A 57,671-nucleotide genomic window follows, 5' to 3' on the forward strand; every position below is an offset into this window, starting at 1 on the left:
CGCCGCCGGCACCCTGGCCTCCGCCTTCCACGCCCGCGCCCGCGGCGCCACCCTGCGCACCCACCTGGTCAACATCCCCGCCCGCCTCGCTCGCCACGGCCGCGGACACATCACCCTGCACCTGCCCACCAGCTGGCACGCCGAGAACGCCCTGACCGGCCTGTTCCACGCCGTTCACGCGCTCCCACCCGCCCGCGCCGCCTGAACACCACCACCACCCCGCGGCCCGACACGCACCCGGTCAGCACCACCCGCCCCAGGCCCCCGATTCAGGACCCGGACACACCGCCAACGCGAGCGGCTGACCAGCCACACCCACACACGACTACCGAAAGTTAATAGTCGCTACAGATCGACTGGAATGAGCGCAGGAATCAAGCCGGTGCATCCAGGTTCAGGGGTCTGGCGAAGGCCGGGCTTTCCCACCAGGGACGACGGGCGCGCAGGAACCCTCTGACGCGGAGGACGGCAGGTGCGTTCCCAGGAATCCGTCGCTACCCGGGAAAGGCCGTTGAGGTTGTCCCTTTCATCTGCTGCGCCGCCCGAGACCAGCTGGACTGCTACAGGTTGTAGCCGCCGGAGACCTCGATGTCCTGGGCCGTGATCCACCGGCCCTCGTCGGCGAGCAGGGCGGCGATCGCCAGGCCGATGTCGTCGGGCTCGCCGAGCCGCCCGAATGCCGTCCTGGCCTCGATCGGGGGAATCACCTCGGGATGGAGCGCGAACGCGTCGCCGGCGATGCGCGTGCGGGTGGCGCCGGGCGAGACAGAATTGACGCGGATGCCGCGCTCACCGAGTTCCTTGGCAAGGTAGCGGGTCAGGACGACCAGTCCGCCCTTCATCGTGCCGTAGGCCGAGTAGCCCGCCTCCAGGCCGGAGAACCGGGCCGTGTTGCTGGCGGTGTTGACGATCGCGCCGCCGTCGGCCAGCAGCGGGAGCAGGGTCTGGGTGAGGAAGTACGGGCCTTTCAGCAGCGCCCGCATGAGCTCGTCGAACATCTGCTCGGTCGTGTCCTGGAACAGAGCCATCCGACCGAAACCGGCGTTGTTGACCAGGAAGTCGAACGTCTCCCGCTGCCAGGTGTCGCGCAGGGCAGCGACGACGGACTCACGGAAGGCCGGGAAAGCCTCCGAGCTGCCGACGTCCAGTGACAGCGCCACGGCCGTGCCGCCGGCCTTCTCGATCGACGAAACAGTTGTCCGTGCGCCGGCCTCGTTACCGTGGTAGGTGATGATCACGCCCGTGCCGCGCCGGGCGATCTGACGGGCGGCACTCTGCCCGATGCCGGAGCTGGCACCGGTGACGATAGCGACCTGCATGGTCAACCAATCTTCTGTGTAGCGGAAACAGCCGTCGCGGAAACGGTCGTCGCGGGAACAGTCAACGTCCCGCCGGGGCTGGGGGAAAGCACGCGGGCGAGCCAGTCGCGGCGTGTTCCGCGCGCCGCGGCGGACACCCGGACCTGCGGGAACAGTGCGTCGAAGCCGTGGAAACCGCCGGCCCAGACATGCAGTTCGGCCTGGCCGCCAGCCGCCCAGATGCGCGTGGCGTAGGCGACGTCCTCGTCGCGGAAGACCTCGGCGGTGCCGGCGTCGATGTAGGTGGTGGGCAGGCCGGAGACGTCCTCGGCCAGGGCGGGCGAGACGTGGCCGGGCACCTCGCCGTCCGCGAGGTCGCCGAGTACCGATCGCCAGCCGAACTCGTTCATCTGCCGGGTCCAGACGCCGGGGTCGCCGGAGAACTGCCGGCTCGACGTCGTGTCGTTGCGGTGGTCGAGCATCGGGCAGATCAGCATCTGGGCGGCTGTCGCGGGGGTGCCGAGGTCGCGCGCCATCAGGGTGACGCCCGCGGCGAGGCCGCCGCCGGCGCTGGTGCCGGCGACGACGATGCGGCCGGGGTCGATCCCCAGGTCGTCGGCGTTGTCGGCGGCCCAGAGCAGGCCGCGGTAACAGTCGTCGACCAGGGTCGAGCCGGTGGCCTCGGGCGCCAGTCGGTAGTCCGCGGAGATGATGACGGCGCCGAACGCATCAAGCCATTCGAGCGGGATGTCGATCTGCGAGAAGCGATCACCCATGATCATTCCACCGCCGTGAATCCAGTAGACGCACGGCGCCGCCGTCCTGCGCGTGGTTCCGGCGGGGGCAAGGATCGACATGGGGATCCGCGTGCCGTCCGAGGTCGGGATGGTCACCTCGCGCCGGGTCACGGCTCGCCCTTCGAGATGTGGCTCGAGCGACGTGGAGGCCAGCTGGCGCAGCCGGGCGAGCGACTCGGGCCGGAGCTCGGTGACGAGCGGCATGCCGGCGAGGGCGGCGCCCAGTTCGGGATCGATGGCGGTTCGGGCCGATGTCACGGTTCGGGCCGATGTCACGGTGACTCCCCTTCGAGAATGTCGGGCGGCGGATCAGAAGGCGGGCTTGCCGCCGACCGGGACCTCGTCGACGTATCGCGGCTCGTCGGCGAGCAGAGGCTGGATCTTCTCGGTCAACGCCCGTGCCGCACCGGTGGCGAAGAACCGGCCGTGTGCTTCCTCGCTCGTCCAGCCCTCGGTGACGTGGACGATGTCCGGGTTGCCGGCCGAGCGGCCGATCAGGAAGACGACGCAGTCCTCGACGGGCAGGGACGGCGAGTCCAGCAGCAGTCCGACGAGCTCGTCGCCCCTTCCGGGCTGGGCGGTCAGGGTGGCGTGGAATCCGTGGCTGACGGTCATGGCAGCGGCTCTCCGGGATCGTGAAGGAGGTGCAGGCTGGAGAAGACGGAGGAGAAAGTGGCAGAGGCGGAGCTGTCGGGCACTCCTGGGATACCGACCAACCCATGGAAACATCGCTACCAGCGAAAACGTTAGACAGATACCCCTGACCTCTTGCCTGATCCTCTCAGGCACGCGACTATCGCTGGGTGCTTGTATCGGGTCAGGAGCTTGCCGAGATGCGTGACCTGGTCTCCCGGCACGCCCGGCCGGACATGACCACCGCCATCGACGGTGTCCTCGCCTCGAAGGTCGAGTACTCGACCGAGCCGTCGCCGTCGATGTCAGGGACCGTGCTTGCCCTGGTGGCGCAGGGGGCGAAGCGGATCGCGCTGGGCGACCGCCTGTACGAGTACCGCGCCGGCCAGTACCTCGTCGCCTCGGTCGACCTGCCCATCACCGGCCAGTACGTCGAGGTGTGCCCGGAGCGGCCGTCGCTGGGCTTCGGGCTGGTCCTGAACCCCGCCGCCGTCGCCGAGCTCCTGCTGCGGGCGACCCCGGCGGACCTGCCGCCCGTCGGCGGTGGTGCGCCCTCGGGTATGGCTGTCAGCGACGCGTCCCCGGGGCTCGTCGACGCGGTGATCCGGATGCTGCGGCTGCTCGACCAGCCCCGGGACCGCCCCGTGCTGGCGCCGCTGATCGAGCGGGAGATCCTCTGGCGGGTCATCGTCGGCGAGCAGGGCGCCGTCGTACGTCAGCTCGGCCTTGCCGACAGCAGCCTCAGCCACGTCGCCCGGGCCGTCCGCTGGATCCGGGAGCACTACGCGCAGTCGTTCCGGGTCGAGGAGGTCGCTCGGCTGTCCGGCATGAGTGTGTCCGCCTTCTACCGCAACTTCCAGGCCGTCACCGCGATGAGCCCCATCCAGTTCCAGAAGCAGATCCGGCTGCAGGAGGCCCGGCTCCTGCTGGCCACCCACCCGGGCGACGTCACCGGGATCAGCCACCGCGTCGGCTACGACAGCCCCTCGCAGTTCAGCCGCGAGTACCGCCGCCAGTTCGGCATGCCACCCAGCCAGGACGCCGCCCGCATCCGCGGACTGACAGGGCGGGCCGCGCCCGGCCTCGTCTGAGACGCCTCCGCCTCGGGCAGACTGGGGTACATGACGTCTGCGATCGAGCTGCACGGAGCTCCCCATGTGGAGCGATACCTCGAGACCGACGGGCGCGACGGGTACCACTGGCGCAACGGCACGACGATCCTGCTGCTGTTCACCACGGGGCGCTCGTCCGGTCTGCCGCGCACCAACGCGCTGATCTTCCAGCCCTGGGAGGACGCCTACCTCGTCGTCGCCTCGAAGGGCGGCGCCCCGGAGCCGCCGGCGTGGTTCCTCAACCTGGAGGCCAACCCCCTCGTCGAGGTCCAGATCAAGGGCGAACGCTTCGCCGCCCGCGCCCGGGTCGCCACGCCGGAGGAGAAGCCGGGGATGTGGGCGAAGATGGTCGAGGCCTGGCCCGACTACGACGACTACCAGACGAAGACAGCACGGACGATCCCGGTGGTCGTACTCGAGCGCGTCTGAGGGACAGGGCCCGGGCGTATCACTCAGCCGTGGGTGCGGACAACAACTCCGGCCTGTCCGCACCCACGGTTCGCCCCGTCGGCGGAGCTGCGGGCCATTACCAGGTCCGGGCGAGGACGTTGGTCAGGTAGCCGGTCATGCGGTCCAGCTTCGGTTTGTCGTCGGGGTTGGCGGCCGAGAGCGTGCCCTGCGCCCATTCCGCGGCCCACGTGGGCACATTGTGGGCGACGATGACGTACGTCCAGTTGTGGCCCCATCGATCGGAGTCGTATCGTTCACGCATTGCCCTGGCGGTCGAGTCCAGGGCCCAGTACGGATCGAGCGCCTGCTCTCTGGTCACGCCCGGCAGGGTGGTGTTCCACTGGCAGAGCCCGAAGTCGGAGTTGGTCCAGTAGCCGACGGCGCCGGGATCCCAGTTGCTTTCCAGGGCAGTCACGCCCCTCAGCAGGCCGCGTGGAACGGTGTACTTGATGGCGTACCGGTCGGCGATCGGCATGAACAGCGCGTACGACGTCTCCTTGTGCACCAGGCCGGGCGGGTTCCGCTCGCTGGCGGCGAAGAACATGTCCTGGTTGATAACCGGCTGCCGGTGTTGTTGGAAGGCGACCACCGCGGCCCTCGTCCGATCGGCGAACCGGCCGTCCGCCGGAATGGGCGTACCGGGGCCGCTGTGCCAGTTCAGCGCCCGCTGGATCGCCTTCACCGCCGCCCGCACGGCGTCGATGTCGCCCTGACTGCTGCCGTCGGGAGCTCGTTCACCGGCGCCGATTCCGTAGTAGGGGCCGAAACCGGTTCCCGCGGCGTCGATGGTGCCCCCGTAACCGTCTCTCGGCCAGCTGCCACGACCCACGCGCACCCGGTCCGGTGTGGTCACCGTGACTCCTCCTCGCTGCCAGAACATCCTCGCTGCCAGAACATCGCCATCGCCGAGCGTAGGGTTCTCGATCCGCTCGCGGAACGAAACCGACGGAGTGGCTCGACGTCCTGCGCCGCGGTCAGCCGGCGATGGACGGTTCCCGGCCCAGCGTGCGCAGGAGGTTCTTGCCGAGGGCACCGCCCGGGCGGGCGGCGGGCTGGGCCGGCCCGTCGGCAGCGGAGGCCGGACCGGCGACGTGCACCTGCGCCGGCCGGCCGAGCATCGGGTCCTGCTCGAGGATGGCGCGTTCGTAGTCACGCATCCTCGGGGAGGGTTCGAGGCCCAGTTCGTCCATCAGCCGGCACCGCAGCGCGCGGTAGACGTCGAGTGCCTCCGCCTGCCGGCCGCACCGGTACAGCGCGATCATGAGCTGCTGGCTGAATCGTTCCTGGAACGGGTGTTCCCGCAGCAGATCCCGCAGCAGCGGGATGGTCCTCGCATGCTCGCCGCACTGCAGTTCGCAGTCGATCAGCGATTCGAGGGCGCCCAGCCGTAGCTCCTCGTACCGCGCGGACGCCGCGCGGCAGCGGGGGCCGCCGCGGGCCGCGCCGAACATCGGGCCGCGCCAGAGTCCGAGGGCATCCTGCAGCGCCTCGGCGGTGACCGCGGGCGGAGTGCCGCTCTGCCGGGCACGAATATCCGTCAGGGCGTTCGCGAAGATCTCGGCATCCAGCTCGCCTTCGCCGACAACGAGCTCGTAGCCACTGGAGTGGGCGATGAGTCGCGACGTGGCCGCGTCGGGTTCCAGCGCGGCCAGCTTCTGCCGGAGCCTGCTGACATGGGCCTGCAGGGCGTTCTCCACCCGGTCCGGATGCTGGCCGTTCCACAGTTCGTCGATCAGCATCCCGGTGCTGACCAGGCGCTGAGTGCTGGTGAGCAGGGTCAGGAGAAGGGTTCGCTGCAGCGATCCGGTCGGACGGACGAGCCGGGTTGACGTCTCGATCTCGAGCGGGCCCAGGACACGAAAGATCAGCATCTTCTCTACTACCCGTGAAGCACTGCGGGACGGTGGGGGGAACGGCGAGATCGCCGTGGGTCGCCGGGGCGTTCTCGAAATACCTGGCGCTGCGGCACCACGCGGTTCTCCCGACTATGGATGACCTGCCGACCGATACCAAGGTCCGACCTGCTTCGCTGCGACCGTGACAACGTCGATGATGACAACGATCCTCCCAGCGCTGGTGTCTTCTCTCTGACAGGCTTTGCAGCCATCCACGCCGCCCCGCAGGCAATCTCACCCGCAGGACGCCACACGGATCACAGCTCGACCAACAGTAGCTATCCGTGACCAGATATACACATTGAATAGTAGGCCTGACATCGCCGTGACGGGGTACTGACGAGTGGAATAACCAGCGGCGTTAGCGGGCACTGATGTCGATCGGCCACCCGCGGAGACCGGTAATTCCGCCACCGGTTTCGGCGTACCGTCGGCCGTGTGAGCGGCCAGCGCTCCCGGCACCTGCGGTTTCCCGGCCAGCACCGCTCACCCCCACCGCACCGCTGCTTTGCACCCTTGCATCCGCCTCGAGCACCCTCTCCTGCAGCGGCACCGGCGGATGCAGTTGCTTCAGGCACTCGGACGACCGCTCCGCCAACCGTCCGGACGACCATCCGGACGACCATCCGGACGACCGTTCAGTCGCGCCGTTCGCTTACCTCGCAGGTAATTGACGGGCCTGCGGCCGGCCATGGATCGTTCCCCCGAGCCAGTTCCGATCTGGTTCGACCGGCGGATGGTCCTGTCGATGAGGAGTGCCCTCGATGACCACGAGTTTCAACCCCGCGGCCCCGGCCAGGGCCGCGGGCGCCTCGACGGCGGCGCCCGCGGCGCCCCCGTCACCTGCGTCACCGGTCACAAAGCCACATCTCGGAACACTTCTGGTGGTCCTGACCGGCACATTCATGGGCGGCCTGGACTTCTTCATCGTCAACGTGGCCATCCCCTCCATGCAGATCGATCTGACGGCCAGCGCGGCTGCCATGCAGTTCGTGATCGCCGGATATGCCCTGGCCTTCGGCTCCGGCATGATCCTGGGCGGCCGGCTCGGTGACATCTACGGGCGGCGCCGCGTCTTCATCGCGGCCATGGCCGTGTTCACGTTGGCGTCGGCTGCCTGCGGCGTGGCGCCCAACGTCGAACTTCTGATAGCCGCCCGACTCCTCCAGGGAGCCGCCGCCGCGGTGATGTCACCGCAGGTGCTGACTATTCTTGGCACCACGTACACCGGCGAGGCGAGAGCCCGCGCCATCAATGCCTACGGCATGGCGATGGGTATCTCGGCGGTGTTCGGCCAGCTGATCGGTGGCCTCCTTATCAAGGGCGACGTTTTCGGGCTGGGCTGGCGGGCCTGTTTCCTCATCAACATTCCCATCGGCCTGGCGGCGATCCTGCTGGCGCCCCGGTGGGTTCCCGAATCCCGCGCCCCGGGCCGCCCCAGGCTCGACATCGTCGGCACGCTCATCGTGACGGCGGCCCTGGTCGCCGTCGTGCTGCCGCTGATCGAAGGCCGGGAGCAGGGCTGGCCGCTGTGGTCCTGGCTCCTCCTGGCCGCCGCGGTGCCGCTGTTCGCGCTGTTCGCCGGCTACGAACGCGCGGCAGCCCGACGCGGTGCCTCGCCCCTGATCGACCTGAGCCTCTTCCGTGAACGCGCGTTCACCGCGGGACTGCTGGCCCAGGTGGTCTTCTGGACCGGCCAGGCGTCGTTCTTCCTGGTCTTCGCCATCTACGTACAGCAGGGCCGAGGGCTGGACGCCCTGGAGGCGGGGCTCATCTTCGTCGCGATCGGCGGCGGCTACATGGCCACCTCGATGACCGCGCGACACGTAGCCGCCCGGTTGGGCCGGCAGGTCATCGCGCTGGGCGGGGTGCTGCGAATGATCGCCCTGACGGCAATGGTGATCATTCTCTACGCCGCGAGCAGCGATGTGAGCCTCGGCTGGCTGATCCCGGCGCTCATCCTCGACGGTGCCGGAATGGGGCTCGCGGTGGCTCCGCTCGCGGCGACGGTGATCTCCCGCATCACCCCGGCACACGCCGGCTCCGCGACCGGCGTCCTGACCACCGGAGTGCAGATCGGCAACGCACTCGGCGTCGCGCTGATCGGCGTGATCTTCTACGACATCATCGGCGACGGCGCGGGCCTGGAGACGTTCACCGACGCCTTCCGGACCAGCCTGTTCTTCCTCATCGGCATCGGGGCCGCGCTCGCTCTGCTGGTCCAGCTACTCCCCCGGGTGCCACGCGGCGCGGGTGGCCGCTAGCCGTTTCCCCTCGGGGAGGCGGGCTCGGGCAGTTCGCGTGACAGGTCCCGACACCATGCCCCGGCCCATGTCCCGGCCGGGGCATTGCCGGCTTTCTGTAGCAACCACATCTCGATCAACCACATCTCGGGCAGGAGGCTCCTATGATCAATTATCGCGACCTGGTCGAGCGGTACATGGCGATCTGGAACGAACCCGACCCCACGGCACGTCGCCGGGCGGTGGAGGAGCTCTGGGCACCGACGGGTGAGCACTTCGTCCAGACCTATGGCTTCCAGGGCTACGACGCCATCGAGGGCCGGGTCGGCCGGGCCCACATCCAGTGGGTACGGGACGGCGGCCACCTCTTCCTCGCGGGTGATGACCTCGCCGGCCACGGCAACCTGGTGAAGTTCAGCTGGGAGATGGTGCCCGCGGCCGGCGGTGAGGCCGCCTCGACCGGCTTCGACGTTCTCGTTCTCGACGACGAGGGACGGATTCTGATCGACCACCAGTTCACCGACCCGGCCGTCCCGTCGGTGGAGCGCAACGAGCTGGCAGACCGCTACCTGGCCGTGTGGAACGAGCCGGACCAGGCACGGCGCCGCGAGCGGCTCGCCGCCGTCTGGGCGCCCGGCGGCACGCTGGTGGACGCCGAGACCGGCGGCACGGCCAGCGGACTGGCAGCCGTCGAGAAGGTGGTGGCGGCCGCGGACGCCCGGATCGCCGCGGGCTACCGTTCCCGGCGCATCGGCGACGCCGACGGCCATCGCGACGTTCTGCGGCTGCACTGGGAGCTGCGTTCGGCGGAGGGCCGGCGGGCAGCGCACGGGTTCGACTTCCTCGTGCTCGACGCGGACGGGCGCATCTCGGCCAGCCACCGGTTCGTCGAACGGGTCGAGCCAGGCATCTGAGTGCCGGGGCGCCAGGGCATTCCTGGCGCGGCGGCCAGGTGACAGCAGCCCGGTGAGCGGGCAGCAGAGGACAAGCGGGCGGGAAACGGGCTTATGACCTTTCCCGCCCGCTTCACGTTGTCCGCACCAACCACCTGCCGCTCGGCGCGCCGCGGAGCGGCGAACCACCGGTGCCACTCCATCGCCTCCCACCGCGCCGCGGCGAGCACGCGCCAGCCGCCAGCCGCCAGCCACAGCCACAGCCACAGCCACAGCCAGCGCCGCACCCTTTATCACGTTCTGCGAAACGTTGCCGTTCACATTGGTATCACCTGCCCGACAATTGACTCGCAGCACCGGGCCACTCACTATGAGCATCAGCTGAGCGCAAGGAACCCTTGCCCATCTCGGTAGTGCCCGGAATTTCATCGTGAGGACACGGCGAGATCCCGGCACCCAGTTGGACAGTCACGTCGGTCCCAGTGGCGCAAGCCACTGATCACCCGGACCCGGCGCGACCATGTCGGCGAGTCGCATCGCCATGAGCGTGTGTCCACGGCCCAGGGTTTCGTGGCGCAGCACAGGGTCCACGCGTGGATCCGATCCCGATCTCGCGGCAGGAGTGGATCGCCATGCAGTTTTCCGTTCTCGGCTCGCTGGCAGTCTCCGCGCACGGCCGACGGAGCAGCATAAGTGGAAGATGTCAGGAAGCGCTTCTGCTGACATTGCTGATCAACGAGGGAACAGTGGTCGCGGTGGGAACCCTCATCGAGGAGCTGTGGGGGCCGCAGGCGCCCCGAAACGCGAGGAACGCGCTCCAGGCCCATGTGAGCCGATTACGGCGGGAACTCCACCGGCTGGAGCCGGACCGGCCCGAAGGCAGCATTGTGGCCCGCCACGGCGGCGGCTACCGGCTGAAACTGGCGCCGGCCGACGAGATTGACGCGACTGTCTTCATGACCGGTCTGCGTGACGTCCGGAGCTGGTGCCACAGCCGGCGGGACGAGGCCGTCGCACGGCTGCGGGAGCTGCTGTCACTGTGGTGTGGTCCGCTCTCGGGCGCCGCCGTCGAGGGCGCGATGTGCCGGGCGGCCGCAGCCCACTACGAGGAATCCCGGCTGGACGCGCTGGAGCTGTTGTTCGACCTCGAGCTGGTGGAGAACCGGCACGAGACGATCCTCAGCGAGGTACGGGAGCTGGCCGCCATGCATCCGCTGCGGGAGCGGTTCTGTGAGCAGCTGATGATCGCGCTGTACCGCTCCGGGCGGCAGGTGGAGGCACTCGACTACTACCACCGGCTGCGCCGTCGGCTGACCGGCGAGCTGGGCACCGGGCCGTCGGCGACGCTGCGGCGGACCGCGGAGGCGGTGCTCTCCCACAGCCCGCTGCTGACTGTTCAGCGGTGAGGGCGACGTGCCCGGCCGCCGGCCGCGACACGCCGGCGGCTGGGCACGGGCCTGCCCGCGCCCAGCCGCGCAGGGCCGGGCCTGACCGGTCAGCCCGCGACGGCGGCGAGCAGGCCGTCCAGCTCGGCGAGCACGCCGTCGGCCGCTGCGCACAGCGCGGTGTCATCCGGGTCGGCGCACACCGCGCCGAACAGTTCCACCAGTTTCTCCCTGGTCCGCTCCACGGCGGCGGGCGTGTCGGGCAGGTCGTTCATCTGGAGAGTCTCCGATCGGTGTTGGCGGAGTGCCGGCAGCCGGGGCGGGCCGGCGCGTGGGTGGCTGGTGCCCGTCGTGCCGTCGTGCCGTCACAGCGCGCCGTCACAGCGCGCCGGCCGCCCGGAAGATGTGGACGAAGTCGGCGATGCTCGCCGGGCCCTGGAACGCGACGTACTCGGGCAGGATCACGCTCTGCGCCCACTTCTCCTTGTAGGCGAGCTGGGTCGCCGCCGGGTAGACGGCTGCGCCGTGCTCCCAGAGGAAGTGCATGAACCAGGTGAACGCCGTGCTGGCACCCGGGAGCTCGAGATCGTCGCGCAGGGTGGTGAACGGCGTGAAGCCGAAGTGCAGCCATCGCACCCCCTCCGACTGGAGGACGTCGATGGCGGCCTTGTTGATCGCTTCCATGATGCCGGGTGAGTTGTCGGGCAGCCGGCGACTCAGGTCGTGCATCCAGCCCGGGCGGCTGCCGTACACCGGGGAGTAGGAGATGTACCCGGCGAGGCTGCCCTCGACGAGGCCGACGAACAACCGCCGGTGTTCCTGCATCGGCCCGCCGTACTGGCCGACCAGGTACTCCAGCTGCCGGGCGTTCTCGCCCTTGCTCGGCAGCCAGACCCGGTCGAGGGCGCGCATCTCGTCGTGCCAGTCGTCCAGGTCGGCCTCGATGACGGTCAGCCCGTTACGCAGCGCCCGCGAGATCTTGTTCCGCAGCTGCATGAACCTGGTGCCGGCCAGGGTGAACCCCGCCAGGTCCACCGCGTACGAGGAGCCGATCTGGTTCACCGTGAAGCCATGATCGGCGTAGATCGCCGCATCGGCGGCCTGGACCTGCACCGCGACGACGGTCTTTCCCTGCCTGCCGGCGAAGTCGACGAAGGCCGTCAACAGCTCGCGGTAGGACTCCGCGGGCGCGAAGGGGCCGCCGAGCTGGACGAGGTTGCGGCTGGTCGGCCGGTAGACGACGACTCCGGGCCGGCCGGGCAGCGTGAAGTACGCATTGCCCTCGTTGACCGCCAGGAAGGAGCTGGGATTCTCCGCGTCGGTGAATCCCTGAATGGCCCGGAGCGCGGCCTGGGCAGAACTCTCCGGGCTGGTTGGGTCGGTTCGGGTCACGGCTCTGGTCACGGGTTCGGTCACGGTTTCGGTCATCGGGATAGTCCTGTCCGCCGGTTCCGCAGGGATGGCTCGCCCGGGCTCCGAGCCTGCGACGGCGACTCTCACCGCACCTGCAAGGCTTTCCTGATCTGACCCACGGGCGTCGCGCGACCATACGACGCCAGAACTCGGGGCGGCAAGATACAGGAATACGTTTTGGGGCCCGTCCCGGCCCGGTCGTCAGCGGCCCGTAAGCGCGCTGTCAGAAATGCGTTCGCGGCGGCCGGTGGAACGTCTGGCGTCAGAAGAGCGTCAGCGCCGGGTAAGCCGGCACCGCCAGCATCGAATTCGACGGGCCAGGCAGCAGCCGCCCGGTGGAGCCGGGGTTGCGCAATGCGGGTTCCGGCACCTTTCACAGGTCCCCCGAGACATCGGCGATGGTCTGAGGAGAAGTCGACAGCCATGGCGAGACCACATCCGAGGCCAAATTCTGGAGACGGCCGGTCTGCGGGCGCGTACACACCGCCGGCCCGGGCGACCGTCTCCCCCGGAAGTCGGGAGAAGCCGCTGCTGAGCTATCCCTCCTACATCGGCGGCAAGGACGTCGAGGGTGTCGGCTGGGTGTACACGGTGAGTTCCCGGTCGTTGTTGGAGGACGTCTTCACCAGCGTCAGCCTGAAGCGTTCACTGGAACAGGATCCGGATCCGCTTTCACCGGCCGCCCAGCACCGGTATGTGACGGGCCGCTGCGCGGTCGTCGCCGATGCCGACGTGGACACGGCGACGGAGGCGGCGGCCGCCGCCGTGCCGGAGTGGGCGGCCGTTCCGCTGGCTGACCGGCTCCGGCTCGGCCGGCTCTTCCGGGAGAAGCTGCTGGAGCACGAGGAGACCTTCCTCGAGATCCTGGTGGCCGAGGCGCACCCCCGCCGGCTGGCCCGCTGGGAGCTGGCCTGCCTGTTGCAGGTCTTCAGCGAGGCCAGCTGCTCCTTCTACGAGCAGCAGATGTACGCCGAGTTCACGCACGGCCCGCGCCGGCTGATCGTCCGCCGCCAGCCGGATGGCGTCGTCTGCCTGAACCCGCCGCAGAACGCGCCGGCGCCGAGCTCGGCGCTCGCCGTGCTGGCGCTGATGGCCGGCAACGCCGTCGTCGTGCGGGCGCCCCGCAGCATCGCGCTGAGCACCATGTTCCTGTTGCGGGAGCTGGTGGTGCCGCTGCTCGACGAGCTCGGGGCGCCCCCGGGAACGCTGAACGTCATCTGCGGCAAACCGGCGCAGATGCTCGACCGCTGGCTCGAGCATCCCCAGGTGAACGACATCCTGTACTTCGGCGGCAGCGAGGCGGGGCTGCGCTTCGAACAGGAGTGCGTCGCCCGCGGCAAGAAGCCGATCCTGGAGCTGGCCGGCAACGACAGCTTCGTGGTGTGGAAGGACGCGGATCTCCCGCTCGCCGTCGAGGCGATCACCGAGTGCTTCTACGGCTCGGGGCAGATCTGCATGGTGCCCAACCACGTGATCGTGCACCCGGATGTCGCCGAGGAGCTGTTGCGACTGCTCAAGGCCCGGGCCGAGACGATCCGGCCGGGTTTCCCCGACGACGACGAGGTGGTGCTCTCACCGGTCCGTCGCAGCGAGAAGTTCTTCGCGCTGCTGCGGCAGGCCATCGCCGGCGGCGGTGAGCTGGTCACCGGCGGGCGGCGACTCGAGGTGGACGGGACACCCTCCCAGGCCGGGATGTTCCTGGAGCCGACGGTGGTCCGGGTGAACGGGCTGGCCGGTGCGCGGGAACTCGACATGGTGCGGCACGAGACGTTCTTTCCGCTGCTGCCGGTCGTCGTCCCCGCGCCGACCCCGGACGACGAACTGCTCGCCGAGATCATCCACTTCACCAACGCGAACGAGTACGGGCTGCGCAACTCCTTCTGGTCCGGCTCCCCCACCGTGGTGGAGCGCTACATCAGCCGGCTCCGCAACGGCGGCCTGGTGAAGGTGAACGACTCGCACATCGGATTCCTGCCCTACCTTCCGACGCACGGTGGGACGGGGCTGACGGGCGGCGCCTTCGGCGAGGCGAACTACCCGATCCTCAAGACCTCGCACATTCAGGGCGTGAGCATCGCGACCGGCGTCGTGCCGAGCATCGCGGCCTTCGAACGCTGAATTCCCGCCAGGGCCGACCGGAGGACATTTCCCATGCGTTCCCTCGACGTGGCGCGTGACGCCTGCGAACGTCACCACCCCGGGCTCGTGAAGAGCCTGGCCGACATTCCGCTGACCGAGCGGGAGACCCCCGGCAGCCCGGTGATCGACCTGTTCCGGACGCACGGCGGCACCGGGCTGCTGGCCCCGGCCGCCTACGGCGGGCACGGCGTCGACGCGCTGGAGGCGGTGCGGGTGACCCGGGCCGTCGGCGCCAGCTCGCCGTCGCTCGGCGTCGCCGCGACCATGCACAACTTCACCACCGCGATGCTCTTCGCGCTCGCCGCCGACGCGGACCGGCTCACCCCGTCGCAGATCCGGGAGCTGGCCCGGATCGCGCCGGAGGGCCTGCTGCTCGCATCCGGCTGGGCGGAGGGCCGCACCGAGCAGAACATCCTCAGCCCGTCGGTGGTGTGCGCCCCGGTCGACGGCGGCTTCCTGGTCAACGGGGCGAAGAAGCCGTGCAGCCTGTCCGGCTCGATGAGCCTGCTGACGGCGAGCGTGTCGGTTCCCGGGGAGAACGGCGCACCGACGCTGGCGGTGCTGCTGATCCCGGCGGACTCGCCGGGCATCACCATCCACCCGTTCTGGTCCAGCCCGGTCCTGGCCGCGGCCCAGAGCGAGGAGGTGCGGCTCGCCGACGTCTTCGTGCCGGACAGCCTGCTCATCCGGACGACGGCGGACGACCCGAAGCGGCTGGACGATCTGCAGGCCGCCGCCTTCGTCTGGTTCGAGATGCTGGTCACCTCCGCCTATGTCGGTGCGGCCAGCACGCTCGTCGAGCTGGTGCTGGCGCGGGGCCGCGGCAGTGTCAGCGACCGGGCCGCCCTCGGGCTGCACCTGGAGAACGCGGTCGCGCTCACCGAGGGCGTGGCCCGGGCGGTACGCGACGGCCTGGACGGCGACGAGGCGGTCTCGGCCGTCCTGGTGGCCCGGTTCGCCGCGCAGACCGCGATCGGCCTGGCCACCGACCTGGCTGTCGAGCTGCTCGGCGGGATCGCCTTCATCACCGCGCCGGAGATCGCCTACCTGTGCTCGGCGGTCCGCCCGCTGGGCTTCCACCCGCCGTCCCGGACCAGCACGGCGGACGCCCTCGTCGAGTACTGGGCCGGCGGCCCGCTCGTCCTCGCCTGACCGCACTGGAGGCCCCTTCATGACCACAGTCACCCAGCCGCCCACCGACATCGCCGGCCCCGAGTCGCCGGCACAGACCCTGCGGCGCTACCGCCAGCATCTGAGCAAGGGCCGGGCCGTCGTCGCCGAGATGTTCGGCAGCCACCTGGAGATGGCGTCGTCCGGTGCCTGGCTGTGGACCAGTGCGGGCGAGCGGTTCCTGAACTGCGGCGGCTACGGCGTGCTGACCCTGGGCGCCCGGCATCCGACCGTGCTGGCGGAGGTTCGCAACCAGCTGGACGCCCATCCGATCGCCACCCGCATCCTGCTGGAGCCGACCGTCGGCCGGGCCGCCGAGGCGCTGGCGTCGGTCGTCCCGCCGAGCCTGAACCGGATGCACTTCGCGCTCTCCGGCGCGGAGGCGGTGGAGACGGGGCTGAAGCTGGCCCGGGCCAACGGCCGGCGCCGACTGGTCTCGATGCACCTGGGTTACCACGGCAAGACCCTCGGCGCGCTGTCCGTCACCGCGAAGGAGGTGTACCAGGAGCCGTTCCGGCCGCTGCTGCCGGACGTCACGCACATCCCGTTCGGGGACCTGCCCGCGCTGGAGGCGGAGCTCGCCGCCCACCCGGGCGAGGTGTGCGTCATCGTCGAGCCGGTCCAGGGCGAGGGCGGGGTCATCCTGCCGCCGCCGGGGTACCTGCCCGGCGTCGAGGCGCTGTGCCGGGAGTACGGCGGTTTCCTGATCCTGGACGAGGTGCAGACCGGCATGGGCCGGCTCGGTGCCTGGTGGGGCGCGGACCTCTACGGGGTGCTCCCGGACGTCCTGCTCACCGGCAAGGCTCTCGGCGGCGGGGTGCTGCCGGTCTGCGCGGCGCTGGCGAACCGCAGGACGTTCTCGGTGTTCGACAAGGACCCGTACCGGCACACCGGCACCTTCACCGGCGCGCCGGTCCTGATGGCCGCCGTCGTGGGGGCGATCAGGGCCACGAAGGAGGAGGACGTCCCGGCGCGGGCGGCCAGCCTCGGCGCGCGGCTCCTGCCCGCCCTCACCGAGATCGTCACCCGGAAGCTGCCGGGGCTCGTGGTCGAGGTGCGTGGCCAGGGCCTGCTGATCGGCATCGAGTTCGCCGAGGCCGGGCTGGCCGGCGAGTTCCTCATCGAACTGTTCAACAACCGTGTCGTCGCCAACCACTCGATGAACGGGAGCTCGGTCGTGCGGCTGACGCCGCCGGCGATTCTCGACGACGCGCAGGTCGACTTCCTGCTCGCCGCCTTCGAGCAGGCCGCCGACGACCTGCTGGCACACGGTGCCACGATGCCGGAAGGGCTGTGACCGTCATGCGGAAAGTCGTACTGGACGCGGTCGTCCACGGGGTCTCCCCCGGGGACGTCTTCGAGAACGTGGCGTCGTGGGAGCGATACCAGGAACTGGCTCCGCACGCGGAGTCGGTGGTGGTGCACCGCGGCCGGCCGGAGCCGACCGGCTCGTCCAGCTGGGAGCTGCATTTCCGCAGCGGGCTGCTGCAGTGGTCCGAGGACGAGCGTTTCCTCACCGACCAGCTGCGGATCGAGTTCGAGCAGACCGAGGGCGATTTCGACGTCTTCACCGGTACCTGGACGCTCGCCGTCGACGGCGGAAACCCGGCTGACACGGCCGTGCGCTTCGTCTGCGACTTCGACTTCGGTATCCCGAGCCTCGAGGGCATTCTCGACCCGATCGCCGAGCGGGTCATCAAGGAGACGGTCGCCTGGGCGATCGCCGGCATGCACGAGAAGGTCACCTTCGGCGGCGGCCTGGACCTGACACCGGCAAACGTGGGCGGCGCCGAGGCTGCCGTCCCGGCCACGGCCTGACGAGGTATATCGCCATGGACGCCGCAAACCCGGTCGAGACACCGACCACCTACCGACTGCACCGGGCCGAGTACCTGGTCGCGTTCGCCGTCCTCACGGGCCTGTTCCTCGCGAACATCGGCGAGGTCCGCTGGCTGCCCGCGATCGTTCTCTTCGCCTACATCGACCTCATCGGCTACATCCCCGGCGCGATCGCCTACCGGCGCAGCCCGGACCACCAGGTTCCCCGGGCCTACTACGTCGCCTACAACGTGATGCACAGCATGATCACACAGGGGGCGGTGATCGGGGTCTGGATCTGGGTGGCCGGTCCCGAGTGGGCGCTGCTCGTGATCCCGATCCACCTGTTCGGCGACCGCGGCCTGTTCGGGAACTTCTACAAGCCGTTCGGCTTCGCCTTCGAACCCGAGCCGCACCCGGCCTACCAGCGGTTCGCCGCCGAGCTCGACCGCGACAGCGACAGCGGCGACGGCAGCGGCAGCGGCAGCGGCAGCGAGCCGGGGCCGGTGCTCTCCGGGCTGCCCGCCGGCTCCGGGACATGACCGTCGGGCCCGAGCCCGGGTCCGACGGTCGCCGTGACGCCGTCCGCCGGCTCTCCACCGGCGTGACGGTGCTGACGGTGCGGCACGGCGACGTCGTGCACGGCACCACGGTCAGCTCCGTCCTCGCGGTCTCCCGGGATCCGCTGCTGGTCGGGGTCAGCCTGCGGCGTGGCTCGCTGACATCCGACCTGGCCGTGGCCGGCGGGATGTTCGTGGTGAACGTGCTGTCCCGCCGGCAGGCACTGCTGGCCGACTGGTTCGCCGACCCGGACCGGCCGGCCGGCCTCGCCCAGTTCGACCGGCTCGACTGGCGACCGGACGCCGGCTGCGGCGCACCGCGGCTGGCCGGGGCCGTGGCGGCGATGACCTGCCGGCTGCGGACCCGGCTGACCACCGGCGACCACGACCTGCACGTCGCGGAGGTCGTCGACGGGACGGTTGGCGGCGGCAGCCCGCTGATCAGCTACGCCGCCGGGGTCCACGGCGCCGAACTGCACGAGGTGCCCCGCCGTCGAGGCCGGCGCCCACTCACCGGAGCAGCCGCGACCGGGCTCGACTGACCCGCGACCGATCTGACGAACCGATCTGACGAACGGAGTACCGCGATGGCCACCACCGTCCCCCGCGAGGCGGACTGGGACCAGGCCCCCGGGCTGCTGGACGGCGCCAGCACCCTCACCCTGACCACCGACGACTGCGGACTGGCGTACTGGCTGAGCGCCGTCGCCCAGGGCACACTGGCCGGCCGCGCCGAGACCGGTCACGCGCCCGGCGCACCGACACCGGAGTACATGCGCCGGCCCGGGCCGCTGCGGGACTCGCTGCTGATCGAACTGGGCTGCCGCTCGGTCGCCGAGGAGCAGGCGACCCGGGTGCTGTCGTACTACGTGACGCACGCGCCCGGCATCCCGGAGCTGGAGTTCTACGCCACCCAGCTGATCGACGAGGCACGCCACTCGCTGGTGTTCCGCAACCACCTGGTGGAGCTGGGGGTGCCCCGGGAGCAGCTGGCCGCCGTCGTCGAGGAGGTGTCCGCGGACTTCACCGCGGCGGTGATCGACCCGATCATCGACTTCACCCTCGCCACGGTGCGCGACGAAGGCGACTTCTTCGGCGGGGTCGCCATCTTCGCGATCATCATCGAGGGGGTGCTGGCCCCCGCAGCCGAGCTGAGCGAGCGCAAGTGGAGCCTGCTCGACCCGGCAGCCGGCGAGATCGCCCGCGGGACGTCGATCGACGAGATCCGTCATCTGACGGTGGCCAGCTCGATCGTCCGCGACCGGCTCGCCGCCGACCCGGAGTTCCGGCCGCGGCTGCTCGACATCCTGCGGCGCGGCCGGCAGCTGTGGGACACCGTTCCCGACCGGGCGTTCGTCATGCGCCGCGAGGAGCTGTTCCAGGCCGGGCTCGCCGAGCACGCCGACCTGCTGGCCGACTACGAGATCTGGCCGGGCCGGCGGCTGCTCGACACCACCCCGGCCGAGCGGTACGAGACCGCCGAGCGGTGGACCGACGAGATGGCCCGGGCCCGGATGGCCTACATGGGGCTGGACCCCGCGATCATCATCGGCCACCAGGCGGGTGCCCGATGACGGCCACGCCGGGCGGCCGGGCGCGCGGAGTGACCGTGCCGGCCGGGCGGGCCGCCGTGATCGCCGGCGCCGGTTCCTGGGTGCCGCCGCGCCTCGTCACCAACGACGACCTCGTCCGCTTCCTGGACACCTCGGACGCCTGGATCCGGGACCGCACCGGCATCGGGCAGCGCCGCCATGTCACCCCGGGCCTGTCCACCGGGGACCTGGCGGTCGAGGCCGGCCGGCGGGCGCTGCGGGCGGCCGGCGAACCGGCGGTCGACGCCGTCGTGCTGGCCACCACCACTCCGGACCGGCTGTGCCCCGCCACCGCGCCGGACGTGTCGGCCCGGCTGGGGTTCAACGGCATCGCCGCGTTCGACGTCTCCGCCGTGTGCGCCGGCTTCCTCTACGGGCTGGCCACCGTGGCCGGGATGATCGCCACCCGGACCGTCGAGACGGTGCTGCTCATCGGCGCCGACTCGTTCAGCACGATCGTCGACCCGGCCGACCGCAGCACCGCGCCGATCTTCGGGGACGGCGCCGGCGCGGTGGTGATCCGCGCCGGCGACACCGACGAGCCGGGCGCGGTCGGCCCGGTGGTGCTCGGCAGCGACGGCGACAACACCTACCTGATCGGCATTCCCGCCGGTGGGTCGCGGCAGCGCTCCGCCGGCAGCATGGTCGAGCCGGGCGACAACTACCTGCACATGCGCGGCCGGGACACCTACCGGCACGCCGTCGAACGGATGACCCAGGCCGGCCGGACCGCGCTGGCGCTCGCCGGGTGGGCGACGTCCGACGTCGACCGGTTCGCCGGGCACCAGGCGAACGCGCGCATCCTCGACGCGGTCGCCGACCGCCTCGGCGTGCCGGCCGGCGGGCACCGGCTGTCCAACATCGAGCGGGTCGGCAACACCGCGGCCGCCTCGATCCCGCTGCTGCTCACCGAGTCGGCGGCGGCCGGCCTGCTCCGCCCCGGCGACCGGACCCTGCTCACCGCCTTCGGCGCCGGCCTGAGCTGGGGCGCCGCCACGGTCGTCTGGCCGGAGGTGACCGCCCTCGCCGGGATTGGCGACACCACCGGCACCGCCGCCGTCGGCTGACTCCGCCGCACCTTCGCACGCACTCCCTGGGGAGATCTCATGTACGACCAGATCAAGCACCTGCTGGTGAGCGCGTTCCACGTGGACGTCGCCGAGGTCGCGCCGGAGGCCAGCCTGGAGGACCTCGGGCTCGACTCGCTGGACATCGTCGAGCTGGCCTGGGCGCTGGAGACCGAGCTGCGGGTCCGCATCACCGACGACGAACTCGCCGAACTGCAACAGGTGAGCGCGATCGTGCACCTGGCACAGGAGCGCGCCGCCGATGTCGCCTGAGCTCGCCGTCGCCGAGCCGGCCCCGGCGGTGACAACGACCGGACCGGCGTCCACCGCGGTCGCGCCGGGACAGATGGCGCCGCCGGCCGGTGGCGCCGGGGACCGGCTGCGCCGGCTGGTGGACGACGCCTCGTTCCTGGAGTCGGGCAGCCAGGCCCGGCACCGGGCCACCGCGTTCGGGATGGACCGTCGCCGCCCGGCCGGCGACGGGGTGGTGACCGGGCTCGGCCGGGTCGACAACCGGCCGGTCGCGGTCTTCGCCCAGGACCCGTCGGCCCTCGGCGGCTCACTCGGCGAGGTGCACGCGGCCAAGATCGAACGGACCGTGCAGGCGGCGGCCCGGGCCCGGATGCCCGTCGTCGGCCTGCTCGACTCCGGCGGCGCGCGCATCCAGGAGGGGGTCGGCGCACTCGACGGCTACGGCCGGATCTTCCGCTCCAACGTGGCGGTGTCGGGCCGGATTCCGCAGATCAGTGTGGTGCTGGGGGCCTGCGCCGGCGGCGCGGTCTACTCACCGGCGCTGACCGACATCGTCATCATGTCGGCCGAGCGGGGGTGCATGTTCCTCACCGGTCCGGCGGTCGTCAGGGCCGTCACCTTCGAGGACGTCACCGCCGAACAGCTGGGTGGGGCGCGGGTGCACAGCCGGGACTCCGGGGTCGCCCACCTCGTCGCCCCGGACCCCGACAGCGCGATCGCGATGGCCCGGCGGGTGCTCGGCTACCTGCCGAGCTCCTGCTGGGACGACCCGCCGGCGGCGCCACCGGCCGGCCCGGAACCGATGCCGGTGGTGCCGGCGAACCCGCGCAAGCCCTACGACGTGCGCGGAGTGATCCGCGGGGTGGTGGACGCCGGCAGCTTCCTGGAGCTGCAGCCCCGGTTCGCCCGCAACATCGTGACCGGCTTCGGCCGGATCGACGGTGTGCCGGTCGGCGTCATCGCGAACCAGCCGAACGCCCTGGCCGGGGTGCTCGACATCGCCTCGGCGGAGAAGGGCGCCCGCTTCGTGCGGTTCTGCGACGCCTTCGGGCTGTCGCTGGTCACCCTGGTGGACACCCCGGGCTTCCTGCCCGGGACCAGCCAGGAGGCCCGCGGCGTGATCCGCAAGGGGGCCAAGCTGCTGTACGCCTACGCCGAGGCGACGGTGCCCCGGGTGACGGTGGTGCTGCGCAAGGCGTTCGGCGGCGCCTACATCGTGATGAACTCCCGGTCGCTCGGCGCCGACGCGGTGTTCGCCTGGCCCGACGCACAGCTCGCGGTGATGGGCGCGGAGGGCGCCATCGACGTCATCTACCGCCGGGAGCTGGCGGCCGACCCGTCCCGGCGCGGTGAGCTGCTGACCCGCTACCGGGACGAGGCGATGCTGCCGCGGATCGCCGCGGAGCGGATGTCCGTCGACGAGATCATCGATCCGGCGGACACCCGGGCCGCGGTCAAGGACACCCTCGGCTATCTGCGGGGTGCCGGCTTCCCCCGGTTCCGCCACGACAACCTCCCGCAGTAGATCCCGAAGCCGCCTCCTCGCCTTCCCCGCATGGCCTTCCCCGCATGGCCGGCACCCGGCTGCCCGGCCATCCTCGACCTGGACAGGTGCGACATGACCGACACGACCGGGGCCCACCCGGGAGGCGCCCGACCACCGGCCCCACCGGCCCCACCGGGCCCGGCGGCCCCGGCGGCCGGGGACGACCGGCTGCGGCGGACCCTCACCACCCCGAAGATCGCCTTTCTGATCGTCTCGGCGGCCGCGCCGCTCGGTGCGCTGGTCGGCACGGTGCCGTTGGCGTTCGCGCTCGGCAGCGGCGCCGGTGTGCCCGCGACGTTCGTGCTCGCCGGCCTCACCCTGCTGTGTTTCTCTGTCGGCTACGCGGCGATCAGCCGACGGGTGGTGAACGCGGGCGGCTTCTACACGTATGTCGCCCAGGGCCTGGGCCGCACGCCCGCGGTCGGCGGCGGGTGGATCGCGCTGCTCGCCTATAACGCGGCAACGATCGGGGTGGCCGGCGCGTTCGCCTACTTCGCGCAGCTGGTGGCCGCCTCGCACGGGCTGGACCTGCGCTGGGAGCTGTGGGCGGCGGCCGGTATCGCGGTGACGGCGGCGCTCGGCTACCGGCAGATCGACATCAGCGCCCGGGTGGTGGCCGTGCTGCTGGTCGCCGAGGTCGGCATCCTCGTCGCACTGGACGTCGCCATCCTGGCCAGGGACGGCACGGCCGCGCTGCCGGCCGCCGCCTTCGCCCCGGGCACCGTGTTCGGCCCCGGCCTCGGGGTGTCGCTGATGTTCGCGTTCGTCTCCTACATCGGGTTCGAGTCCGCGGCGCTGTACGGCGAGGAGGCCCGGGACCCGGAACGCAGCGTGCCGCGAGCGACGTACCTGGCCGTCGTCGCGATCTCGGTGTTCTACGCGCTGACCAGTTGGCTGGTGGTCGGCGCGGTGGGCGCGGGCAACGTGCGCGCCAGCGCCACCGAACAGCTCGGCGACCTGTTCTTCCAGCTCAGCGACGACTACCTGGTCTCGGCGGCCACCACGGTGATGCAGGTGCTGCTGTGCACCAGTCTGCTGGCCGGCATGCTGGCGCTGCACGGCGCGGCGGTGCGCTACCTGTTCGTCCTCGGCCGGGAGCGGCTGCTGCCGGCCGGGCTGGCCGCGGTGCACCCGCGGCACGGCGCGCCGCACCGGGCAAGCCTGGTCCAGTCCGGGCTGACCGTCGTCGTGGTGGCCGCGTTCGCCGTCGCCGGGCTCGATCCCTACGTCAGCCTGGCGACCAGCATGCTCGGGCTCGGCACTGTGGCGATCATCGTCCTGCAGGCACTGGCCGGAGTGGCGGTGCTCGGCTACTGCTGGCGGCATCCGGCCGAACGGCGGCCGGGGGGTGGTGGTCGCGTCGCTGGCCGGCGTCGCCGGCCTGACGGCCGCGGCGGTCCTGGTCGTGGGCAACTTCTCGGTGATGACCGGGACGACGAACGCCGCGATCACCTCACTGCCCTGGCTGGTGCTGGTCGCCGCCGTCGGCGGGGCCGCCCACGCCTGGTGGCTGCGCCGGGCCAGGCCGCGACGTTTCGCGGCGCTGGCCCGCCAGCCCGCCACCGACCACCCGGCGTCGGATGACGGTCCGGCCGATCAGTCCACGGTCAGTCCGGTGTCAGCCGCCTCTGTTTGACTTCCACCATCCGGGTCGACGAGGTGACCAGATGAGTATTTCAGCACAGCACACCGAGACCATTGAAAGAATCGGCGAGCTGCCCCGGTCGGAACGTTTCGATGCTCTCGAGGAGCTGGTCGTCACAGAGTTCAGAAGAACTCTCCTGATGACCGACGACGAGGAACTGGAAACCGAGAAAAGCTATTTCGAGATGGGCTTCACCTCGCTAAGGATCATCGAGATCAAGCAGCGCCTCGAGGAACTGCTCGGCTGTGACATCAGCGCGAACGTGCTGTTCAACCGGCCGACTGTCGGGCGCCTCATCTCCCATCTGAGCGAGGACGTGCTGGCCGACCTGTTCGTCGGCCCGGGTGGCGGGACCAGCGGTCGGCAGGTGTCCGGCCCAGCCCCGCAGGACAAGGAGACGGCACTGTGACGACCACACCGACGGACAGGCCGGCGGACAGGCCGGCGGACAGACCGACGGCCGCGCCGACGCGCACGCCGGAGTCCACGGGACAGGACGCCGCCGAACTCGCCGCGGCCCTGGCGACGATCCGCGGCCGGGAGGAGGCCCTCGATGCCAGGGAGAGCCGCCTGCACGAGCCGGTCGCCATCGTCGGCGTCGGGCTGCGTTTTCCTGGCGACAACCACACCCTGGACGATTTCTCCGCGTTCCTCCGAGCCGGCAGAAACGGTATCCGTCCGGTACCGGAGGATCGGTGGGACCTGGATGCCTTCACCGCCCGGAACCCGGACGACCGGGGCCGTATCCGGGTAGCCGGCTGTGGCTTCGTCGACGATATCGACAAGTTCGACGCCCAGTTCTTCAACATTTCCCCGCTGGAGGCCCAGTTCACCGACCCGCAGCAGCGGATGCTGCTGGAGACGGCCTGGGAGGCGCTTGAGGACGCGAACATCAACCCGACGACCCTGCGGCACGGAAACGGCGGTGTCTACATCGGGGCGAGCTCCATCGACTACGCCCTCGAACTGGACTCCCTGCCGTACGAGGACCTGGACGGCCATCTCGCCTCGGGTATCACCACCTTCCCGATGTCCGGCCGGCTGTCGTACTTCCTCGGCTGGCGCGGGCCGAGCATCAGCACCGACGCGGCCTGCGCGTCCTCGCTCACCGCCCTGCACCTGGCCGTCGACGGGCTGCGCTCCGGGCAGACCGACATCGCGCTGTGCGGCGCGGTCAACGCCATCCACCACCCGCGGATCCTGGTGGTGTTCTCGAACGGCAACATGATGGCGCCGGACGGTCAGTGCAAGACGTTCGACGAGGCGGCTGACGGCTACGCCCGGGCCGAGGGCTGCGCCGTGCTGGTCCTCAAGCGGCTCTCCGACGCCCGCCGGGACAACGACCGCATCCTCGCGGTCGTCCGCGGCACCGCGATCGGCCAGGACGGCGAGAGCGCCGGGCTGACGGTGCCGAACGGCACCGCCCAGGAGGCCGTGATGCGCTCCGCGCTCGCCGACGCCCGGCTCGCCCCGTCCGACATCTCCTATGTCGAGGCGCACGGCACCGGCACCCCCCTGGGCGACCCGATCGAGATGGGCGCCATCACCGAGGTGTTCTCCGAGTCGCGCACGAAGGCCACGCCGGTCGCCGTCGCGTCGGTGAAGACCAACATCGGTCACATGGAGCCGGTCGCCGGCCTCGGCGGCGTGATCAAGACCATCGCGCAGATGCGGGAGCGGACGATCTTCCCGCACCTGAACATGCCGAACCCGACCGGGCGTATCCCCTGGGACAGCATCCCGGTCACAGTGCCCACCGAGAACCGCGACTGGGACGGTGGTGGAGGAGGAGGAGACGGGGACGGGGACGTCCGGCGGGCCCTGGTGAACAGCTTCGGGTTCGCGGGCAGCATCGCGTGCGCCGTCCTCGAGGAGGCCCCGGCCGACACGTCGACTCCGGCGCCGGCCGCGGCGCCGACCGCCGCGGCCGGGGCGACCGGCCGGGTGTTCACGCTGTCGGCGAAGAGCCGGCCGGCGCTGAAGCTGCAGATCGAGCGCTACCAGCGGTTCCTCGCCGAGAACCCGGGCGTCGACCTGACCGGCCTGTGCTACACGGCGAACGTCGGCCGGGCGCATTTCACGCACCGGCTGGCCGGCGCCGTCCGCGGCCACGAGGAGCTCACCGACCTGCTGGCCCGGCAGCACGACCAGCTCGAGCGCGGCAGGGCCGGTGGGCCGGACGTCCGCAAGGTCGCCTTCCTGTTCACCGGGCAGGGTTCGCAGTACGCCGGCATGGGTGCCCCGCTGTACGACCGGTTCGCGGTGTTCCGCGAGCACGTCGACGAGTGCGACCGGCTGTTCGCGCCGTACCTCGACGCCTCGGTCCGGGACATGATCCGCGGCACGGCCGCCGACCCGGAGCAGATCCACCAGACCCGTCTCACCCAGCCCGCGCTCTTCACCCTCGAGTACGCGCTGGCGAAACTGTGGCTGTCCTGGCGGGTCCGGCCGAACGTGCTGATCGGGCACAGCATCGGCGAGGTGGTGGCGGCGGCCGTCGCGGGCCTGTTCACCGTGGCGGACGCCGTCCGGCTCGTCGCGGCCCGGGCCCGGCTGATGCAGTCGGTCAGCGAGCCGGGCGGGATGATCGCGGTGAACGCCGCCGCCGCGGACGTCGAGCCGCTGCTCGCCGGCTACCCGGACCTGGCGATCGCCGGCATCAACGCGCCCGAGCAGTGCGTCGTCTCCGGTGGGGACAAGGCACTGGCCGAGGTCGGCGAGCAGCTGACCGCCCAGGGGCACAACGTCAAACGGCTGGCGGTCTCGCACGCGTTCCACTCCCCGCTGATGGCCGAGGTGTACGAGGCCTTCCGAGCCGAGATCGCCGACATCACGTTCCACGAGCCGACGCTCACCCTGATCTCGAACGTGACCGGCGCGGTGGCGAAACCGGCCGAGATCTCGACCCCGGACTACTGGGTCCGGCACATCGGCGCGCCGGTGAACTTCGAGTCCGGGGTGGGCGCGATCGCCCGCCGCGGCCGGCACGCCTTCGTCGAGGTGGGGCCGACCCGGGCGCTGACCGCGCTGGCCCGCCAGTGCGTGCCGGCCGGGGACCATCGCTGGCTGACCAGCCTGGCGCCCAAGGACCTCGACGGCGCGACCATCGACGCCGCCGTCGCCGGGGTGTACGCCGCCGGGCTGGCGTTCTCCTGGCCGGCCTACCACGCCGACCGGCCGGGCGAGCTGATCTCGCTGCCGACCTACGCCTTCGACCGCCGGCGGCACTGGCTGCCGGTGAAGGGCCGCCGGCACGCGCTGGGCGGCGCTGCCATCGCCGGCCCGGTCACCCATCCCCTGCTCGGGGCCGAGGTGCCCGCCGCCGCCCAGACGGACACCGCCGGGACAGACACCCGCGCGACGAACACCGCCGACTCGGACACCCGCGCGCCGGCCGCCGACGGGGTACGCGAGTTCGCCGCGCAGATCAGCGTGACCGAGCCCGCGTGGCTGGCGGACCACGTCGCGATGAACCGGGTGGTCTTCCCCGGCACCGGCTACCTGGAGACGCTGCTGGCGCTGCAGGACGCCGTGTACGGCGACACCGGGCGGCCGATCGTGGACCTGCGCATCGCCGAGCCGCTGTTCCTGGCCGAGGACGAGCGGGTGCAGCTGCGGACCAGGCTGCGCCCGGCCGCGGACGGCACCGCCACGGTGGAGATCGCCAGCATCGTGCCGGGTTCCGACGGCCCGATCGAGCGCCGGCATGTGACCGCCGCCTTCGGGCCGCGGACGGACGCCGTACCGACCCCCGCCGGCGAGCTGACCCCGGCCGGCGAGCGGCTGCGCGAGCTCGCCGCGGCGGCCGGGACGGCGACGGCGAGCCCCGCGACCGGGAGAGCGGCCTCGGCTACGATCCCGACCGCCGAGCTCTCCGCCGAGGAGGTCTACGCGGCCTACGCCGCGGCCGGCCTCGACTACGGCGAGCAGTTCCGTCGGATGCGCCGGGTGCTCCGCTACGGCGAGATCGGGACGCCGGACGTCCTGGCCGTCGGCGAGCTGCGGGGCAACGAGGCGGCGGGCGGCACCTCCGGCGTCGAGCTGGTGGCGCCGGCCATCCTCGACAGCGCGTCGCACGCGTTCGCCGCGCTGGCCGTCGACGACGAGAAGTACCTGCCGGTGCGTTTCGGCTACTTCCGGTTGCTGAAGAAGCCCCGCTCCGCCGACCTGCAGGTGCTGCTGGCCACGGCCGAGGTGGACGCCGACGGCGTCGACATCTCGCTCGACCTGCTCGTGCTGGAGGGCGGCGAGCCGGTGTTCGAGCTGCGTGGCCTGGGCTGCCGCCGGCTCGCCGAGAGCACCGGCCGCCGGACGGGCCTCGTCCAGCACCTTCGCTGGACGAAGCAGTCGCTGCCCGGGCAGGGCGGCCAGAGCGACCGGCATCTGCTCGCGGTGCTGCCGACCGGCACCGACGAACCGGCCAGCCTGCGGACGCGGGCGGAGGGCGCCGGGGTGCGCCTGAGCATCGCCCGGACCCTCGCCGAGGTCCGCACCGCGCTGCGGGACGGCGCGGTCACCGACATCGGCTGGTGGTGGGCCGCTTCCGGCGGGCGGCCGAGCGCCGGCCCCGCGAGCGCCAGCCAGGCCGTGGCCAGCCTGGACACGGACCGTCTGGACACGGACAGCTCGGGCACGGACAGCTCGGGCACGGACAGCTCGGGCACGGACGGCCCGACCACGGCCGCGCTGTGGGCCGAGACGGAGTGGAACTACACCGGGCTGCTCGAGCTGGTCGGGGTGCTCGGCGATGCCGGCTTCGGCCGGGACCAGCGGCTGTGGCTGCTCACCGAGCAGGCCCAGCATCTGCCCGGCGACACCCCTGCCGCCGCCGGGCCGCCGCCCGCGGCGAGCCTGTGGGGCTTCGGCCACACGCTGCTCAACGAGTTCCCGTCCTGGCGGGTCACGCTGATCGACCTGGCCGACGCCGACCCCGGGCCGTTCCTCGACGAGCTGACCGGCCGCACCGGCGAGGAGTTCCAGCTCGCCTTCCGCGGCGGTCTGCGCCACGTGCGCCGGCTGCTGCCGGCAGGCCCCGACGGCGGGCCGGAGGACGGGCCGGCCGGGCCGGACGGCAACGCCGAGCTGGTCATCCGGGAGTACGGCCGGTTCGGCGGGATCACGCTGGTGCCCAGCGCGGACATCCCGCCGACCCGCGACGAGATCCAGGTGGCGGTGCACGCCGCCGGGCTGAACTTCAAGGACGTGCTCAACGCGCTGGGCATGCTCCGCGAATTCGGCGACCAGCCGCTCGGCTTCGAGGCGGCGGGCACCGTCGTCGCGGTCGGCCCGCAGGCAGCCTTCCAGCTCGGCGACGAGGTCGTCGTCAACCACATGGGCTGCATGAAGCGCCGGATCACGGTGCCGTCGGCGATGGCGGTGCCCAAGCCGGCGAACGTCAGCTTCGTCCAGGCCGCCGGCCTCGGCTCGGTGTACGTCACCGCCCACTACGCGCTGACGACGCTCGCCGGGATGAAGGCCGGCGACAGGGTGCTCGTCCACGCCGCCGCCGGCGGTGTCGGCCAGGCCGCCGTGCACATGGCGAAGGCGGTCGGCGCCGAGGTGTACGCCACCGCCAGCCCGCACAAGTGGCCGCTGCTGCGGGCCCAGGGTGTGCGGCACGTGATGAACTCGCGCACGCTCGACTTCGCCGACGAGATCCTGCGGGTCACCGACGGCGCCGGCGTCGACATCGTCCTGAACAGCCTGAACAAGGACTTCATCCCGGCGGGGCTGCGGGCGCTGGGCGACGGCGGCCGGTTCGTCGAGATGGGCAAGGTCGGTGCCTGGACGCCGGAGCAGATGCGGGCGGCCCGCCCGGACGTCACCTACCACAACTTCGATCTCAGCGAGCTGCCCGAGACGGAGATGTACCGGCTCAACAGCGAGATCATGGGCATCGTCGTGAGCCGCGTCGCGGCCGGCGAGCTGCCGCCGATCCACACCACCGCCTACGCGCTCGACGAGGTCGAAGAGGCGTTCGGGGTCCTCAGCCGAGGCGCCAACATCGGCAAGCTGATCCTGACGTTCGTCGACGAGCACGTCCCGGCGGCGCGGGAGGTGACGCTCGACCCGGAGCACACCTACCTGGTCACCGGCGGGCTGGGCGGGCTCGGTCTGCTCACCGCCGGGCAGCTCGTCGACCGGGGCGCCCGGCACATCGCGCTGGTCGGCCGGCGCACCGAGCCGGCCGCGGACGTCGCGCCGCTGCTCGCCCGGCTGCGGGAGAAGGCCGAGGTCACGGTGCACCGGGCCGACATCTCCGAACCGGCCGAGGTGACGCGGCTGGTCGGGGAGCTGACGGCCGGGCGGCCCGTCGGCGGGATCGTGCACGCCGCCGGTGCCATCGTCGACGGCCCCGTCGCCGCCATGACCTGGGAGCAGATGCGTCCGGTGCTGGCACCGAAGATGGCCGGCGCGGCTCTGCTGCACCAGGCCACGCGGGCTTTCCCGCAGCTCGCGTTCTTCGTCGGGTACTCGTCGGCCGCCTCGGTGACCGGCGCGCAGACCCAGGCGAACTACGCGGCGGCGAACGCCTATCTGGACGCGCTGATGCAGTGGCGGACCGCCCGGGGCCTGCCCGGCCTGAGCATCAACTGGGGCCCGTGGAGCACGGTCGGCATGTCCGCCGGGCTCAGCGAACAGCTGATCCGGCGCTGGGCCGACGAGGGTGTGCGGCTGCTGGCACCAGCGAAGGGCGTCCGGGCGTTCAACGCGGTTCTCGGCGCGCCGACCGCCCAGGTGGTCGTCGGTGAGGCGGACTGGGGCCGGTACGCCGCGACCCGGCCGGCCGGGAACGCCCTGTACGCCAGGTACGCCGTCGACGACGGTTCCGCGGCGCGCATCGACCTGGAGGCGCTGCTCGCGGCCAGCCGTCCGGAACGCACCGCGGCCATCGACGAGTTCGTGCGGGCCAAGGTCGCCGACGTCCTGCACTACGACGACGTCGAGGACGTCGACTCGGTCACCGAGTTCACCGCTCTCGGCCTCGACTCACTGGTGGCCGTCGAGCTCAAGAACGCCCTGGAGTCGGCGTTCCGGCTGCCGCTGGCGACGTCGATCGCCTACGACTACCCGTCGGCCAGCCTGCTCGCCGAGTTCCTGGACCAGCAGCTGGTGCCCGAGCCCGCGGCCTGAGGCCTGAGGCCACCTCCGGTGCCGGACGCCAGATGCCAGACGCGAGAGACAACAGACGGAGTGAGGTCATGATCGATCCCGATGCCCACACGCTGACGGCCAGGTCCGCGGTGCACGCCGCCCGTCGTCCCGATCACGTGGCCCTCATCTGCGAGGACCGGGAGCTGACCTACGCGCAGCTGCACCGGGAGAGCAACCGCACCGGGCACGCGCTGCTCGCCGCCGGGCTGCGGCGCGGCTCCCGGGTGGCCTACCTCGGCCGGGAGTCCGAGTACTACTACGACCTGGTGCTCGGCTGCGCGAAGAGCGGCACCGTGCTGGTGCCGATCAACTGGCGGTTGACCGCCCGTGAGGTCGACCACGTCCTGCACGACTCGCACGCCGAGATCATCTTCGTGGAGGAGGAGTTCCGCCCGGTCGTCGAGCGGGTGCGGATGGACCTGCCGCGGCCGGTGACCGTGGTGACGGTCGACACCCCGGGCACCAGGTCGGGTGGGTTCCTGGCCTGGAAGGCCGGCCAGCCCGACACCGCGCTGGACCCGGGCACCGGACCGGACGACCCGGTGGTGCAGATGTACACCAGCGGCACCACCGGGCTGCCGAAGGGCGTCGTGCTGGCGCACCGCACCTACTTCGTCTTCATCGAGAACATCCGCCGGGCCGGCAACGACTGGATCGACTGGCTGCCGACGGACCGTGCGCTGATCGCCTTCCCCGGTCTGCACTCCGGCGGCATGGCCTGGTTCCTGCACGGTTTCGTCGTCGGCTGGACCAGCGTGGTGCTGCGGATGTTCGTGCCGGAGGAGGCGGTGCGGCTGATCCGGCATCACCGGATCACCAACACCTTCGCCGCCCCGGCGATGCTGCAGATGATGCTGGACGAGCGGGGTGCCACCCCGGAGGCGTTCTCGTCGCTGCGCAAGGTGGTCTACGGCGGCGCGCCCATGCCGGCGGCGCTGATGCTGCGCTGCATCAAGGAGTTCGGTTGCGAGCTGGCGCAGATGTACGCCTCCGCGGAGACCGGCAGCGTGGTGACCGCGCTCGCCCCGCACGAGCATGTGCCCGGCCACCCGAAACTGGGCACCGCGGGCCGGGCCTGCCCGGGCAACGAGGTGCGGATCGTCGACGAGCAGGGCCGGGCCCGGGCCGCCGGCGAGATCGGCCAGGTGTGCGTACGGACTCCGGCCCGGTTCCTGGAGTACTGGAACCGCCCGGACGCCACCGCCGAGACCGTCCGGGACGGCTGGCTGCACATGCCGGACGCCGGCTACCTGGATCCCGACGGCTACCTGGTGATCTGCGACCGGATCAATGACATGATCATCGTCGCCGGGCAGAACATCTACCCGGTCGAGGTCGAGAACGCCATCCGGACCCATCCGGACGTGGTCGACGCGGCCGTGGTCGGGGTGGCGGACGCGCGGTGGGGCGAGGTCGTCCAGGCGGTCGTCGTGGCCCGGCCGGGCATCACCGTCACCGGCCGTGACCTGATGCGCTGGTTGCGCGGCCGGATCGCTGACTTCAAGATTCCCAACCGGTACGAGTTCGTCGACCAGCTGCCCCGCAACCCCACCGGGAAGGTGCTGCGCCGCGAGCTGCGGGCCCGGGCCGGCGCGGCTGCCGCGGCGGCCGCGGCGGCCGCGGTCGGCGGGGAGACACCATGAGCCCGCGGCCACGCTGGTTCCAGCCGGCCGAGATCGACCCGGAGGCCGCGGTCCGGCTGTTCTGCCTTCCCCACGCGGGCGGCGGCGCGTCGACCTTCCACGGCTGGGCGGAGTACCTGCCCGCGGATGTCGCGATGCAGGCCGTGCAGCTGCCCGGCCGGCAGGACCGGCTCTCCGAACCGCCGTTCACCCGGCCGGAACCCCTGCTCGACGCGCTGTACGAGGCGCTGATGGACGAGCTGGACGACCGGCCGTACGCCCTGTTCGGCCACTCGCTGGGCGCCCTGCTCGCCTACCGCCTGGCGGTGGCCGTCGACCGGCGCGGCGGTCCCCCGCCAGTGCTCGTCGGCGCCGCGGGCTGGACGCCGCGGGGGTTCCTGGTACCCCCCAAGGACAAGATCGACGCGCCACAGCAGGAGCTCGTGGACTGGCTCATCAGCCTCGGCTCGCTGCCACCGGAGATCTACACCGACGAGCGGATGCTCGCGATCACGATGCCGCCGACCCGGGCCGACCTGACCGTCTGCGCCTACCTGGTGGACGACGGCGCCCGGGTGCCGTGCCCGCTGGTCACCTACACCGGGCGGTCGGACACGCTGATGAGCGAGGGCGCCGTCAGTTCCTGGCTTGGCCGCGGAACCAGCTACCTCGGCAACCGCGAGTTTCCCGGCGGCCATTTCTTCGTCGACGACTGCGGCCTCGCCATCGCCCTCGACCTTGTCAGCCACCTGCGCCGCTACCTCGCCCCGGCCCGCTAGCGCCGCGCGGCGCTGTACGCCGCCGACCCCGACAGCGGCCCCGTCCCCTCCCTTTTCGTTCCCGTTCGTTCGTTGCACACCCGAAGGAGTCACGGACATGATCCCGAACAGCGACTGGAACACCTTCGTCGACCGCTACATGGCCTCCTGGAACGAGGAGGACCCCGCCGCCCGCCGAAAGATCATCGACGACATCTGGGCGGAGGACGGCACCTACTACAACCGCCTCTTCGTGGTCAGCGGCCGCGACATGATCGACAACGCGGTCACCGCCGCGCACAACGAGTACTTCGCCAAGGGATTCTCGTTCCGCTCCCAGAACGACGCCTACGGCCATCACGGCGGCTGCCTCTTCGGCTGGGTGATGGTCAGCACCGCGACCGGTGCGGTCGACACCTTCGGCCGGGACTTCATCGTGACCAACGCCGACGGGCAGATCACCATCGACTACCAGTTCGGCATGAAGCCGCCGTCGCTCTGACGTGACCTGACCGGATCCGGCCTGACCTGATCCGTCGAGAACACAGAATCCGGAACCGGGCACCTGACACCCGGCGGACGCGGAGGAGCGATCCCGATGCATGACCCGCAGGCACTGCTCGACTCGGGTGAGGAGGCCGTCGCGCGGATGTGCCGCCGCGGCCACTCCCTCGACCTGACGACCCTGGGCGAGCTGACCCGGCTGCGCCGCCAGACGGTGGACGCGGTCGGGCGCCTGCGGGCCGAGTCCAACCAGCTCGCCCGGGCCGGCCGGGACCACGGGCGTTCCGGCGGGGTCGCCCAGGCAGAGGTCCGGACCCGGGCCCGGGAGCTCAAGGAACGGATCCAGCAGACGGAGGCCGAGCACCGCCTGGTCTGCGCCGAGCTGGACGACATCCTGCTGGCGATCCCGAACCTGCCGGCCGACGACATTCCGGACGGGAACTCGGCGGCCGAGGCGGTCGAGCTGTACCGGGTCGGAGCTCCGCCCGTGTTCGACTTCCCGGTCCGCCACCACGCCGAGATCGGAGAGCTCACCGGGGTGCTCGACATGCGCCGGGCAGCCCGGCTCTCCGGCGCGCGGTTCGCCGTCGCACGGGGCCAGGGTGCGGCACTGGGACGCGCCCTGGCCGCGTTCTTCCTGGACGTCCACACCAGGGAGCACGGCTACACCGAGTACGCGGTACCGAGCCTGGTCAGCCGGGAGACGATGACCGGGACGGGACAGCTGCCCAAGTTCGAGCAGGAGCTGTTCCGGACCAGGGTCGGGGACCGCGATCTCTACCTCATCCCGACCGGGGAGGTGCCGCTGACCAGCCTGCACGCCGGGGAGACCCTCGACCCGGCGGACCTGCCGCTCGCGCTCACCGGCCACACACCGTGCTTCCGGTCGGAGGCCGGCTCCTACGGCCGGGACACCCGGGGCATCCTGCGGCTGCACGAGTTCGCGAAGGTGGAGCTGGTGCGCATCTGCCCGCCCGAGCAGTCCGAGCAGGAGCTGGCGCTGCTCCTCGGGCACGCCGAGGAGCTGCTGCGCCGCCTCGGGCTGGCCTACCGGGTCGTCGTGCTACCCGCCGGCGATATCGGGTTCTCCGCCCGCAAGACCTTCGACATCGAGGTGTGGCTGCCCAGTCAGGGGGACTACCGGGAGATCTCGTCCTGCTCGGACTGCGGCACCTTCCAGGCCCGCCGGGCCCGCATCCGGATCCGGGACCGCCGCGGCGCCACCGGCTTCGCGGCGACGCTGAACGGCTCCGGCCTGCCCGTCGGCCGCACCGTCGCCGCCATCCTCGAGCAGTACCAGCGCCCCGACGGTTCGGTCACGGTGCCCGACGTCCTCGTCCCCTACCTCGGCGGGCAACGACTGATCGAGATCACCCCCCCGACCTGAGAGCGTCGGTCGTCGTCGCGTCCGCCGGGAAGAACGACTCGATCGTCAGCTCGGCGACGGTGACGTCGCGCGGCGTGCCGAACGTGGCCACCATGCAGAAGAAGGACAGCTCCCGGTCGCCGACCCGCAGCCGCAGGGGTACGAAGATGTCCCCGGCGCCCGGGACGGCGACCTCGGGCTCCTCCTCGTCGCACGGATAGCTCGACAGCTCGGCGTACAGGTCCGCCAGCCGACCGTCCGCCGCGACCCGCCGCCGCACGCGGCCGAGCAGGTGCGCCCGCCATTCACCGAGATTGAGGATCCACGGAGCCATTCCGAGCGGATGCAGGGCCAGCCGCAGTGTGTTGACCGGCGGCGCCAGCACCTCCGGAGCGGCCAGGTCGGTGAACAGCGACAGGCTCGGATTCGCGTCGACAATGTTCCAGTCACGGTCGACGACGACCGCGGGATACGGCGCATGGCCAGCCAGCACGCTGCGCACCGCTGTCCGCACCGAGGACATCTGCGGGGCGGTGAGCGAGGTCTCCGGATAGGCCGGCGCATAACCCGCGGCGAGAAGCAGGTCGTTGCGGTCCCGCAGCGGGACGTCCAGCTGGTCGGTGAGCCGCAGCACCATGTCGCGGCTCGGGCGGGCCCGGCCGGTCTCCAGAAAGCTCAGATGACGGGCCGAGACCTGGGCGTACGACGCCAGTTCCAGCTGGCTGAGACGTCGGCGCTCCCGCCAGAGCCGCAACAGCTCACCGACCTGTGGGCTACGGTACGTCCCGGCGATCGCCGTGGTCATGCAGCCTCCTGCCATCCGGCGGTCCTGATCGACACCGACCGTACGCCATGGCAACGGACCGCAACCACAGGTGTATCCCACAGACACCGCCGCCGGGCCGGCACCTCCCTCGTGCGGAGGCACCGGCCCGGCGGCGGGCCACTGGTGGTGAGACGCGGAGAGGGCAGGATTCGAACCTGCGTGGATCAGAGATCCTCCCAGACCGAAGCCCGGGCCCCGTTAGGCCGCTACGGAAACCTCTCCCAGAAACATGGTGCCGATGGCGCCGATGGCGCGAAACAACTCCTCCCAGACCGACTGACAGTGAGACGCGGAGAGGGCAGGATTCGAACCTGCGTGGATCAGAGATCCTCCCAGACCGAAGCCCGGGCCCCGTTAGGCCGCTACGGAAACCTCTCCCAGAAACATGATGCGGGTGGTGCTGGTGGTGTGCGGTGCAGTTCGTTTCTTGCAGTTCTTACTGTGCACCCTGCCTCTGATGTGCCACTGACGGCGGTCTGACGTCGTCCGCTGCTCGGGAGCGGCCGGTCGAGCCTGCACGAGGGTCGAACCCTGGCTGCGCTCCCCGCGCGTCACCCATACTGATCCGTAGACCTCATCGCGGAGGGCGGGAAGCTCACCATGCGGCCACCGACCGGCAACGAGATCCGTCCGACCGTGCCTGATCTGTTGGGGCGCTGTGCTCGGGAGTTCGGGTCCGCCGACTACCTTGTCTCGCTCACCGACCGGCTGACCTACGCCGAGGCGGAGGCGCGGTCCGCCCGGGCGGCCCGGTGGCTGCTCCACGAGGGTGTCGGCAAGGGCACCCGGGTCGGCCTGTTCTTCCCCAGCGGCGTCGAGTGGGCCGTCTGGTGGCTGGCGGTGAGCCGGATCGGGGCCGTGGCCGTTCCGTTCAGCACGCTGTACCAGCCGATGGAGATCGCCAAGGTCGCGCGGCTGGCCGATGTGCAGCTCATGGTCGCGCCGACGACGGTGCTGAGCATCGACATCGCCGATCGGTTCGAGACGGCCTTCCCGGAACTGGCGGGGCAGCTCGCCGGGCAGCCGGCCGGTCAGCTCGAGCTGGCCGGCGCGCCGTATCTGCGGCGGATCGTGCTGACCGGGCCGACGGACCGAGGGTGGGCCACCCGCTGGGATGCGCGGGACCCGGCGATGGTGCGGGCCGAGCTGCTCGCCGCGGTGGAGACCGAGGTGACCCCGGCCGACCTGGCACTCATGGTCCACACCTCCGGATCGACCGCCGACCCGAAGGGCGTGCTGCACACCCACGGCACGCTGGTGCGGCAGACCTCCACCTGGCCGGCGGCGATCCGCGGGCTCACCGGCGTCGACCACAGGCCCCGCATCCTCTGCGCGATGCCGTTCTTCTGGATCGGCGGGATCCTGGCCGCGACCGGCGCTCTGCACGAGCCCGTCGCGGTGCTGGTGCTGGCACGGCTGGAGGCCGGGGCGGCGCTCGACCTCGCCGAGCGGGAGCGTGCGAACGGCGTCGTCGGCTGGCCGGCGTTCACCCAGCAGCTGCGGCTGCACCCGTCCTTTCCCGACCGGGACCTGCGCAGCGCTCCCGCGCTCCGGGACGGACCGGTGGATCTTTCGATGGCGGGCGTCCCGGACGGCCATCCGACTCACCGCAGCCTGACCGAGTCCGGCGGGAGCTTCGCGTTCACCGAGACCGCGATCGTCGACGCCGACGGCGCGCCGGTCCCGGACGGGACGGTCGGCGAGCTGCTCATCCGCGGCATCGGCGCGATGGCCGGCTACAACAAGCGCGAACGCTGGGAGGTCTTCGACGCGGACGGCTGGTACCACACCAGCGACCGCGTCTACCGGAGGACGGCCGACCCTCGGCTCTTCTACGTCGGCCGGGACAGCGAACTGATCAAGGTCGCCGGGTCGAACGTGTCACCGCGCGAGGTCGAGGCCGTCCTTGAGGAGTTTCCCGAGGTGGCGCACTGCATCGTGACCGGCGTCGAGCACCCTGGCCGCGGGGAGGAGGTGTGCGCGGTCATCGTCCCGGCCACGGCGGGCATCGACGTGGCCGCTCTCACCGCCCGCGCCCGCGCCCGGCTGTCGAGCTACAAGGTCCCGACCCGGTGGATCGTCGCCGCGGACGACGAGGTACCCGCCCTGCCGAGTGGCAAGCCGGACCGCCGGGGCCTCCGCTCCCTGATCAGGGATGGCCGGTTGGCGTAGACGCGCCTCGGCACGGCGTGGCGAGGACAGCCGCCTCGGGGTGGCAGCATGCGGGTCAAGGCGCCGGGTGGCACGTGGAATCCGAAGAGGATTCGTCTCGTGGTGACCACGGGCCAGCTCGTATGCAGGCTGTCGCGCAGCCGTCGACCTTGCCCGAGGGGAAGAATGTCGCGATTCCTGTTCGCCACAATCCCGGCCGTCGGCCACACCGTGCCCGCGCTGCCCATTGCCCGTGCCCTGGTCGAACGCGGTCATACCGTGCGCTGGTACACCGGCGCCGCCTTCGAGGGGAAGATCGCCGCGGCCGGTGCGCGATTCCGCCCGATCACGGACCCGGCCTTCGACTACAGCCTCGTGGGGCTGGATCAGCACTTCCCGCGGCGCCGGGCACTGTCCGGGCTGAAGAAGCTGCGGTTCGACCTGGTTCAGGCGCTTGCGAAGCCGGCGCCGAACCAGGTACAGGACCTGACGGCGCTGTTGCGGGAGGAGCCGGCTGACGCGGTGGTCACCGACACCGCGTTCATCGGCGGGATACTCCTGCAGGAACTGGGCGGGCCGCCGCTGGCCGGATTCGGCATCAGCGTCCTGCCCTTCCCCAGCAGGGATCTCGCCCCCTTCGGCACGGGACTGGCGCCGGCCACCGGCCCACCGGGCCGGCTGCGCAACAGGATGCTGGACGGTTTCACGCGCCAGGCGGTGTATCGGCCGGTGACCGCCGAGATCAACCGGACCCGGCGGGTGTTCGGCCTTCCCGCGGCGACCGGAACGATTTTCTCCTACCCGCTGGCCACCGCGCTCTATCTGCAGTTCAGTCCGCCCGGCTTCGAGTACGACGTCTCGGACCTGCCAGGTCAGGTCGCGTTCGTCGGGCCGCCGCGCCCGGCGGTCGACCCCGGGTGGCGGCCGCCGTCCTGGTGGGACGAGCTCTCCGGGCGCCGGGTCGTTCTCATCAACCAGGGAACGATCGCCACCGATGCCGATCAGCTGATTCGACCGGCGCTGGCCGGGCTCGCGGGCGAGGACGTTCTCGTCGTCGCGGTCACCGGGGGTGGCGACCCGGCGGAGCTTGGGCCGCTGCCGGCCAATGCGCGGGTGGAGCGGTTCATCCCGTTCGACCAGCTGCTCCCGTGGGTCGACGTGTTCGTCACCAACGGGGGCTACGGCGGTGTGCAGCTCGCGCTCTCGCACGGCGTCCCCATGGTCGGCGCGGGCCGAACCGAGGACAAGATCGAGGTCACCGCCCGGATTGCCGCCTCCGGCGTCGGGGTGAACCTGCGCACGCAGACCCCGAAGCCGGCAGCGGTCCGGGCAGCTGTCGTGGCGGTTCTCGGCGACTCCCGGTACGCCGCCGCCGCGCGCCGGATGCAGGCCGAGATCGCGCAGGCAGGACGCGAGACCCGGGCGGCCGAGCTGCTCGAGCAGCTCGCCGACGGATCGGCGCCGAGGCGGTCCGTGCCCCGTCAGGGACGACGGTCGATCGACCCCGCGCGAAGCCAGTAGCTCGGGGTCCGGGCCTTCACCCTGGACGCCCCGACCAGCACACACGCTGCTCGGGTCCCGCGTGGTGTTCGACGACGGCCGGCGCGATCGCCACTACTCCGTCGAGCTCGCCAACCCCCGACCGGCTGAGCGGAGCGGGTCAGCGCGGGGCGGCGCCAGCCGGGCCAGCCCGCGGCGCGGGTGCATCGAGCGGAGCTCTGGTGGTGCATCAGGCCCGGTGATCGGGGCGGCCAGGCGGTGATCGGCACCGTCTGGCCGCCCCGGTGTGGTTCTCAGGAGCGGGCCGTCTCCCGGTCCTGGCCGGGCTGGCCGTCGTCGGAGGGGCCGGGGTTCTCGTCCGACGCGGTCGCCCCGTCCGGCGTGGTTGATGTCTCCTGCGTGGTTTCCGCGTCCGGCGTGGTTGATGTCTCCTGCGTGGTTTCCGCGTCCGGCGTGGCGGCCGTGGCGGCCGTGGCCGGCGCGGTGCCCGTGCTCTGGGCGGGAACGGCGCCGTGGGTGACGGGCTCCTCGGCCGGTTCGACCGAGACGTGCGGGATGATGCGGTCCAGCCACTTCGGCAGGTACCAGTTCGACTTTCCGACCAGGTGCATCACTGACGGCACGAGCATGGTCCGCAGCACGAACGCGTCGAGGAACACGGCGGCGGCGAGCCCGGTACCGAATATCTTGATCGCACGGCCGGGGCTGATCACGAACCCGAGGAAGACGGCGATCATGATGATCGCGGCGGCGGTGATGATGCCGCCGGTCTCAGCCTGGCCGACCGTCACCGACCGCTTGTTGTCGCGGGTGTGGATCCATTCCTCGTGCATACGGCTGACCAGGAAGACCTGGTAGTCCATGGACAGGCCGAACAGGATGGCGAACAGCATGACCGGCATCCAGGCGTCGAGCGGACCACCCGGCCCGGCGCCCAGGGGCTCGGAGAGCCAGCCCCACTGGAAAATCACCACCGACAGGCCGAACGAACCGGCCGCCGCCAGCAGGTTCATCACCGCGGCGGTCAGCGGGATCACCAGGCTGCGGAACGCGATGAGCAGCAGGACGAACGACAGGCCGACGACGACCGCGATGAACAGCGGCATCTTCCGGGCGAGCACGCTGGCGAAGTCGACGTTGATCGCCGTCTCGCCGTAGGCGTAGATCTGGTTCGGCGTCCCCTCATACAACGGGGGCAGCACGGACGACCGCAGGTGCCGCACGAGTTCGTAGGTCTTCTCCGACTGCGGTGACGTAGTCGTCTTGAACGTCACGAAGGCGACGTTCTCCGCCAACGGCACGGGCGCCACGCTGGCCGGGTCGATGCCCGGGGTGTCGGACAGCGTGTCGGACACGCGCTGCAGGTAGCCCTCGTCCTGGGCGCCCGGGCCGCTCACGACTGCTTCCAGCGCGGAGTTGTAGCCGACCCCGAAATCGTCGGAGATCAGGTCGTAGCCGGCGCGGGTGGTGGCGCTCTTCGGGTCGCTGCCCTGGTCGCTGGCACCGAGCTGCAGAACGAAGATCGGCAGGCCGATCGCGATCATGATCACGCCCGAGACGACCGCGACGCCGATGCGCTGCCGGGCGACGAAGTTCGACCAGCGGGCCCATCCCCCGACCTGCTGGTCGCCGATGTACTCGCCGGCCCGCACCGCGGCCCGCTGCCGGCGCGGCAGCACCTTCAGGCCGAACAGGCTGAGCAGGGCCGGCAGCAGGGTGAGCGAGGCGATCATGGTGAGGCCGACCGCGAGCGCGGTCGCCACCGCCATGCCGTTGAAGAAGCTCACCCCGAGCGCGATGAGGCCGAGGATCGCGATGCACACGGTCGTGCCGGCGAACAGCACGGCCCGGCCGGAGGTGTTGATCGCGTTCACGATCGACTCCGAAACGGGCATGCCACGCCGCAGGTTGCGGCGGTGCCGCGTGACGATGAACAGCGCGTAGTCCACGCCGACACCGATCACCATCAGTTCGGCCAGGTACGGGGTGATGTTGGAGACGTTGATGGCGTGACTGAGGATGTAGATCGCGCCGAGGCCGCTGATGAGCGCGACAAGCGCGGTGGCCAACGGCAGGACGGTGGCCGCCACGGTGCGGAACACCAGCGCCAGGATGACGAGCGCGGCACCGAAGCCGATGAGGACCGACAGGCCCGATCCCTCGCTCTGCCCGATGCCGGTGAAGGCGTTTCCGGTGAACTCGACCTGAAGGTCGTCACTACGCAGTTCAACCAGCTGGTCGTAGACGTTCGTGAACAGCTCGATGTCGTAGTGGTCGCTCTCCCAGGTGATGCTCACCAGCGCCGTGGTGGAGCCGCGCGCGCTGTTGAGCAGCTGCGGGTTCCCCGGCGCCGCGGCACCGTTGTTTGCGCAATCAATCGACGCCCACGGAGATGTGATAAGCGCCACATGGTTACCCGAGTCACATACCCCGGTAAGCGCCGATTCCAACCCCTCGGGAGCCTCGGTGAACGCCCCGTCCCGGTTCTTGAGCACGACGGTGCCCGTGGCGCCGTTCTGGTTGTTCAGGCCGGCGCCCTCGAGCAGGTCGGCCACGGACGCGGTCTCGGTGTCCGGCAGGCTGAAGGTGTCACGGTACGAGGCTCCGCCCATCGCGCTGGCGATACCCTGCGCCGCGACGATGAAGGCGATCCAGCCAACGACGACCAGCCATCGGCGCCGGACAGCGAATTCGGCGATCCGTTTCATCAGTTCTCCTGCCCACTATCCGGCATCCGGTGAAAGACCTGGCACCGGCGATCAGATCCGAGTGGCCCTTAGCCTTGCACACGCTTCCAGACGGCCAGTATGCGGATGGGGCAATGCGATCAGGCACCTGAGTAGCCGAAACGCGACGAGCGTCGCGTACCCGACAGGGCGGGCCACTTTCTGCGACGCGGCGCCACGCTCGGCAGCGAGATGGGCCGCCCGGTCGTCCGCGATTGACGCGCCGTGCGGCCACCCTCCCGCGATGTCAGGGTTTGCGCGGAGATCCGATCAGCTCAGCTCAGCGGCAGGATCCGGACGATCCGCAGGGATGTCGCTGACGCGCCCGCGGCGGGGAAGGCCACGCTGCCGTCGGCATAGTCCTTGGCCTCCACGTAGGTGTGATCCGGCACCGCGATCGTGAACTGGCCACCCACGGTGGTGCCGGTGGTGGCGTCGAAGACCTGGGCGGCGGTCGAGGAGCCGGACCGCCAGGTGAGCAGCATCCTCCCCGCCCCGTAGGTGACCAGGTGCGAGTGCTGGCTGCGGGCGGCGGTCACCACCGTCCGGTCGGACGCGCCCGTGGAGAAGTGCTCCAGCCGCACCTGGTTGCCGTTGCTCCAGGCCGTCCAGTAGCCCACGTCGCCGGCCAGCACGATGTTGCCGCCGAACAGCGTCCCGTCGCAGACTCCGGCGACGACGGTCTGGCGGGTGTCGGGCCGGGCGATGCGGCAGTTGTTGTCCGTCGCGCAGACCATCGCGAAGTGGCCGGTGCGGTCGTCCCAGACAAGGTGGGAGTCCCAGGCGTGGCTGCAGCCCCACTCGAAGCTGTCGTGCCCGGAGACCAGGGCGCCGGTGGTGGCGTTGACGACCTGCATCCGGTCGCCCTCGTGGATGTCGACGCAGGCGCCGTTCGCCACGGTGATCGCGGCCTCGAAGTAGGCGGCGTAGTTGGTGCCGTCGAAGGACAGGGTGCCGTGGTGGTTGTACCACCAGACGAACAGGGCGCCGGGGTCGTAGCCGCCCCGGCTGGCGCTCAGGTTGGTGACCTGGCGTTCCCAGACCTGCCGGCCGGTGTTGTCCAGGCGGACCATCCACATCGTCCTGGTCGGGCTGGACGTCCCGCCGCACAGCTGGCCGCTGCCCTGCGGGCCGGGACGGGTCAGCAGGACCACCACCCCGTCCGCGTCGGCCCGGACGTCCTGCAGGTCGACGGCGTCGAGCGCGACGGGGGTGCCGACCAGCTGGTCGGCGCAGTCGAGCCGGCCCAGGCGGACCTTCGCGTCGGTGCCGAGCCAGGCCAGCCACGACCCGCCCGGCGCCGCGGCGATCGCGGCCGGCAGCGGGTCGGTGTCGCCCTGCCGCGCGAAGCTGACCACCGGCGATCCCAGGCTCACCTCGGTGATCCGCGTTGCCGGCGCGGCCCCTGCCGCCCGCCCGCAGGCGCCGGACACCGGCCCGGCCGGACCCGCGGTCCGCGTGGGCGTCGGAGTGCCCGCCGCGGTGGGCGAGGACGACGGCGTCGTCGGACGGACCGTCGGCGAGGCGGGCGGGGTGCCGGTCGGGTTGCCGGTCGGGTTGCCGGTCGGGCCGGCAGGCGGCTGCGACGGCGAGGCCGGCGGCGCCGAGGGCGAGGCCGGCGGGGTTGTGCCCGTGCCCCCTCCCCCGCCGGAGCCGACGGGGGCGCAGCCACCACCGATCGCGGCGACGGCGACGGCGACGGCCACCAGCACCGACCTGCGGACCGCTTGTGTCAACGACATGTGTTGAGCTCTCCGTCGAATCGGGTCCCCTCCCGCGGTCAAGTCGCTTCGTGACCGTGATCGGTTGCCCGGCCCGGCGGAATTGTCCAAGTGGCGATGTTGTTGGCGCCGCTGACTGTCCAGGGCGAGGAAAGGCGATGCACCGTGAAGGTCGAAGTGTGGTCGGACGTCGTCTGCCCGTGGTGCTATATCGGCAAGCGGCGGCTGGAGAAGGCGCTCGCCTCGTACGAGCACGCGGGCGAGGTCGAGGTGGTCTGGCGCAGCTTCCAGCTCGATCCCACACAGCGGCGCGGTGAGAACCTCCCGACCTCGCAGATGCTGGCGAGCAAGTACGGCGTCAGCCCGGCGGAGGCCACGGCGATGAACGACCGGGTGACCGCGCTGGCCGCCGAGGAAGGCCTGGCCTACCGCCTCGACCTGGCCGTCACCGCCAACACCCTCGACGCGCACCGTCTCATCCACTTCGCGGCCACCCGCGGACTCGCCGACGCCGCCCAGGACCGGCTGCTGCGCGCCGCCCTGGTGGACGGCGCCGCCGTCGACGACCCGGACACCCTCGTCCGGCTCGCCGCCGAGGTCGGGCTTCCGGCCGACGCGACCCGCGAGGCCCTCGACGGCGGCGCGTACGCCGAGGACGTCCGGGCCGACCTCGAGCAGGCCCGCGCCCTCGGCATCCGCGGCGTGCCGTTCTACGCCGTCGACCGCACCTACGGTGTCTCCGGCGCGCAGCCGGTGGAGACGCTCCTGGACCTGCTTCGCCGGGCGTCGGCCCCCGTCGCGTCCTGACCCCGGCGGCCGACGCCCACCCGCAGTGTGCGGCGACGCCTACCGCGGTGCGGCGACGCCTACCGGGGTGTGTGGACGTCCGGCCAGGGCGCGGCGGGCATCGCGGCGCCCAGGAGGAACGAGGGGTGCGGCGGCTGGTTGTAGGCGGTGTTCTGCCAGGCCACGGCCACCCGGTACTGCGGATCGTGCATCAGCGTGACGATGCGCCGGTCGGTGACGTGCGGTGTCGCGTAGATGCGCAGCGCCGAGCTGTCCGTCGTCGGCCAGATCACCTCCTCGCGCCAGTCGCCGAACAGGTCTGCGGACAGCGCCGGCGTCGCCTTCGTGCCGTTGGTGGCCACCACGCCGCTGGCGGTGAGCAGGCGGGTCTCGCCGGAGGTGTCGAGGATCCCGTCGCCGCCGGATGCCGACCACGACTCGGCACCGGGGCTGCCGGCCCAGATGTCGCCGGACACACCCCGCCCGTTGTCCCCGTTCGGCGGAGTCGTCCACAGGATCCGTCCGGTCGCCGCCTCCGCCATCCACGAGCTGGGCTTGCTGGCATCCTCGTCGACCTTGAAGACCTCCAGGCCGGGACGGGCCGGGTCGAGGTCGCCGACGTGCATCGCGTCGCCATGCCCGTTGCGGGTGTTCCACAGGCCGGTGCCGTTGTCGTCGACCGCCATCGACCCGTAGACGATCTCGTCGCGGCCGTCCCGGTCGACGTCGGCGACGGAGAGGTTGTGGTTGCCCTGGCCGGCCCACGCCGAACCGGCGGTGGAGCTGTCGAACGTCCAGACCCGTCGCAGCTGACCGTTGCGGAAGTTCCAGGCAACGAGCACCGTCCGGGTGTAGTAGCCGCGGGCCATGACCAGGCTGGGCTGCCGGCCGTCGAGGTAGGCGGTGGCGGCCAGGAAGCGATCGACCCGGTTGCCGTAGCTGTCGCCCCAGCTCGCGACATCCCCGCGGGCGGGGAGGTAGCTCACGGTGCTGCGGGCCGCGCCCGTCCGGCCGTCGAACACGGTGAGGAACTCGGGGCCGGCGAGCACGTAGCCGGAGGCGTTGCGGTGGTCCGCCGCCGGGTTCCCGATCACGGTGCCGCGCCCGTCGACGGTGCCGTCCGCGGTCTTCAGTGCGACCTCGGCGCCGCCGTCACCGTCGTAGTCGTACACCTGGAACTGGGTGTAGTGGGCGCCGGCGCGGATGTTGCGCCCCAGGTCGATCCGCCACAGGCGGGCGCCGGACAGCTCGTACGCATCCAGGTAGACGTTGCCGGTGTAGCCAGCCTGGGAGTTGTCCTTCGCGTTGGACGGATCCCACTTCACGACGATCTCGTACTCGCCGTCACCGTCGAGGTCGCCGACGCTGGCGTCGTTGGCGGTGTAGGTGTAGGACACGTTGTCCGGCATCCGCCCGCCGGGGGGCACCTGCAGGGGGACGTCGAGGTATCCCTGCCCCAGCCGCACCGCCGGGCCGGCGGCGGGCTGTTCGACGCCGCCCACGACGTCGCGCACCGTGTAGGTCGCGTCCGCGGCCGCGCCCGCGTCAAGGTAGTTCGTCGTCGCGCTCAGCGGCGCGGACGTCAGCCGGGTGGTGCCGCGGTACACGTGGAAGGCGATGTCGCGCGGGTCGGTAGCCAGCAGCCGCCAGCTGACGAGGTTCCCGGTGCCCGATCGCACGCTCACGGAACCGCGGCCCAGCCTCTCCACCTGCCGCCCGGCCCGGCCGGGGCCGGTTCACAGGCCGCTGCCGTGGCCAGGCCGGCGGCGAGCAGCAGCCCGGTGACGGTGTGGCGTCGCCGCGGGCGGTCGCGATCAGGCATTCGGACGGTGAGGTGAGTCCGACGACTCATCTGTTTCTTCTCCCTGCCCCCACCCCACGCGAAACAGCAGCCCCGTCTGACGACGTGGCTGAACCACGATAGCCACGCGGCTGTTTCCCGCCGAATAGATGCGCCTTATCCCGTGCTCCAGCGCTGCGGCGGAGTCAGAGGCGGCCGGCGATGGTGCGGGCCAGGTCCTCGAGAGGGCCGCGGTTCTCCGCGGGGTCGTTGCTGCGTACCAGGTTGACGGAGACGGAGAAGCCGTCCTTGGTGACGAAGACGGCGTAGTCCCCGATGAAGGCCTCGTCGCCGACGCCGGGCAGCGGCTGGAGCTGGTGCCCGGTGTCGCGCTCGGCGGCGTAGTAGTTCTGCGCCGTCTGCCCGACACGGACTTCGACCTGGGCGGTCGGACCGTTCGGCGGCGCGACGTAGGTGCAGGTCTCGTCCACCGCCTCCGCGCCGGCCAGCGGTGTTCCCGCAAGCTGCTCGGCCTCCGGCTGCGAGACGATGCCGCAGGGATTCGCTGTGCCGTCGTCGGATGACGCGGCGGGCGCGGCAGTCGTTGCCGCATCACCGTCGGCGGTCCGTGCGCCGGCGTTGCCGCCGCCCGCCCCTCCCGCCGCTCCCACGGACTCCGCGGCCGATGGCGGCAACGATGTCGCATCGTCGTCAGCGGAGGCACCGCAGCCGGCCAGCCCGAGCGATACGAAGATCATGAATGTCAGCAGGACCGCGCGTGTGACGACGCGGACGCGACTGATGGCAGGACGGTACATACGAGCCCCCCGATACCGACGTCCGCTGGCTCACCCCTGCGCCAGACGGGCAGGTGAGGACGGTACTCCTGTCCCCACCTGCGGCATAGGCCCCGGTCACGACGCCGGCGCGGGTCCGGGGGACGTTACCCGGGCCGCACCAGGGTCGCCAGCTGGTCGGTGAGCCGTTCCGGACGGAGCTGGCCGTCGACGGTGACGCCCTCGTCGGGGCCGAGGGGTTCGAGCGCGGCCAGCTGCGAGTCGAGCAGGGTGGCGGGCATCCAGTGGCCGCGACGTTCGGCGAGTCGCCGGCGCAGTTCCGGCTCCGGCACGTCGACGTGCGCGAACAGGACGTCCCCCGCAGTCCGCAGCAGGTCGCGGTAGCTGCGGCGTAGCGCCGAGCAGGCGACGATCCCGTCGGGGCGCGTGGCCATCCAGTCACGGACGGCGCGCAGCCACGGCCACCGGTCGTCGTCGGTCAGCGCGGAACCGGCGGTCATCTTCGCCCGGTTCGCCGGCGGGTGCAGATCGTCCCCTTCCAGGAAGGGACGCCCCAGCCGCTCGGCGACGGCCGACGCGAGGGTGGACTTGCCGCAGCCGCTGACCCCGATGACCACAAGCACCGTCATACCGAATGCCGTCCGGCCGGCGGACCCGGTACTCGATTGTGTGAAACCACCATGAACGACGATTTTTGCATCGCCAGCGACCGGTCGAAGCGAGGGCGGCACCCGCGGTGCGCGGTTCCGGTCACGGCCCGCCTGTCCTACAGCCTCGCGGCCGCCGCATCGACCGGAAGCGCGGGAGGATTCTCCGTCAACCAGCTGGCGGCCTGGCGCTGGCCGCGGAGGGCAAGCCCGAGCCGGCGGCGGATCACGGCCGCTCGCGAATTCGCGTCGAACCTGGCGAGCACGTCCATGCCGGCCCGGACGGCGATGCCCGGAACCCGCAGAACAGGACGTCCCGGCTCGAACGCCTGGTAGATCGAACGCACGGTGTGGCCTTCGGCCGGGTGTGTCACCACCGTCGGCGGGTCGGCCGCGCCGACGAGGGTGGCGACCCCCGCCGCGACGGCGTCGACGTGGGCCGCGGCGACCGGTTGGCTGCCGTCGCCCACCATGACCAGGGGCAGCCGCCGCGGCAGTGACGCGAGCGGATACGAGGGACGCCGGCCCGCCCCGTACAGCGACGGAATGCGGTAGACGGTGATCTGCGGGCCGCCTCGGCCGCGTACCGCGCCCAGCACCTGCTCGCCTCGGACGCGGGACGCGCCGTAGGCGTCCATCGGGGAGAAGCTGTCGCGCTCGTCCAGCACCGGCGCCATGCCCTGGACGGCGGTTGAGCTGAGGTGGACCAGACGCGGCACGCCGGCCTCCGCACAGGCCAGGGCCAGCAGCAGCGGCCAGGCCGCGTTCGCTCCGTGGAGCTCGTCCGGAGTCCGCCCCCGGGCCGAGGGCAGGCCGGCCGCGTTGACGGCGACATCGTGGTCGAGCAGGTCCAGCGCGACGCCGTCAACCTCATCCGCCACATACGCGGTGACCTGCTCGGTGGCTTTCTCCACCGTCGCCAGGTCAGGGAGCTGCCCGGTTGATGCGCCGGGATGCGGTACGCCGGGATGCGGTACGCCGAGGTGTGGTGCGCCAGGGTTGCCGGGTGGCACCCGGAGGCGAACCGCACGCAACGGCGTGACGTGGTGGCCGCCGCGCCGGAGCTCGGCCTCTATCACCGTGCCGAGATACCCGGTTGCCCCGAACAGAGCGACTCTCGCCATTCGCACTGATCCCATCCACACAAGCGGGTGAACCGTACCCTGTCCGCCGGGTCGGCGGCATCCATCGCAACCGTCATGCGACACGACAGCCTTCCATCACCGTAGGCGATCGGCCCACCACATCATGTGCACCCGACCGTCTCCGCGCGTCGAGGTGACATTCGGAGCGACCAATACTCACGCAGAGTAACGTCGCCGGCACTGTCTCGGCCCTTCCGGAGGGACCTGTGCGACTCGTCCAGTGATGGCCGTTTTCCGCAGGCCGGTCCACAGATCAGCGAGGAGGCCCGCCCCATGCACATTGTGACGGTGGTACCTGTTGTGGACGCGCGCCACGGCGGCGGCATCGGGGAGCGCGGACTGCAGCTCGCGTCAGGATTCGGTCGTCTGGGCGGCACCGACGTCAGCTCGGAGCTTCTGACGCTGGACCTCGGTCTCACCTCCGACCACAGAGACACGGCAGCCCCGGCGGTCATCACAGCACTGCCATGCCGAAACCGCAGGTACTACCTTCCCGGGAATCCCGCCATGGTCGCCGAACGGGTACGCGCGGCCGATGTCGTCCATCTGCTCAACCACTGGACCGTTCTCAACGTCATCGCCGCGCGGGCCGCTGTCCGCCATGGCATTCCGTACGTCTTCTCGCCCTGTGGCTCGCTGCCGATCCGAGGGCGCAGCCGGCTGACGAAGGGTTCCTACGACCTGGCTGTGGGCCGCCGGCTGGTCCGGCAGGCCGCGGGAGTCGTCGCGGTCACCGATGCCGAACGCGCCGACTTCGCGGCCCATCGGGTGGATCCCCGTGCTGTGATGGTCGTACCCAACGGGGTCTCGTCAACCGACCACGAAGAGGACACCGGCGGCGAGACACTCGCCCGGCACGGCCTTACCAGCGGCCGCTATGTGCTGTTCCTCGGGCGACTCAACTGGATCAAGGGAGTGGACCTGCTCGTCGAGGCGTTCCTGTCGGCGGTGCCGGCCGGATCCGGGTGGCGCTGCGCGATCGCCGGGCCCGACGAAGGGATGCTGGCCGGCCTCGCCGCGAAGGTGGCGGCGGCCGGCGCCGGCGACCAGGTCTGTTTCACCGGGATGGTCCGCGGCCCCGCACGCACCGAGCTGCTGCGCGGCGCGGCGCTGCTGGCGGTGCCGTCCCGGCATGAGGCGATGTCGATCGTCGCCCTGGAGGCCGGCATCAACGGCACCCCCGTTCTCCTCACCGACCGCTGCGGCTTCGACGAGGTCGAGCGCAGCGGGGGCGGCTGGGTCGTGCCGGCGACGACCGAGGCGCTCGCCGCCGGGCTGCGGGTGGCGCTGCGCGACCCGGACGAGCTCGGACGGCGCGGCAGGACCCTCCAGGAGCTGGTCTCCCGCGAGTACACCTGGGAGCGGGCGGCCCACAGCCACCTCCAGCTCTTCGACCAGGCCCTCGCAGGCCGCGGACGTCGGCAGACAAGCTGAACCCGGTCCCGGTCCCGGTCCCGGTCCCGGTCCGGTGCCGGCCCGCCGGCAGCCGGTCAGTCGCAGAGCTGCTTCCAGGTGGTGGCGCCGAGCCGCAGGGTGAACGTGACGCGGTGTCCGGCATCGTCGGTGAAGACGACCTGCGTCGGGCTCACCGGCGTCAGGGTGCCCAGCTGGTAGGGATTGCCCCAGCCGGCGGGCGGATTGACGTTGCCGTCATGCAGCGGCGGAACCAGCTCGTAGTAACTCTCCCGGTGACGTGCCTCGCTGATCCCGCAGTGGGTGTAAAGCCGGTACGGCTCCCCCGCTCCCGGGAATGTGGGGTTCACCGGCGACAGGAGCGTGGCCGGAGGTGCTGCCGGTGACGACCGCGCGGGCGGTGACGACGGCGCGGGCGGAAGTACCGCGGGTGCGGATTCCGCCGACGAGGAACAACCGCCGAGCGACACCGTCAGGCTGGCCGCCATCGCGGCGCCGGCTGCGCGGACGCGCGGACCTTTCCAGGTACAGGGGCGGGCGTACCTGGGAGACCGGGCGAATACGCGCATCTGTTCTTCCTCGTTCTCACAAGGGATCATCGGCCTTTGGACGCGGCGGAGGCCGCCCCGGTTCCGAGAGGCTCGCGGCCGAGTGCCTCAGCCCGCCGCCCCGACCCGGTGTGTCCGGGGATGAACGCGCGTCTTCTCGCCCGGTTCGGCGCTGATGCCGTCCTACTACGTTCTGTTCAGGGGCGCCGCGCGTGACGATGGCCGGGAGAGACGGGGGTCTCACCATGGATATCAGCCAGGCGCGGGTGGCGGCGACAGCCGTGCACCTGGCGCCGTCGTGGTCGACCGGGTTCGCCTCCGGGCTGTTCGCGCTTCTGCTGGTCGGCGCCCGGCCGTTGTGGAAGCACACCGGGCATCTCGACACGGCGGTACACGAGGGTGGGCACGCGTTGATGGCGTTCCTGTTCGACCGCATGTTCGTGACAGTCTGGCTCGAACGGAACCAGAGTGGGCTGACGCGCTACTGGGGACCGCCACGCGGGCCGGGGCGGCTGGTGATCGCCGCGGCCGGCTACACGGCCCCCTCGCTGTGCGGGGTCGGCGGCGCCGGGCTGCTCGCGGCCGGGAACGTCACCGCGGCGCTGGTTCTCGCCGGGCTGGCCACCGTCGGTCTGCTGCTGGTGGTCGAGAACGGCTTCGGTGTGCTGGTGGTCCTCGTCATGCTCGCGTTCGTGGCGCTGGTCGGCACCAGGGGATCCCCGGGGGTCCAGCTGTTCGTCGCCTGCACGGTGAGCTGGTTCCTGCTGTTCTCAGCCATCCGTTCGCTGGGCATTCTGCGGCGGGCCCGGCGCTTCTCCCGATCGTCCGACGCCGACATGCTGGCCGCGTCGACCCACCTGCCGGCGGCGCTGTGGGTGGCGGCCTTCTATCTCGTCGACCTCTACTGTCTGCTGGTCGGAAGCCGACTGCTGATCGGTGGCTGAGTGCCCTGCGAAGGCCTGGAACCCCGATGGTGATGAGCATCCCAGGCCCGTACTGGACCGGCCGAGGTGAAGGATACACAGATGGAGGGTTCTGGTTCTGCTCCCGAACGCCACTGGGTCGACTGGCACCGGCAGTACGACGTCGCGGGGTCGTCCCTGCACCGGCGCCTCGCTCTCGTCCAGCGGCGCATCCGGCAGACGCTGGACGCGCAGCCAGCGGGAGAGATCCGCGTGCTGAGCATGTGTGCCGGCCAGGGCCGGGACATTCTCGGCGTACTCGCTGATCATCCACGTCGCGACGATGTGCGGGCCCGACTGGTGGAGCTCGACCCCGCACTCGCCGCCGACGCCGGGCACGAAGCGCGTTCCGCCGGGTTGGGCGGGGTCGAGGTCGTGGTCGGCGACGCTTCGGGCACCGGCATGTACGAGGGCGTCGCACCGGCGCACCTCGCTCTGGTCTGCGGGGTGTTCGGAAACCTCGGCGACGCCGACGTGCGGCACACCATCGAGCAGCTGCGCAGACTGTGCGAACCCGGCGCGACTGTGATCTGGACGCGTCATCGCCGTTCACCTGATCTCACTCCCTCCATACGTTCCTGGTTCGCCGAAGCGGGATTCGAGGAGGTGGGCTTCGACGGCGAGGACGGTTTTCTGATCGGTGTCGGAACCCATCGGCTGGTCGGACCGACGTTGCCTTACCTGCCGGACATTCGGCTCTTCGACTTCGTCGGCGACGGCGAGGATGCCCATCGGTGAGCACGAACCCGTCGACCGCCGCCGGGTGTCCGGAGGACGCTTCGGGACGCGTCACGCTCCCGAGCACTCGGAGAGGCCGCGTGGCGCCTCACGTCCGTGGCGCTCTCAGCGGCCGGGGTTGCGGACGGCGATCGCGGCGTTCAGCGCGGTGGCGAAGCCGGTCCAGGCGAGGTACGGCAACAGGGCCGCCCCGGCGAGACGATCGGCTCGCCAGGCCCTGAGCAGGAGGGCGACATTGGCCGCGTCCAGGACGACGATCTCCGCGAGCGCGAGGCGAGGGCGCCGGGCTCGGAAGAACAGCGGCGTCCAGGCCGCGTTCAGGGCGAGATCGATCCCGTATGTTCGCCAGAGCCGCTGGCGCTGGTCATCGCCGGTGCTGGTGTCCAGCGCCTGGGCAGAGGCGAGGGCAATCATGGCGTAGAGCGGTGTCCAGACAGCGGGAAACGCTGCGCGGGGCGGCTGCCAGGCGGGTTTGTCCAGCGACAGGTACCAGGCCGAGTCAGGGCTTGTCGCGACTGCGCCGACGCCGGCGGCCACCACTGATGCCAGGCTCGTCCTGGCCAAGGTCAGGCTCCTCATTCTGCTCTGGTACCCGCTGGAGCGAGGCTTGCCCGTGGGCCGGCCCGCAGTCACGATCCGCACGAGGGCACAAGATCGGCTCCCAGGGCCTGCACCGGGAAGGACGTCTCCGGCAACGGGCTGAGATGCGCTGACCTTGGTGGCCGTCATTCCGACCGTTTCCCGTAGCACCAAAACGGCGCATCAAACGAAACAGGGAAATCTTACTAGCCTGGAAATGCCCACCCGCGGGAATTCCGTGCGACCGAGGATACTGTTCACCCGGAAATTTTATGCTTCTACAGATGACGTCGACGAGAGAGGCGAGCCACTCTCGTCCACTTCTAAGATATAGCAGGCCAGGGGGCTTGCGTCAAGACCCGGGTCGTACCTCAGAATCGCTGGCCGGGGCCGGAACCTAGGGAAACGGGAATCGCTTAATGCGGGTGTTGTTGTCGACGTACGGATCGCGCGGTGACGTCGAGCCGACCGCGGGGCGCGGGGCGCGCGGCGCGGACGTACGGGTGTGCGCGCCGTCCGACGAGGAGTTCGCGCAGTGGCTGGCGGACATCGGCGTGCCACTCGCGCCGCCCGGTCCGTACGGTCCGTACGGACCGGCTCCGACTGTCGCGTCGCTGGCGGGCACACTCAGGACGGCTCTGGTTCCCAAGGCCCGTGCACGAGCGGCCGCCGTGGCCGGCAGGATCCGTACTGGCGGGGCGTCGGTGGCGGCGACGCTGTTGCTGGACATCGTCAACAGGGAAAGGTGACCTGAACCCCCAACGACCACGGCTCCACACCGGGCGAAGCGCTGCTCGCCATGGTTACTGGCCCGCCACGTTCGTCACGCCGGTCCAGGCGCCCTGCTGTGCGCAACGGCTGCCAGCGACCTCACAACGGAGCTCATCACGTGAATCCCCTGACCACCAGCGCGTTCGACCTTCCCGAGCGCCTTGCAGCCAAGGCCGAGCCGGCGCTGATCGCCGCCGACGAGCAGCACTTCGCCGCCATCGCGGAGACGCTCGAGCAGTCGATCGCCGACCTGTCCGACCGTCTCGACATCGCGCGCAGGGCTCCCGGCGGCGCGGGCCAGCAGGCGTTGGACCGTGACCAGGAGGTCTACCGGCTGACCGCCCGCCTGCGCACCCTGCGTCGTTTCGGTCTGGACCTGTGCCTCGGCCACATGGTCGGCGCAGCCAGCACTGACGGCACTGACGGCACGACCAGCGGGTTCGGCTCCGAGCCCCTGTACGTCGGGCGGATCGGCCTGACGGACGGTGCGGGGCGGCGGCTGCTGCTCGACTGGCGCTCCCCCGCCGCCGAGCCGTTCTTCGGCGCGACGCACGCGAACCCGATGGGCCTGGCGAGCCGCCGACGGTACCGCTGGACCCGCGGACGGATCAGCGACTACTGGGACGAGGTGTTCGCCTCGGACGGGTTCGAGGGGCATGCCGCGCTCGACGACCAGTCCGCGTTCATCGCCAGCCTGGGCAGCAGCCGGTCGCCCCGGATGCGGGACGTGCTCGGCACCATCCAGACCGACCAGGACGCCATCATCCGCGCGGGGTCCGACGGCGCGCTGGTCGTCGACGGCGGGCCGGGTACGGGCAAGACGGTCGTCGCCCTGCACCGCTCCGCCTACCTGCTCTACTCCGACCCCCGGCTCGGCCACCGCCGGGGCGGGCTGCTGTTCGTCGGCCCCCATCAGCACTACCTGGCCTACGTCGCCGACGTCCTGCCCAGCCTCGGCGAGGAGGGTGTGCAGACCTGCACGCTGCGGGACCTGGTGGCGGAGGGAGCCGCGGCGAAGGTCGAGACCGATCCGGACGTGGCCCGCCTGAAGTCGTCCGCGAAGCTGGTGCGGGCAGTCGAGGCGGCCGTCCGATTCTACGAGGAGCCCCCCGCCCGGGGGATGACGGTCGCCACCCACTGGAACGACATCCCGCTGAGCGCCGATGACTGGGCCGAGGCCTTCGACGCGCCGGATCCCGACGTCCCGCACAACGAGGCGCGGGACGTCGTCCTGGAGGAGCTGCTCACGATCCTCGTGGACAGGCATGGCGGGGACGCCCCGGAGCAGCTGCTGCGCAGGTCGCTGCTGCGGAACAAGGCTCTGCTCACGGCGTTCAACAACGCCTGGCCGCTGGTCGAGGCGGCCGACCTTGTCAGTGACCTGTGGTCGGTACCCGCCTACCTGCGCCGGTGCGCTCCGTGGCTTGCTCCGGAGGACCTCCGGAAGCTGCAGCGTCCGCAGGCGCAGGCGAAGGCCTGGACGGTGTCCGACCTGCCGATCCTGGACGCGGCGCGACAGCGGCTCGGCGACCCGGAGGTGGCGCGGCGCAGGCGCCGGCACACCGCCTCCGTCGCCGCCGAACGCGAGCGCATGTCCCGGGTGATCGACAACCTGCTCGCGTCCGACGAGGACGGCGAGGGGGCGATCACGATGCTGCACGGCCAGGACCTGCAGGACGCCCTCGTCGACGAGAGCGCGCTGCCCAGAACCGACCCGGATCTGCTCGCCGGCCCGTTCGCGCACATCGTCGTGGACGAGGCGCAGGAGCTGACTGACGCCGAGTGGCAGATGCTGCTGCTGCGCTGCCCGTCCCGCAGCTTCACCATCGTCGGGGACCGGGCGCAGGCGAGGCACGGGTTCACCGAGTCGTGGCGGGAACGGCTCGGGCGTGCCGGCCTCGACCGGATCACCCTGACGTCGCTGAGCATCAACTACCGGACGCCGGAAGAGGTGATGACGGAAGCCGAGCCGGTCATCCGCGCCGCGCTCCCGGACGCCAACGTGCCGACGTCCATCCGCAGCAGCGGCATCCCCGTCGTACGCGGTTCCACCTCGGAGCTGGGCTCGATCCTCGACGACTGGCTCGCCGCGCACGCCGACGGGATCGCCTGCGTCATCGGCGACTCCACGTTCGAGGGGACGTCCCGCGTGCGGTCGCTGACGCCGGAGCTGTCGAAGGGGCTCGAGTTCGACCTGGTCGTCCTCGTCGACCCGCAGACGTTCGGCACCGGCATCGAGGGCGCCGTCGACCGCTATGTCGCGATGACCCGCGCAACCCGGCAACTCGTCATCCTCACGAGCCCGAGTGCCTGAGCCACAGTGACCCGTGGCAGGCCGGACGGTTCGGTGGTGTTGCGGATGGCGACTCGGGGGGTGTCGGCGGCCTGCCGCATTCGTCCGATCCAGCCGTTTCGGTACGGAGAGCGAAGCTGGTGCGATGCTCAGTGGGGGTTATGCCCCGGAGGCGCTTGAAGGCGACGCTGAGCGCGAACGCGTTGGCGTAGCCGACTTTTCTGGCGATCGAGGCGACAGTTGCGTCGGTTTCGCGTAGGAGGTCGGCGGCCAGGGCGATGCGCCAACCGATCAGGTAACCCATCGGGGGTTCGCCAACCTCGGCAACGAAGCGGCGGGCCAGGGCGGCGCGGGAGACTCCGCTCCTGGCCGCGAGTTCCGCGACCGTCCAGGGGTGGGCCGGGTTCCTGTGCATGAGGCGGAGGGCGAAGGCAACGACGGAGTCGCTCGTGGTCCGGCACCACATTGCGTGGTTGTTCTGCGGATGGTCGAACCAGGCACGCAAGGTCGAGACGAGGACGAGATCCAGTAGACGGTCCAGGACGACCTGCTGCCCCGGTTTGTCCAAGGCGGTTTCCCGGGCCACGGCCTCCATCATCGGCTGCTCGAGCGCCACCTCCTTGATGACCAGGAGACGGGGCAGCGCGTCGAGCAGGCCTTCGCTGATGCCGGCCGTGCCCTCGTAGGCGCCGCTGAGCAGCAGGGCGGACCCTGTTTCGGTGACGCCGCAGGTCCGCGGGCCCAGCCCGATGCTCTCACGCACGCGTGCGCGGGCTGTGCGGGCGCAGTACTCCGCGCTGGTGATCACCCGTTGTGGTGAGGCGGACGGGTTGTCGGTCACCGTGTAGGGCTCGGGGCCGCTGATGACGGCGATATCCCCCGGTCCGATCGCCACCGGGTCGTTGCCGGCGGAGACGAGCCACGCCCGGCTGTGCAGCATGGTGACCAGACTCAGCTGGGCACCGCTCGTGTAGC

47 protein-coding genes, 2 tRNA genes and 2 pseudogenes (1 of these 51 running past the window's edge) are annotated in these 57,671 nt (G+C 71.2%); 32 read left to right on the forward strand and 19 right to left on the reverse strand.

From position 1 onward, the window contains the following. Positions 1-205 (forward strand): annotated as a pseudogene (locus AB1460_RS12225) (IS1380 family transposase); the annotation flags it as partial. Positions 206-560: 355 nt separating this feature from the next. On the opposite strand, the gene AB1460_RS12230 reads toward AB1460_RS12225, so the two are convergent. The 3 genes from AB1460_RS12230 to AB1460_RS12240 are packed head-to-tail and all read right to left on the reverse strand — an operon-like array spanning position 561 to position 2,710. Beyond that, positions 561-1,319: an SDR family NAD(P)-dependent oxidoreductase gene (locus AB1460_RS12230; RefSeq protein WP_368961179.1), complete on the reverse strand. Its 759-nt coding sequence runs from the start codon at positions 1,317-1,319 to the stop codon at positions 561-563. Between the two features lie 2 nt (positions 1,320-1,321). Beyond that, positions 1,322-2,353 (reverse strand): alpha/beta hydrolase, encoded by a 1,032-nt coding sequence (locus tag AB1460_RS12235; RefSeq protein WP_368961249.1) that lies wholly within the window; start codon positions 2,351-2,353, stop codon positions 1,322-1,324. Positions 2,354-2,404: 51 nt separating this feature from the next. Then, on the reverse strand, positions 2,405-2,710 hold the full coding sequence (locus tag AB1460_RS12240; RefSeq protein ID WP_368961181.1) for a putative quinol monooxygenase: 306 nt from the start codon (positions 2,708-2,710) through the stop codon (positions 2,405-2,407). Between the two features lie 218 nt (positions 2,711-2,928). Here AB1460_RS12240 and AB1460_RS12245 point away from each other — a divergent pair, with 218 nt between their 5' ends. Then, the gene (locus AB1460_RS12245) at positions 2,929-3,819 is read left to right on the forward strand and encodes an AraC family transcriptional regulator (protein ID WP_368961251.1); all 891 of its coding nucleotides are present in this window, start codon (positions 2,929-2,931) and stop codon (positions 3,817-3,819) included. 30 nt (positions 3,820-3,849) lie between these two features. Beyond that, entirely contained in the window at positions 3,850-4,269 is a 420-nt protein-coding gene (locus tag AB1460_RS12250) for a nitroreductase family deazaflavin-dependent oxidoreductase (protein ID WP_368961182.1), read from the forward strand. A gap of 97 nt (positions 4,270-4,366) precedes the next feature. Here AB1460_RS12250 and AB1460_RS12255 read toward each other — a convergent pair whose 3' ends face one another. Beyond that, a complete protein-coding gene (locus AB1460_RS12255) occupies positions 4,367-5,143 on the reverse strand; it encodes a peptidoglycan-binding protein (protein WP_368961184.1) in 777 nt (258 codons plus the stop codon). A 121-nt stretch (positions 5,144-5,264) separates the two neighbouring features. Beyond that, entirely contained in the window at positions 5,265-6,161 is an 897-nt protein-coding gene (locus tag AB1460_RS12260) for an AfsR/SARP family transcriptional regulator (RefSeq protein ID WP_368961185.1), read from the reverse strand. A gap of 788 nt (positions 6,162-6,949) precedes the next feature. On the opposite strand from AB1460_RS12260, the gene AB1460_RS12265 reads away from it, so the two are divergent. The 3 genes from AB1460_RS12265 (at position 6,950) to AB1460_RS12275 (ending at position 10,727) form a co-directional block, all read left to right on the forward strand. Continuing rightward, complete coding sequence (locus AB1460_RS12265) at positions 6,950-8,449, forward strand: MFS transporter (RefSeq protein WP_368961187.1); 1,500 nt, start codon at positions 6,950-6,952, stop codon at positions 8,447-8,449. A 143-nt stretch (positions 8,450-8,592) separates the two neighbouring features. Then, positions 8,593-9,342 carry a hypothetical protein gene (locus AB1460_RS12270; protein WP_368961189.1) on the forward strand — a complete coding sequence of 250 codons (750 nt, stop codon included), beginning with the start codon at positions 8,593-8,595 and terminating at the stop codon, positions 9,340-9,342. 611 nt (positions 9,343-9,953) lie between these two features. Beyond that, on the forward strand, positions 9,954-10,727 hold the full coding sequence (locus AB1460_RS12275) for an AfsR/SARP family transcriptional regulator (RefSeq protein ID WP_368961190.1): 774 nt from the start codon (positions 9,954-9,956) through the stop codon (positions 10,725-10,727). An 89-nt stretch (positions 10,728-10,816) separates the two neighbouring features. Here AB1460_RS12275 and AB1460_RS12280 read toward each other — a convergent pair whose 3' ends face one another. Next, positions 10,817-10,981, reverse strand: coding sequence for a hypothetical protein (locus AB1460_RS12280; protein WP_368961191.1), 165 nt, complete (start codon positions 10,979-10,981; stop codon positions 10,817-10,819). A gap of 103 nt (positions 10,982-11,084) precedes the next feature. Further along, complete coding sequence (locus tag AB1460_RS12285; RefSeq protein WP_368961193.1) at positions 11,085-12,134, reverse strand: phosphatidylglycerol lysyltransferase domain-containing protein; 1,050 nt, start codon at positions 12,132-12,134, stop codon at positions 11,085-11,087. Between the two features lie 408 nt (positions 12,135-12,542). Between AB1460_RS12285 and AB1460_RS12290 the strand changes: the two genes are divergently transcribed. From AB1460_RS12290 to serS, 17 genes are all read left to right on the forward strand, one after another. Then, on the forward strand, positions 12,543-14,237 hold the full coding sequence (locus tag AB1460_RS12290; protein WP_368961194.1) for an aldehyde dehydrogenase family protein: 1,695 nt from the start codon (positions 12,543-12,545) through the stop codon (positions 14,235-14,237). Positions 14,238-14,270: 33 nt separating this feature from the next. Further along, positions 14,271-15,410, forward strand: a complete 1,140-nt coding sequence (locus tag AB1460_RS12295) for an acyl-CoA dehydrogenase family protein (RefSeq protein WP_368961196.1) — start codon at positions 14,271-14,273, stop codon at positions 15,408-15,410. Between the two features lie 19 nt (positions 15,411-15,429). After that, positions 15,430-16,725 (forward strand): aspartate aminotransferase family protein, encoded by a 1,296-nt coding sequence (locus AB1460_RS12300; protein ID WP_368961198.1) that lies wholly within the window; start codon positions 15,430-15,432, stop codon positions 16,723-16,725. Between the two features lie 5 nt (positions 16,726-16,730). Continuing rightward, positions 16,731-17,246, forward strand: coding sequence for a type II toxin-antitoxin system RatA family toxin (locus tag AB1460_RS12305; protein WP_368961199.1), 516 nt, complete (start codon positions 16,731-16,733; stop codon positions 17,244-17,246). Positions 17,247-17,260: 14 nt separating this feature from the next. After that, the gene (locus AB1460_RS12310) at positions 17,261-17,788 is read left to right on the forward strand and encodes a hypothetical protein (protein ID WP_368961200.1); all 528 of its coding nucleotides are present in this window, start codon (positions 17,261-17,263) and stop codon (positions 17,786-17,788) included. Further along, complete coding sequence (locus tag AB1460_RS12315; protein WP_368961201.1) at positions 17,785-18,348, forward strand: flavin reductase family protein; 564 nt, start codon at positions 17,785-17,787, stop codon at positions 18,346-18,348. Before AB1460_RS12310 ends, AB1460_RS12315 begins: the two co-directional genes overlap by 4 nt. 45 nt (positions 18,349-18,393) lie before the next feature. Then, a complete protein-coding gene (locus tag AB1460_RS12320) occupies positions 18,394-19,380 on the forward strand; it encodes a VlmB-like protein (protein WP_368961203.1) in 987 nt (328 codons plus the stop codon). Then, complete coding sequence (locus AB1460_RS12325) at positions 19,377-20,465, forward strand: beta-ketoacyl-ACP synthase III (RefSeq protein ID WP_368961204.1); 1,089 nt, start codon at positions 19,377-19,379, stop codon at positions 20,463-20,465. Before AB1460_RS12320 ends, AB1460_RS12325 begins: the two co-directional genes overlap by 4 nt. 39 nt (positions 20,466-20,504) lie before the next feature. Further along, positions 20,505-20,738 carry a phosphopantetheine-binding protein gene (locus AB1460_RS12330; RefSeq protein WP_368961205.1) on the forward strand — a complete coding sequence of 78 codons (234 nt, stop codon included), beginning with the start codon at positions 20,505-20,507 and terminating at the stop codon, positions 20,736-20,738. Beyond that, positions 20,728-22,242, forward strand: coding sequence for an acyl-CoA carboxylase subunit beta (locus AB1460_RS12335; RefSeq protein ID WP_368961207.1), 1,515 nt, complete (start codon positions 20,728-20,730; stop codon positions 22,240-22,242). The genes AB1460_RS12330 and AB1460_RS12335 overlap by 11 nt, the downstream gene beginning before the upstream one ends. Before the next feature lie 93 nt (positions 22,243-22,335). Then, entirely contained in the window at positions 22,336-23,847 is a 1,512-nt protein-coding gene (locus AB1460_RS12340) for an APC family permease (RefSeq protein ID WP_368961208.1), read from the forward strand. Between the two features lie 83 nt (positions 23,848-23,930). Further along, complete coding sequence (locus AB1460_RS12345) at positions 23,931-24,317, forward strand: acyl carrier protein (protein ID WP_368961209.1); 387 nt, start codon at positions 23,931-23,933, stop codon at positions 24,315-24,317. 110 nt (positions 24,318-24,427) lie between these two features. Further along, positions 24,428-31,042 (forward strand): type I polyketide synthase, encoded by a 6,615-nt coding sequence (locus tag AB1460_RS12350; protein WP_368961252.1) that lies wholly within the window; start codon positions 24,428-24,430, stop codon positions 31,040-31,042. A gap of 68 nt (positions 31,043-31,110) precedes the next feature. Next, complete coding sequence (locus tag AB1460_RS12355; protein WP_368961210.1) at positions 31,111-32,706, forward strand: long-chain-fatty-acid--CoA ligase; 1,596 nt, start codon at positions 31,111-31,113, stop codon at positions 32,704-32,706. Continuing rightward, positions 32,703-33,464, forward strand: coding sequence for a thioesterase II family protein (locus AB1460_RS12360; protein ID WP_368961212.1), 762 nt, complete (start codon positions 32,703-32,705; stop codon positions 33,462-33,464). Before AB1460_RS12355 ends, AB1460_RS12360 begins: the two co-directional genes overlap by 4 nt. Positions 33,465-33,561: 97 nt before the next feature. Then, complete coding sequence (locus tag AB1460_RS12365) at positions 33,562-33,945, forward strand: hypothetical protein (protein WP_368961213.1); 384 nt, start codon at positions 33,562-33,564, stop codon at positions 33,943-33,945. Between the two features lie 96 nt (positions 33,946-34,041). Continuing rightward, the gene (serS, locus tag AB1460_RS12370; RefSeq protein ID WP_368961214.1) at positions 34,042-35,334 is read left to right on the forward strand and encodes a serine--tRNA ligase; all 1,293 of its coding nucleotides are present in this window, start codon (positions 34,042-34,044) and stop codon (positions 35,332-35,334) included. On the opposite strand, the gene AB1460_RS12375 is transcribed toward serS, so the two are convergent. From AB1460_RS12375 to AB1460_RS12385, 3 genes are all read right to left on the reverse strand, one after another. Next, complete coding sequence (locus AB1460_RS12375; RefSeq protein ID WP_368961215.1) at positions 35,318-36,118, reverse strand: helix-turn-helix domain-containing protein; 801 nt, start codon at positions 36,116-36,118, stop codon at positions 35,318-35,320. The two genes, serS and AB1460_RS12375, sit on opposite strands and share 17 nt — an antisense overlap. Before the next feature lie 155 nt (positions 36,119-36,273). Next, positions 36,274-36,361 (reverse strand) — tRNA-Arg (locus tag AB1460_RS12380). Positions 36,362-36,429: 68 nt separating this feature from the next. After that, positions 36,430-36,517, reverse strand: a tRNA-Arg gene (locus AB1460_RS12385). Positions 36,518-36,739: 222 nt separating this feature from the next. Between AB1460_RS12385 and AB1460_RS12390 the strand changes: the two genes are divergently transcribed. Then, the gene (locus tag AB1460_RS12390; RefSeq protein ID WP_368961216.1) at positions 36,740-38,311 is read left to right on the forward strand and encodes a class I adenylate-forming enzyme family protein; all 1,572 of its coding nucleotides are present in this window, start codon (positions 36,740-36,742) and stop codon (positions 38,309-38,311) included. Positions 38,312-38,476: 165 nt separating this feature from the next. Continuing rightward, a complete protein-coding gene (locus AB1460_RS12395; protein ID WP_368961217.1) occupies positions 38,477-39,811 on the forward strand; it encodes a nucleotide disphospho-sugar-binding domain-containing protein in 1,335 nt (444 codons plus the stop codon). Positions 39,812-40,083: 272 nt separating this feature from the next. Here the strand turns inward: AB1460_RS12395 and AB1460_RS12400 are convergent, their stop codons facing one another. Next, positions 40,084-42,498 carry an MMPL family transporter gene (locus tag AB1460_RS12400; RefSeq protein WP_368961218.1) on the reverse strand — a complete coding sequence of 805 codons (2,415 nt, stop codon included), beginning with the start codon at positions 42,496-42,498 and terminating at the stop codon, positions 40,084-40,086. Positions 42,499-42,791: 293 nt separating this feature from the next. After that, on the reverse strand, positions 42,792-43,892 hold the full coding sequence (locus AB1460_RS12405; protein WP_368961220.1) for a hypothetical protein: 1,101 nt from the start codon (positions 43,890-43,892) through the stop codon (positions 42,792-42,794). Between the two features lie 4 nt (positions 43,893-43,896). Between AB1460_RS12405 and AB1460_RS12410 the strand changes: the two genes are divergently transcribed. Beyond that, positions 43,897-44,265, forward strand: a complete 369-nt coding sequence (locus tag AB1460_RS12410; protein ID WP_368961221.1) for a hypothetical protein — start codon at positions 43,897-43,899, stop codon at positions 44,263-44,265. Between the two features lie 137 nt (positions 44,266-44,402). Then, a complete protein-coding gene (locus AB1460_RS12415) occupies positions 44,403-45,044 on the forward strand; it encodes a DsbA family oxidoreductase (RefSeq protein WP_368961222.1) in 642 nt (213 codons plus the stop codon). 59 nt (positions 45,045-45,103) lie between these two features. Here AB1460_RS12415 and AB1460_RS12420 read toward each other — a convergent pair. From AB1460_RS12420 to AB1460_RS12435, 4 genes and pseudogenes are all read right to left on the reverse strand, one after another. Next, positions 45,104-46,753, reverse strand: a pseudogene (locus AB1460_RS12420) (rhamnogalacturonan lyase); the annotation flags it as partial. 256 nt (positions 46,754-47,009) lie between these two features. Continuing rightward, on the reverse strand, positions 47,010-47,561 hold the full coding sequence (locus AB1460_RS12425) for a DUF3558 domain-containing protein (RefSeq protein WP_368961225.1): 552 nt from the start codon (positions 47,559-47,561) through the stop codon (positions 47,010-47,012). Between the two features lie 185 nt (positions 47,562-47,746). Continuing rightward, positions 47,747-48,229, reverse strand: coding sequence for a gluconokinase (locus tag AB1460_RS12430; protein WP_368961226.1), 483 nt, complete (start codon positions 48,227-48,229; stop codon positions 47,747-47,749). A gap of 137 nt (positions 48,230-48,366) precedes the next feature. Continuing rightward, complete coding sequence (locus tag AB1460_RS12435; protein ID WP_368961227.1) at positions 48,367-49,371, reverse strand: NAD-dependent epimerase/dehydratase family protein; 1,005 nt, start codon at positions 49,369-49,371, stop codon at positions 48,367-48,369. 294 nt (positions 49,372-49,665) lie between these two features. On the opposite strand from AB1460_RS12435, the gene AB1460_RS12440 reads away from it, so the two are divergent. Beyond that, complete coding sequence (locus tag AB1460_RS12440; RefSeq protein WP_368961228.1) at positions 49,666-50,826, forward strand: glycosyltransferase; 1,161 nt, start codon at positions 49,666-49,668, stop codon at positions 50,824-50,826. A 56-nt stretch (positions 50,827-50,882) separates the two neighbouring features. Here the strand turns inward: AB1460_RS12440 and AB1460_RS12445 are convergent, their stop codons facing one another. After that, complete coding sequence (locus AB1460_RS12445; RefSeq protein ID WP_368961229.1) at positions 50,883-51,155, reverse strand: hypothetical protein; 273 nt, start codon at positions 51,153-51,155, stop codon at positions 50,883-50,885. Between the two features lie 443 nt (positions 51,156-51,598). Here AB1460_RS12445 and AB1460_RS12450 point away from each other — a divergent pair, with 443 nt between their 5' ends. Together AB1460_RS12450 and AB1460_RS12455 are read left to right on the forward strand one after the other, a co-directional pair. Continuing rightward, positions 51,599-52,297 carry a M50 family metallopeptidase gene (locus tag AB1460_RS12450; protein WP_368961231.1) on the forward strand — a complete coding sequence of 233 codons (699 nt, stop codon included), beginning with the start codon at positions 51,599-51,601 and terminating at the stop codon, positions 52,295-52,297. Between the two features lie 81 nt (positions 52,298-52,378). Next, positions 52,379-53,053 (forward strand): class I SAM-dependent methyltransferase family protein, encoded by a 675-nt coding sequence (locus tag AB1460_RS12455; RefSeq protein WP_368961233.1) that lies wholly within the window; start codon positions 52,379-52,381, stop codon positions 53,051-53,053. Positions 53,054-53,158: 105 nt separating this feature from the next. Here AB1460_RS12455 and AB1460_RS12460 read toward each other — a convergent pair whose 3' ends face one another. Further along, a complete protein-coding gene (locus tag AB1460_RS12460) occupies positions 53,159-53,632 on the reverse strand; it encodes a TspO/MBR family protein (protein ID WP_368961234.1) in 474 nt (157 codons plus the stop codon). A gap of 419 nt (positions 53,633-54,051) precedes the next feature. On the opposite strand from AB1460_RS12460, the gene AB1460_RS38350 reads away from it, so the two are divergent. Then, positions 54,052-54,381: a hypothetical protein gene (locus tag AB1460_RS38350; protein ID WP_420497262.1), complete on the forward strand. Its 330-nt coding sequence runs from the start codon at positions 54,052-54,054 to the stop codon at positions 54,379-54,381. A gap of 140 nt (positions 54,382-54,521) precedes the next feature. Further along, positions 54,522-56,717: an RNA polymerase recycling motor ATPase HelR gene (gene helR, locus AB1460_RS12470; protein ID WP_368961235.1), complete on the forward strand. Its 2,196-nt coding sequence runs from the start codon at positions 54,522-54,524 to the stop codon at positions 56,715-56,717. Here the strand turns inward: helR and AB1460_RS12475 are convergent. After that, positions 56,698-57,671, reverse strand: partial view of an AraC family transcriptional regulator gene (locus tag AB1460_RS12475; RefSeq protein ID WP_368961237.1) — the 3' portion only. The gene runs 88 nt beyond the window's last position; the window shows 974 of its 1,062 coding nt (coding positions 89-1,062); its start codon lies off the right edge, out of view — the gene reads right to left on this strand; the stop codon is at positions 56,698-56,700. The genes helR and AB1460_RS12475 overlap by 20 nt on opposite strands.

Origin of the sequence: Parafrankia sp. FMc2, from assembly GCF_041008525.1 — a bacterium.
Taxonomy (GTDB): domain Bacteria; phylum Actinomycetota; class Actinomycetes; order Frankiales; family Frankiaceae; genus Parafrankia.

Excerpts from the sequence above, each read along its gene's own strand:
- AB1460_RS12440 (WP_368961228.1), top strand. The coding sequence starts at position 49,666 with ATGCACATTGTGACGGTGGTACCTGTTGTGGACGCGCGCCACGGCGGC.
- AB1460_RS12460 (WP_368961234.1), bottom strand. The coding sequence starts at position 53,632 with ATGAGGAGCCTGACCTTGGCCAGGACGAGCCTGGCATCAGTGGTGGCC.
- AB1460_RS12295 (WP_368961196.1), top strand. The coding sequence starts at position 14,271 with ATGCGTTCCCTCGACGTGGCGCGTGACGCCTGCGAACGTCACCACCCC.
- AB1460_RS12345 (WP_368961209.1), top strand. The coding sequence starts at position 23,931 with ATGAGTATTTCAGCACAGCACACCGAGACCATTGAAAGAATCGGCGAG.
- AB1460_RS12305 (WP_368961199.1), top strand. The coding sequence starts at position 16,731 with ATGCGGAAAGTCGTACTGGACGCGGTCGTCCACGGGGTCTCCCCCGGG.
- AB1460_RS12290 (WP_368961194.1), top strand. The coding sequence starts at position 12,543 with ATGGCGAGACCACATCCGAGGCCAAATTCTGGAGACGGCCGGTCTGCG.
- AB1460_RS12340 (WP_368961208.1), top strand. The coding sequence starts at position 22,336 with ATGACCGACACGACCGGGGCCCACCCGGGAGGCGCCCGACCACCGGCC.
- AB1460_RS12335 (WP_368961207.1), top strand. The coding sequence starts at position 20,728 with ATGTCGCCTGAGCTCGCCGTCGCCGAGCCGGCCCCGGCGGTGACAACG.
- AB1460_RS12285 (WP_368961193.1), bottom strand. The coding sequence starts at position 12,134 with ATGACCGAAACCGTGACCGAACCCGTGACCAGAGCCGTGACCCGAACC.
- AB1460_RS12375 (WP_368961215.1), bottom strand. The coding sequence starts at position 36,118 with ATGACCACGGCGATCGCCGGGACGTACCGTAGCCCACAGGTCGGTGAG.
- AB1460_RS12260 (WP_368961185.1), bottom strand. The coding sequence starts at position 6,161 with ATGCTGATCTTTCGTGTCCTGGGCCCGCTCGAGATCGAGACGTCAACC.
- AB1460_RS12455 (WP_368961233.1), top strand. The coding sequence starts at position 52,379 with ATGGAGGGTTCTGGTTCTGCTCCCGAACGCCACTGGGTCGACTGGCAC.
- AB1460_RS12275 (WP_368961190.1), top strand. The coding sequence starts at position 9,954 with ATGCAGTTTTCCGTTCTCGGCTCGCTGGCAGTCTCCGCGCACGGCCGA.
- AB1460_RS12230 (WP_368961179.1), bottom strand. The coding sequence starts at position 1,319 with ATGCAGGTCGCTATCGTCACCGGTGCCAGCTCCGGCATCGGGCAGAGT.
- AB1460_RS12270 (WP_368961189.1), top strand. The coding sequence starts at position 8,593 with ATGATCAATTATCGCGACCTGGTCGAGCGGTACATGGCGATCTGGAAC.
- AB1460_RS12360 (WP_368961212.1), top strand. The coding sequence starts at position 32,703 with ATGAGCCCGCGGCCACGCTGGTTCCAGCCGGCCGAGATCGACCCGGAG.
- AB1460_RS12320 (WP_368961203.1), top strand. The coding sequence starts at position 18,394 with ATGGCCACCACCGTCCCCCGCGAGGCGGACTGGGACCAGGCCCCCGGG.
- AB1460_RS12325 (WP_368961204.1), top strand. The coding sequence starts at position 19,377 with ATGACGGCCACGCCGGGCGGCCGGGCGCGCGGAGTGACCGTGCCGGCC.
- AB1460_RS12450 (WP_368961231.1), top strand. The coding sequence starts at position 51,599 with ATGGATATCAGCCAGGCGCGGGTGGCGGCGACAGCCGTGCACCTGGCG.
- AB1460_RS12400 (WP_368961218.1), bottom strand. The coding sequence starts at position 42,498 with ATGAAACGGATCGCCGAATTCGCTGTCCGGCGCCGATGGCTGGTCGTC.
- AB1460_RS12430 (WP_368961226.1), bottom strand. The coding sequence starts at position 48,229 with ATGACGGTGCTTGTGGTCATCGGGGTCAGCGGCTGCGGCAAGTCCACC.
- AB1460_RS12280 (WP_368961191.1), bottom strand. The coding sequence starts at position 10,981 with ATGAACGACCTGCCCGACACGCCCGCCGCCGTGGAGCGGACCAGGGAG.
- AB1460_RS12245 (WP_368961251.1), top strand. The coding sequence starts at position 2,929 with ATGCGTGACCTGGTCTCCCGGCACGCCCGGCCGGACATGACCACCGCC.
- AB1460_RS12315 (WP_368961201.1), top strand. The coding sequence starts at position 17,785 with ATGACCGTCGGGCCCGAGCCCGGGTCCGACGGTCGCCGTGACGCCGTC.
- AB1460_RS12365 (WP_368961213.1), top strand. The coding sequence starts at position 33,562 with ATGATCCCGAACAGCGACTGGAACACCTTCGTCGACCGCTACATGGCC.
- AB1460_RS12425 (WP_368961225.1), bottom strand. The coding sequence starts at position 47,561 with ATGATCTTCGTATCGCTCGGGCTGGCCGGCTGCGGTGCCTCCGCTGAC.
- AB1460_RS12390 (WP_368961216.1), top strand. The coding sequence starts at position 36,740 with ATGCGGCCACCGACCGGCAACGAGATCCGTCCGACCGTGCCTGATCTG.
- AB1460_RS12265 (WP_368961187.1), top strand. The coding sequence starts at position 6,950 with ATGACCACGAGTTTCAACCCCGCGGCCCCGGCCAGGGCCGCGGGCGCC.
- serS (WP_368961214.1), top strand. The coding sequence starts at position 34,042 with ATGCATGACCCGCAGGCACTGCTCGACTCGGGTGAGGAGGCCGTCGCG.
- AB1460_RS12300 (WP_368961198.1), top strand. The coding sequence starts at position 15,430 with ATGACCACAGTCACCCAGCCGCCCACCGACATCGCCGGCCCCGAGTCG.
- AB1460_RS12395 (WP_368961217.1), top strand. The coding sequence starts at position 38,477 with ATGTCGCGATTCCTGTTCGCCACAATCCCGGCCGTCGGCCACACCGTG.
- AB1460_RS12330 (WP_368961205.1), top strand. The coding sequence starts at position 20,505 with ATGTACGACCAGATCAAGCACCTGCTGGTGAGCGCGTTCCACGTGGAC.
- AB1460_RS12240 (WP_368961181.1), bottom strand. The coding sequence starts at position 2,710 with ATGACCGTCAGCCACGGATTCCACGCCACCCTGACCGCCCAGCCCGGA.
- AB1460_RS12250 (WP_368961182.1), top strand. The coding sequence starts at position 3,850 with ATGACGTCTGCGATCGAGCTGCACGGAGCTCCCCATGTGGAGCGATAC.
- AB1460_RS38350 (WP_420497262.1), top strand. The coding sequence starts at position 54,052 with ATGCGGGTGTTGTTGTCGACGTACGGATCGCGCGGTGACGTCGAGCCG.
- AB1460_RS12435 (WP_368961227.1), bottom strand. The coding sequence starts at position 49,371 with ATGGCGAGAGTCGCTCTGTTCGGGGCAACCGGGTATCTCGGCACGGTG.
- AB1460_RS12310 (WP_368961200.1), top strand. The coding sequence starts at position 17,261 with ATGGACGCCGCAAACCCGGTCGAGACACCGACCACCTACCGACTGCAC.
- AB1460_RS12355 (WP_368961210.1), top strand. The coding sequence starts at position 31,111 with ATGATCGATCCCGATGCCCACACGCTGACGGCCAGGTCCGCGGTGCAC.